The sequence below is a fragment of the Amycolatopsis sp. NPDC005003 genome (assembly GCF_053600695.1).
This window is the reverse complement of sequence record NZ_JBSGAI010000062.1, coordinates 1-48,498: the sequence shown is the minus strand read 5'-3', so window position 1 is coordinate 48,498 and position 48,498 is coordinate 1. Positions and strand designations below refer to the sequence as shown.

44 protein-coding genes and 1 pseudogene are annotated in these 48,498 nt (G+C 72.2%); 25 read left to right on the top strand and 20 right to left on the bottom strand.

Going from position 1 to position 48,498, the window contains the following annotated elements; all coding sequences use genetic code 11:
* Positions 1 to 62 precede the first annotated feature (62 nt).
* Positions 63 to 1,019 carry a GlxA family transcriptional regulator gene (locus tag ACWED2_RS43345; RefSeq protein ID WP_449696340.1) on the bottom strand — a complete coding sequence of 319 codons (957 nt, stop codon included), beginning with the start codon at positions 1,017 to 1,019 and terminating at the stop codon, positions 63 to 65.
* 129 nt (positions 1,020 to 1,148) lie between these two features.
* On the opposite strand from ACWED2_RS43345, the gene ACWED2_RS43340 reads away from it, so the two are divergent.
* From ACWED2_RS43340 to ACWED2_RS43320, 5 genes are read left to right on the top strand one after another with little or no spacing between them, the layout of a single operon-like run.
* Complete coding sequence (locus ACWED2_RS43340; protein ID WP_449696339.1) at positions 1,149 to 2,495, top strand: hypothetical protein; 1,347 nt, start codon at positions 1,149 to 1,151, stop codon at positions 2,493 to 2,495.
* Positions 2,492 to 3,886, top strand: a complete 1,395-nt coding sequence (locus tag ACWED2_RS43335; protein WP_449696338.1) for an acyl-CoA reductase — start codon at positions 2,492 to 2,494, stop codon at positions 3,884 to 3,886. The genes ACWED2_RS43340 and ACWED2_RS43335 overlap by 4 nt, the downstream gene beginning before the upstream one ends.
* Before the next feature lie 35 nt (positions 3,887 to 3,921).
* Positions 3,922 to 5,199, top strand: coding sequence for an acyl-CoA dehydrogenase family protein (locus ACWED2_RS43330; protein ID WP_449696337.1), 1,278 nt, complete (start codon positions 3,922 to 3,924; stop codon positions 5,197 to 5,199).
* Complete coding sequence (locus ACWED2_RS43325; protein ID WP_449696336.1) at positions 5,196 to 6,317, top strand: acyl-CoA dehydrogenase family protein; 1,122 nt, start codon at positions 5,196 to 5,198, stop codon at positions 6,315 to 6,317. Before ACWED2_RS43330 ends, ACWED2_RS43325 begins: the two co-directional genes overlap by 4 nt.
* A gap of 4 nt (positions 6,318 to 6,321) precedes the next feature.
* Complete coding sequence (locus ACWED2_RS43320; RefSeq protein WP_449696335.1) at positions 6,322 to 7,176, top strand: enoyl-CoA hydratase-related protein; 855 nt, start codon at positions 6,322 to 6,324, stop codon at positions 7,174 to 7,176.
* 3 nt (positions 7,177 to 7,179) lie between these two features.
* On the opposite strand, the gene ACWED2_RS43315 is transcribed toward ACWED2_RS43320, so the two are convergent.
* Entirely contained in the window at positions 7,180 to 7,935 is a 756-nt protein-coding gene (locus tag ACWED2_RS43315) for a FadR/GntR family transcriptional regulator (RefSeq protein WP_449696334.1), read from the bottom strand.
* Between the two features lie 165 nt (positions 7,936 to 8,100).
* Here ACWED2_RS43315 and ACWED2_RS43310 point away from each other — a divergent pair, with 165 nt between their 5' ends.
* Together ACWED2_RS43310 and folP are read left to right on the top strand one after the other, a co-directional pair.
* Positions 8,101 to 8,961 (top strand): oxidoreductase, encoded by an 861-nt coding sequence (locus ACWED2_RS43310; protein WP_449696333.1) that lies wholly within the window; start codon positions 8,101 to 8,103, stop codon positions 8,959 to 8,961.
* The gene (gene folP, locus ACWED2_RS43305) at positions 8,961 to 9,878 is read left to right on the top strand and encodes a dihydropteroate synthase (protein WP_449696332.1); all 918 of its coding nucleotides are present in this window, start codon (positions 8,961 to 8,963) and stop codon (positions 9,876 to 9,878) included. The genes ACWED2_RS43310 and folP overlap by 1 nt, the downstream gene beginning before the upstream one ends.
* Positions 9,879 to 9,940: 62 nt before the next feature.
* Here the strand turns inward: folP and ACWED2_RS43300 are convergent, their stop codons facing one another.
* From ACWED2_RS43300 to ACWED2_RS43290, 3 genes are read right to left on the bottom strand one after another with little or no spacing between them, the layout of a single operon-like run.
* The gene (locus ACWED2_RS43300) at positions 9,941 to 10,207 is read right to left on the bottom strand and encodes a DUF6510 family protein (RefSeq protein WP_449696331.1); all 267 of its coding nucleotides are present in this window, start codon (positions 10,205 to 10,207) and stop codon (positions 9,941 to 9,943) included.
* A 1-nt stretch (position 10,208) separates the two neighbouring features.
* The gene (locus ACWED2_RS43295; RefSeq protein ID WP_449696330.1) at positions 10,209 to 10,931 is read right to left on the bottom strand and encodes a ferredoxin reductase; all 723 of its coding nucleotides are present in this window, start codon (positions 10,929 to 10,931) and stop codon (positions 10,209 to 10,211) included.
* Complete coding sequence (locus tag ACWED2_RS43290; protein WP_449696329.1) at positions 10,901 to 11,497, bottom strand: sulfite oxidase-like oxidoreductase; 597 nt, start codon at positions 11,495 to 11,497, stop codon at positions 10,901 to 10,903. Before ACWED2_RS43290 ends, ACWED2_RS43295 begins: the two co-directional genes overlap by 31 nt.
* A 119-nt stretch (positions 11,498 to 11,616) precedes the next feature.
* Between ACWED2_RS43290 and ACWED2_RS43285 the strand changes: the two genes are divergently transcribed.
* Positions 11,617 to 11,802: a hypothetical protein gene (locus ACWED2_RS43285; RefSeq protein ID WP_449696328.1), complete on the top strand. Its 186-nt coding sequence runs from the start codon at positions 11,617 to 11,619 to the stop codon at positions 11,800 to 11,802.
* 128 nt (positions 11,803 to 11,930) lie between these two features.
* Here ACWED2_RS43285 and ACWED2_RS43280 read toward each other — a convergent pair whose 3' ends face one another.
* Complete coding sequence (locus ACWED2_RS43280) at positions 11,931 to 12,098, bottom strand: hypothetical protein (RefSeq protein ID WP_449696327.1); 168 nt, start codon at positions 12,096 to 12,098, stop codon at positions 11,931 to 11,933.
* Positions 12,095 to 13,276, bottom strand: coding sequence for a M20 metallopeptidase family protein (locus tag ACWED2_RS43275; protein WP_449696326.1), 1,182 nt, complete (start codon positions 13,274 to 13,276; stop codon positions 12,095 to 12,097). Before ACWED2_RS43275 ends, ACWED2_RS43280 begins: the two co-directional genes overlap by 4 nt.
* A gap of 102 nt (positions 13,277 to 13,378) precedes the next feature.
* Here ACWED2_RS43275 and ACWED2_RS43270 point away from each other — a divergent pair, with 102 nt between their 5' ends.
* The 5 genes from ACWED2_RS43270 (at position 13,379) to ACWED2_RS43250 (ending at position 19,638) form a co-directional block, all read left to right on the top strand.
* Positions 13,379 to 14,407: an Lrp/AsnC family transcriptional regulator gene (locus ACWED2_RS43270; RefSeq protein ID WP_449696325.1), complete on the top strand. Its 1,029-nt coding sequence runs from the start codon at positions 13,379 to 13,381 to the stop codon at positions 14,405 to 14,407.
* Positions 14,408 to 14,584: 177 nt separating this feature from the next.
* Positions 14,585 to 15,346, top strand: coding sequence for a hypothetical protein (locus ACWED2_RS43265; protein WP_449696324.1), 762 nt, complete (start codon positions 14,585 to 14,587; stop codon positions 15,344 to 15,346).
* Between the two features lie 357 nt (positions 15,347 to 15,703).
* Entirely contained in the window at positions 15,704 to 17,062 is a 1,359-nt protein-coding gene (locus tag ACWED2_RS43260; protein ID WP_449696323.1) for an extracellular catalytic domain type 1 short-chain-length polyhydroxyalkanoate depolymerase, read from the top strand.
* Positions 17,026 to 18,357 carry a poly(ethylene terephthalate) hydrolase family protein gene (locus ACWED2_RS43255; protein WP_449696322.1) on the top strand — a complete coding sequence of 444 codons (1,332 nt, stop codon included), beginning with the start codon at positions 17,026 to 17,028 and terminating at the stop codon, positions 18,355 to 18,357. Before ACWED2_RS43260 ends, ACWED2_RS43255 begins: the two co-directional genes overlap by 37 nt.
* Positions 18,358 to 18,498: 141 nt before the next feature.
* Positions 18,499 to 19,638: a mechanosensitive ion channel family protein gene (locus ACWED2_RS43250; protein ID WP_449696321.1), complete on the top strand. Its 1,140-nt coding sequence runs from the start codon at positions 18,499 to 18,501 to the stop codon at positions 19,636 to 19,638.
* 111 nt (positions 19,639 to 19,749) lie between these two features.
* On the opposite strand, the gene ACWED2_RS43245 is transcribed toward ACWED2_RS43250, so the two are convergent.
* Positions 19,750 to 20,427 carry a hypothetical protein gene (locus ACWED2_RS43245; RefSeq protein WP_449696320.1) on the bottom strand — a complete coding sequence of 226 codons (678 nt, stop codon included), beginning with the start codon at positions 20,425 to 20,427 and terminating at the stop codon, positions 19,750 to 19,752.
* Positions 20,428 to 20,886: 459 nt separating this feature from the next.
* Here ACWED2_RS43245 and ACWED2_RS43240 point away from each other — a divergent pair, with 459 nt between their 5' ends.
* Complete coding sequence (locus ACWED2_RS43240; protein WP_449696319.1) at positions 20,887 to 21,678, top strand: Calx-beta domain-containing protein; 792 nt, start codon at positions 20,887 to 20,889, stop codon at positions 21,676 to 21,678.
* Here the strand turns inward: ACWED2_RS43240 and ACWED2_RS43235 are convergent.
* On the bottom strand, positions 21,662 to 24,664 hold the full coding sequence (locus ACWED2_RS43235) for a BTAD domain-containing putative transcriptional regulator (protein WP_449696318.1): 3,003 nt from the start codon (positions 24,662 to 24,664) through the stop codon (positions 21,662 to 21,664). The genes ACWED2_RS43240 and ACWED2_RS43235 overlap by 17 nt on opposite strands.
* A 169-nt stretch (positions 24,665 to 24,833) precedes the next feature.
* Here ACWED2_RS43235 and ACWED2_RS43230 point away from each other — a divergent pair, with 169 nt between their 5' ends.
* Positions 24,834 to 26,465 (top strand): vWA domain-containing protein, encoded by a 1,632-nt coding sequence (locus tag ACWED2_RS43230; RefSeq protein ID WP_449696317.1) that lies wholly within the window; start codon positions 24,834 to 24,836, stop codon positions 26,463 to 26,465.
* A gap of 91 nt (positions 26,466 to 26,556) precedes the next feature.
* Here the strand turns inward: ACWED2_RS43230 and ACWED2_RS43225 are convergent, their stop codons facing one another.
* The 3 genes from ACWED2_RS43225 to ACWED2_RS43215 are packed head-to-tail and all read right to left on the bottom strand — an operon-like array spanning position 26,557 to position 30,250.
* Complete coding sequence (locus ACWED2_RS43225) at positions 26,557 to 28,776, bottom strand: xanthine dehydrogenase family protein molybdopterin-binding subunit (protein ID WP_449696316.1); 2,220 nt, start codon at positions 28,774 to 28,776, stop codon at positions 26,557 to 26,559.
* Positions 28,773 to 29,768 carry an FAD binding domain-containing protein gene (locus ACWED2_RS43220; RefSeq protein WP_449696315.1) on the bottom strand — a complete coding sequence of 332 codons (996 nt, stop codon included), beginning with the start codon at positions 29,766 to 29,768 and terminating at the stop codon, positions 28,773 to 28,775. The genes ACWED2_RS43225 and ACWED2_RS43220 overlap by 4 nt, the downstream gene beginning before the upstream one ends.
* Entirely contained in the window at positions 29,765 to 30,250 is a 486-nt protein-coding gene (locus ACWED2_RS43215) for a 2Fe-2S iron-sulfur cluster-binding protein (protein ID WP_449696314.1), read from the bottom strand. The genes ACWED2_RS43220 and ACWED2_RS43215 overlap by 4 nt, the downstream gene beginning before the upstream one ends.
* Before the next feature lie 103 nt (positions 30,251 to 30,353).
* On the opposite strand from ACWED2_RS43215, the gene ACWED2_RS43210 reads away from it, so the two are divergent.
* The 4 genes from ACWED2_RS43210 to ACWED2_RS43195 all read left to right on the top strand — a co-directional run bounded on the left by ACWED2_RS43210 (position 30,354) and on the right by ACWED2_RS43195 (position 33,605).
* The gene (locus tag ACWED2_RS43210) at positions 30,354 to 30,998 is read left to right on the top strand and encodes a TetR family transcriptional regulator (protein ID WP_449696313.1); all 645 of its coding nucleotides are present in this window, start codon (positions 30,354 to 30,356) and stop codon (positions 30,996 to 30,998) included.
* A gap of 104 nt (positions 30,999 to 31,102) precedes the next feature.
* Positions 31,103 to 32,101 carry an ABC transporter substrate-binding protein gene (locus tag ACWED2_RS43205; protein WP_449696312.1) on the top strand — a complete coding sequence of 333 codons (999 nt, stop codon included), beginning with the start codon at positions 31,103 to 31,105 and terminating at the stop codon, positions 32,099 to 32,101.
* Complete coding sequence (locus tag ACWED2_RS43200) at positions 32,098 to 32,856, top strand: ABC transporter ATP-binding protein (RefSeq protein WP_449696311.1); 759 nt, start codon at positions 32,098 to 32,100, stop codon at positions 32,854 to 32,856. Before ACWED2_RS43205 ends, ACWED2_RS43200 begins: the two co-directional genes overlap by 4 nt.
* The gene (locus ACWED2_RS43195; protein WP_449696310.1) at positions 32,853 to 33,605 is read left to right on the top strand and encodes an ABC transporter permease; all 753 of its coding nucleotides are present in this window, start codon (positions 32,853 to 32,855) and stop codon (positions 33,603 to 33,605) included. Before ACWED2_RS43200 ends, ACWED2_RS43195 begins: the two co-directional genes overlap by 4 nt.
* Positions 33,606 to 33,629: 24 nt before the next feature.
* Here the strand turns inward: ACWED2_RS43195 and ACWED2_RS43190 are convergent, their stop codons facing one another.
* Both ACWED2_RS43190 and ACWED2_RS43185 read right to left on the bottom strand, forming a co-directional pair.
* A complete protein-coding gene (locus tag ACWED2_RS43190) occupies positions 33,630 to 36,515 on the bottom strand; it encodes a hypothetical protein (protein WP_449696309.1) in 2,886 nt (961 codons plus the stop codon).
* 68 nt (positions 36,516 to 36,583) lie between these two features.
* On the bottom strand, positions 36,584 to 37,684 hold the full coding sequence (locus ACWED2_RS43185) for a hypothetical protein (protein WP_449696308.1): 1,101 nt from the start codon (positions 37,682 to 37,684) through the stop codon (positions 36,584 to 36,586).
* Positions 37,685 to 37,851: 167 nt separating this feature from the next.
* Between ACWED2_RS43185 and ACWED2_RS43180 the strand changes: the two genes are divergently transcribed.
* From ACWED2_RS43180 to ACWED2_RS43165, 4 genes are all read left to right on the top strand, one after another.
* Complete coding sequence (locus ACWED2_RS43180; protein ID WP_449696307.1) at positions 37,852 to 38,658, top strand: hypothetical protein; 807 nt, start codon at positions 37,852 to 37,854, stop codon at positions 38,656 to 38,658.
* 196 nt (positions 38,659 to 38,854) lie between these two features.
* The gene (locus ACWED2_RS43175) at positions 38,855 to 39,433 is read left to right on the top strand and encodes a TetR/AcrR family transcriptional regulator (RefSeq protein ID WP_449696306.1); all 579 of its coding nucleotides are present in this window, start codon (positions 38,855 to 38,857) and stop codon (positions 39,431 to 39,433) included.
* An 87-nt stretch (positions 39,434 to 39,520) separates the two neighbouring features.
* A complete protein-coding gene (locus tag ACWED2_RS43170) occupies positions 39,521 to 40,735 on the top strand; it encodes an acyl-CoA dehydrogenase family protein (protein ID WP_449696305.1) in 1,215 nt (404 codons plus the stop codon).
* Between the two features lie 2 nt (positions 40,736 to 40,737).
* Positions 40,738 to 41,202 carry a flavin reductase family protein gene (locus ACWED2_RS43165; RefSeq protein ID WP_449696304.1) on the top strand — a complete coding sequence of 155 codons (465 nt, stop codon included), beginning with the start codon at positions 40,738 to 40,740 and terminating at the stop codon, positions 41,200 to 41,202.
* Positions 41,203 to 41,230: 28 nt separating this feature from the next.
* Here the strand turns inward: ACWED2_RS43165 and ACWED2_RS43160 are convergent, their stop codons facing one another.
* From ACWED2_RS43160 to ACWED2_RS43135, 6 genes are all read right to left on the bottom strand, one after another.
* Positions 41,231 to 42,013, bottom strand: a complete 783-nt coding sequence (locus ACWED2_RS43160; protein WP_449696303.1) for a creatininase family protein — start codon at positions 42,011 to 42,013, stop codon at positions 41,231 to 41,233.
* An 11-nt stretch (positions 42,014 to 42,024) separates the two neighbouring features.
* Positions 42,025 to 43,359: an FAD-binding oxidoreductase gene (locus tag ACWED2_RS43155; RefSeq protein ID WP_449696302.1), complete on the bottom strand. Its 1,335-nt coding sequence runs from the start codon at positions 43,357 to 43,359 to the stop codon at positions 42,025 to 42,027.
* A gap of 11 nt (positions 43,360 to 43,370) precedes the next feature.
* Complete coding sequence (locus tag ACWED2_RS43150) at positions 43,371 to 44,561, bottom strand: ABC transporter substrate-binding protein (RefSeq protein WP_449696301.1); 1,191 nt, start codon at positions 44,559 to 44,561, stop codon at positions 43,371 to 43,373.
* A gap of 74 nt (positions 44,562 to 44,635) precedes the next feature.
* Positions 44,636 to 45,487, bottom strand: coding sequence for an ABC transporter permease (locus ACWED2_RS43145; RefSeq protein WP_449696300.1), 852 nt, complete (start codon positions 45,485 to 45,487; stop codon positions 44,636 to 44,638).
* Positions 45,487 to 46,254, bottom strand: a complete 768-nt coding sequence (locus tag ACWED2_RS43140) for an ABC transporter ATP-binding protein (protein ID WP_449696299.1) — start codon at positions 46,252 to 46,254, stop codon at positions 45,487 to 45,489. Before ACWED2_RS43140 ends, ACWED2_RS43145 begins: the two co-directional genes overlap by 1 nt.
* An 11-nt stretch (positions 46,255 to 46,265) precedes the next feature.
* Positions 46,266 to 47,519: an amidohydrolase family protein gene (locus ACWED2_RS43135; protein WP_449696298.1), complete on the bottom strand. Its 1,254-nt coding sequence runs from the start codon at positions 47,517 to 47,519 to the stop codon at positions 46,266 to 46,268.
* A 149-nt stretch (positions 47,520 to 47,668) separates the two neighbouring features.
* Here ACWED2_RS43135 and ACWED2_RS43130 point away from each other — a divergent pair, with 149 nt between their 5' ends.
* Complete coding sequence (locus ACWED2_RS43130) at positions 47,669 to 48,274, top strand: helix-turn-helix domain-containing protein (RefSeq protein WP_449696297.1); 606 nt, start codon at positions 47,669 to 47,671, stop codon at positions 48,272 to 48,274.
* A pseudogene (locus tag ACWED2_RS43125) lies at positions 48,271 to 48,498 on the top strand (hypothetical protein); the annotation flags it as partial. The gene ACWED2_RS43130 and the pseudogene ACWED2_RS43125, both read left to right, overlap by 4 nt.

Sequence of the window (48,498 nt, the reverse complement as noted above, 5' to 3'; positions counted from 1 at the left end):
CCTCGTTGTCGTCGGCCGGCTCGGGTTCCGGGATCATCTGGATCCGGGCGATGTGCCAGGTGTCACGACCCGCCGGGGGCAGGTGCGCGGCGGACGGCCGACGGCGAGTGGCCGAACCGCCTGCGGAACTGGCCCCGAAACGCACCCGCGTCGGTGTAGCCGACCAGCGCACCCACCCGTTCCACCGGGATCGACGACCGGCTGAGCATGATCCGCGCCGCGTCCAGCCGCAGCCGGCGCAGGACGTCGCTCGGGCTTTCGCCCAGCACCGCGCGGCACCGGCGGCGCAGGGTCCGTTCGGTCGTGCCGAGTTGCGCGGCGATCGCCGTGACGGAGTGGGGTTCGGCATAGCGTTCGCGGGCCAGCTGGAGGAACCGGCTCACGGTCGCGTCCGCCACCGGGTCCGGCCGGCCCAGTTCTTCGTCCACCCAGTCCAGCTGGTTCGGCGAGCCGATCCGGCGCACCAGCTCGCGCACCAGCTCTTGTTCGCCGTCCATCGTCGCGGCCGTGATGACGTTCCCGGTGGCCACCATCGGCAGCCCGGGCAGCAACACCACGTCCGGATGCCGCGCCGCGATCCGCCGGGCCACGCGCTCGTCGGCGACCGCTTCGACGCCGTCCAGCAGCCCCGCCTCGGCCAGCGCCAGCACGGACGCGCCCGCCGCCGCGATCAGCGCGCCGCCCGCGTGCTGCTGCCTGAGCCAGGGCAGGACGACCGCCCGGTCAGGCGGCTGCGCGTCGCGCTCGAAGGCTGGCAGCACAACGGCTTTCGCGATGGTGTCGCCGCCGATGCGGCCGTCGGCGCCCAGCCGGACACCGCCCGCCGCGCACACGCCGTCGCCGGTCGGGGTCAGCACCCGCACCTGCAGGCCGGTCACCTCGGTGCTCGACGGGTAGAACGCGTGCCCGCCGTAGACCCGGCCGCGGTAGCGGTCCGAAAGCGCCATGGCGTCCGAAACCATCCCGAGGCTGCCGAGGAGGACACCCTCGAAGGCGACGATGAAGACCTGCTGCCGCATCCGTGCCCGCCTCTCACCGTCCGAAGTGGCCGGAACGGCGCCGGTACCGTCCGTTCCGCCCATGGTTTCCGCCGCCGCGCCGGAGCACGCTTCCTGCCGAGACCCGTCCGGGATCCAAGGAGGCTTCCGATGGACCAGGCCAGCCGCGCACTGCTCGAACTGGGGCAGGCGCCGGAGCTTTACCGGTACCCCGCGGCGGAGCTGCTCCCGCTGCACCTGGCCGCGGCGGACGCCGTGGTCGCCGAGCGGCGGCAGCAGGTGCCGATCCTCGACCGCCGCGCTCGCGAGGCCGGTGTCGACCGGATTTCCCGCAAGAGCGACCTGGTGCCGCTGCTGTTCCCGCACTCGACCTACAAATCCTACCCGGCGAGCTTCGTGGAAAAGAAGCGCTGGAAGGATTTGGCGCGCTGGCTGACCACCCTGTCGACGGATGACGTCACCGGCGTCGACTTCGACGGCGTCACCGACGAGGACGAGTGGGTCGACCGGCTGCGGGACAACGGCCACTTCGTGATCGCCACCAGTGGCACCACGGGTAAGTGCTCGTTCCTGCGGCACAGCGCCGAAGACCGCGCGCGCAAGGTGGAGGCCTTCGCCCGTCAGCTCGGCTGGCCCTTCGCCCGCGCGGACGGCTCCCGCAGCTACTTCTGGCTGGGCCCGCACGTCGGCGTGAACAGCGCCACGGACGCGGCGAACCTCGGGGCGAGCCTGTGGTCCACCCCGGACAACAGTTTCTTCCTCACCGACGAACGCTTGCGCCTGACCGACATCAGCCGCCTCGCGGCCATGCGCCGCCGGATGGCGGACGGCCTGGCCACGCCCGGCGAGATCGCCGCCTTCGAACGGCAGCAGCAGGCCCGCAGCGCGGCGATGTACCCCGGCATCGACGCGTTCATCGATCGCCTGCTGGATCGGCGGAACGAGAAGCTGAGCATCTCCGGCACCTGGGCGCAGCACCTGCTGGTCCGCGACCGCGCCCGGGAGCGGGGTATCCCGGACGGCGCCTTCCACGCCGAGACGATCGTCAGCGCGGGCGGCGGGATCAAGAACGTCGCCCTGCCGGACGACTACCAGGAGCAGGTCGCGCAGTTCTACGGCGAGGTGATCCGCACCGGGACCTACGGGATGACCGAAATGTTCCAGCTGATGAACCGGTGCGAGAAGCTGCGCTACCACATCCCGCCGGGGCTGCTGCCGCTCGTGCTCGACCAGGCCGGCGAAACGCTGCTGAACACCGAAGACGTCAGCGGGCAGGTGGTCGAAGGCCGGTTCGCGTTCGTCGACTTCGCCATCACCGGCCGCTGGAGTGGCACGATCACCAGTGACCGGGTGCAGTTCGACACCGGCGAGCACTGCCTCTGCGGCCGGCCCGGTCCGACGATCCTCGACACCATCACGCGCTACCCGACCACCGACGACACGATCGGGTGCGCCGGCACCATCGACGGCTACATCCGGGGAGCGCTGGCCTCATGACCACCATCGGGACGGATGCGCCGAACCGGGTGTGGCACGTGCAGCGTGGCGTGCCGGTCAGCGGTGACGAGCGGTCTTTCGGCAGCGGGGCGAACCGCTTCGTCACGCCCGCGCTGGACCTCGACGCGCTGGTCTGGCCGCGCACCGAACCGGGACCGGCGTTCGGCACCCCGGTCGCCGAGATCATGGACCTCCTGGAAGAACTCGGTTCCTGGCTGGACCGCGACCCGGACGGCCTGGTGGCCGACGCGCTCGCCGCCGCCCGGCGGACGAACCCGCTGCCGGCCGGGGTGCTCACCGAGGCGTACGCGTCGCTGAGCCGGACGTTCAGCCGCCGCGCGATGGAGTTCATGATCGAGCAGGAGCTCGGGGGCGCCGACGTCCTCGACGGCTGGCGGACGATCCCCGGCCCGCCGTCCGGCCGCACCGTCCGGGTCCGCGCGTTCCCGGCGCGCGTGGTCCACGTGCTCGCGGGCAACGCCCCCGGTGTCGGCGCGGTTTCGCTGGTGCGGGCGGCGCTGACCAAGGGCGTCAACCTGTTCAAGCTGCCGTCCAACGACCTCTACTCGACCAGCCTGCTGCTGGCCGGCCTGCACGCGGTGGCGCCCGGCCACCCGACCACCCGCTCGTGCTCGGCCGCCTACTGGCGCGGCGGGGACGCCGAGGTGGAGTCGCTGCTGTTCCGGCCGCAGTTCTTCGACAAGCTCGCCGCATGGGGTGGCGAGGCGTCGTTGCGCAGCGCCCGCGCGTACGTGGGGCCCGGGTTCGAGCTGGTGTCGTTCGATCCGAAGACGTCGGTTTCCCTGATCGGGCGCGAGGCGTTCGCTTCCGCCGCGGCGCTGGCCGAAGCCGCGGAGGCCGCCGCGCGGGACATCATGCTGATGGACCAGCAGGCGTGCGCGGCTAGCCGGTTCCAGTACGTCGAAGGCAGTGCGGAGGACGCCGACCGGTTCGCCGCCGCGCTGCTGCCGCGGCTCGGCGTCGCCCGCAAGCTCGGGTCGGCGGTGGGGAACCCGGTGCCCGCCGAGATCCGCGCCGAGGTGGAGGCGCTGCGGGACCTGGCGCCCTACGCCCGCGTGTTCGGCGGCTACGAAGGTCACGGCCTGGTGGTGCGCACCGAGGACCCGGTCGACTTCCACCCGGAGGGCAAGGTGGCGAACGTCGTTCCGGTGGACAGCCTCGAGGACGCGCTGGGCCGGATCAACGTCGCCACGCAGAGCGTCGGCGTCCACCCGGCGTCCCGCAAGGAGGCGCTGCGGGACGCGCTCGCCGCGGCGGGCGCCCAGCGCATCGTGACGCTCGGGGACGTGCCGGTCGTCGAGGCCGGGCTGCCGCACGACGGCTTCTACCCGCTGCAGCGGCTCGTCCGCTGGGTCAGCGACGAGGGATAGTGTAATTATCTACCTATTAATGATAAGGTCTGCCGATGCAGCGAGAAGTGGACTTCGTCGACGAGGTCCGGCGGTTCCTCGACGCGCACGCCGGGCGACGGCCCGAGCCCGCGGCGTTCCGCTGGGGTGACGGCGACGACCGGGTGGCCTACTTCAGCGCCGACCCGCCGGACGTCGAACGGGCCGCGGTGGACCGCGCGCGGGCCTGGCAGCGGACCCGGTACGAAAACGGGTTCGGCTGGATCACCGGGCCGCCCGAGTACGGCGGCCGGGGCCTGACCGCGGTCCACGACATGCTCTACGACGCGGTCGAGGCGGAATACGACGTGCCGGACACCGGCACGATCGGTGTGGTCGGGCTCGGGATGGTCGGCCCGACCATCCTGGCCCACGCGCAGCAGCACGTGAAGGACCGCTGGCTGCCCGCGATGTACCGCGGTGACGCCATCGCCTGCCAGCTGTTCAGCGAGCCCGGGGCGGGGTCCGACCTCGCCGCCGTGCGCACCAGCGCGGTGCGTGACGGCGCCGACTGGGTCCTCAACGGACAGAAAGTGTGGACGTCGGTCGCGCACCTCAGCCAGATCTGCCTCGCCCTGGCCCGGACGAACCTCGACGCGCCCAAGCACCGCGGAATCACCGCGTTCCTGGTGCCGATGGACGCACCGGGTGTCGAGGTCCGGCCGCTGCGCCAGATGACCGGCGGCGCCGACTTCAACGAGGTCTTCCTGACCGACGTCCGGGTGCCCGACGACCACCGGCTCGGCGAGGTCGACGGAGGGTGGACGGTCGCGCTGACCACCCTGATGAACGAGCGGGCGACGGTCGGCAACGAAGGCGTCGGCGCGGTGAGCGCGGCCCTCACACCGGACCGGCTCGCCGCACTGATGCGGGCGGCCGGCCACGAAGGCGACGGCGCGCTGCGCGCCCGGCTGGCCGAACTGCTCGTCGACCTGACCGCCACCGCGCAGCTCAACGCGCGGGCGATCCGCCGGATGCGGGCCGGGGTCGCGCCCGGCCCGGAGATGTCGGTGTCCAAGCTGATGTACGCGCAGAACCTCACCAAGGCCGCGCACCTCGCCGCGGACGTGCTGGGCCAGCGGGTGGTCGCCGACACCGGCGAGTGGGGGACCTTCGCCTGGACCGAGCTGCTGCTGGCCACCCCCGCGTTGCGGATCCTCGGCGGCACCGAGGAAATCATGAAGAACATCCTCGCGGAACGGGTGCTCGGCCTGCCGAAGGAACCGGGGATCGACACCCGGTCGCCGTTTCGCGAGCTGCGCCATTCCGTGGCGGACCAGGGAGGCCGGTCGTGACGACAGCGACTTCGCAGGAAGACCTCGACGCGTTGCGCGCGACCGTGCGCGGCTTCCTCGAGGCGGTTTCGGGCGAGGAGGCCGCGCGGGAGCTGACGGAGTCCGGAGCGCCGTTCGACCCCAAGGTCTGGGCCCAGCTGTCCGGCGAACTGGGGCTGGCCGGTCTCGCCATTCCGGAGGCCTACGGCGGCGACGGCTTCGGGCTGGTGGAGCTCGGTGTCGTCCTGGAAGAGATGGGCCGCGCCCTGCTGTGTGCGCCGTTCTTCTCCTCCGTCGTCCTGGCCGCCACCACGCTCCTGGCGGCCGGTGACGACGTCGCCTGCGCGCGGTACCTGCCGGAGATCGCGGCGGGCACGACGACCGCGGCTTTGGCGGTGACCGAAGCCGACGGCTCGTGGGGCGCCCGCCGGGTCACCACGGTGGCGGAGGAGACTTCGCCCGGCCGGTGGTCGCTGACCGGGCGGAAGAGCTTCGTGATCGACGGGACCACGGCCGACCTGCTGCTGGTGGTGGCCCGGGCCGGCGTGGGCCTTTCGCTGTTCGCGGTCGATCGGCAGGCGCCGGGGGTGCGTGCCGAGGCCCTGCGTTCGCTGGACGCCACGCGCGCGCAGGCGCAGGTCACCTTCGAGGCCGCACCGGCGACGAGGGTGGGCGAGGACGGCGCCGGGGAGTGCGTCTTCGGACCGGTGCTCGACATCGCGTCCGTCTGCCTCGCGGCCGAACAGGCCGGGGGAGCGCGCCGGGTGCTGCAGACCGCCGCCGGGTACGCCCGGACCCGCCACCAGTTCGGCCGGCCGATCGGCTCGTTCCAGGCGGTCAAGCACAAGTGCGCGGACATGCTGGTGCACGTCGAGCTGGCCGAGGCGGCGGCCCGTGAAGCCGCCCGGCTGCACGACGAGGACCCCGCCGGGCTGCCGGCGGCCGCGGCGGCGGCGCACGCCTGCTGTTCCCGGGCCTACCTGTTCGCCGCCATGGAGAACATCCAGGTGCACGGCGGGATCGGCTTCACCTGGGAGCACCCGGCACACCTGCACTTCCGCCGCGCCAAGTCCGCCCAGCTGCTCTTCGGCGGACCCGCGGCGTACCACGAGCGGCTGCTCGCGGCGCTCGGCGTCTGAGCCCGTGCCCGGCTACGAGACCCTGCTGACCGCGCTCGACGCCGGTGTCCTCACGGTCACCCTCGACCGGCCCGCCCGGCTCAACGCGATCACGCCCGTCCTGGTGCGGGAACTGCTCGCCGTCCTGGACGCCGCCGATGCCGACGACGAGGTGCGGGCGATCATCGTCACCGGCGCCGGCCGGGCCTTCTGCGCGGGCGCCGACCTGGGTGCCGGCGGTGGCGCGTTCGACCACCGCGAGGCGGGCGCGGAGCACCGGGACCTCGGCGGCCTGGTCGCGTTGCGGCTCTACGCGAGCACCAAGCCGGTGATCGCGGCGGTCAACGGCCCGGCGGTCGGGGCGGGCGCCGGGCTGACCCTGCCGATGGACATCCGGCTCGCCGCCACCACCGCCCGGTTCGGGTTCGTCTACGCCCGCCGCGGCATCGTGCCGGAATCGGCGGCGGCCTGGTTCCTGCCCCGGGCCGTGGGCATGCAACGCGCGATGGAGTGGGTGGCCACCGGCCGGATCTTCGACGCCGCCGAGGCCCTCGCGGGCGGCCTCGTCCGGTCCGTGCACGAGCCGGACGAACTGCTGCCCGCCGCCGTCGGCATCGCGCGCGAGATCGCCGCGAACACCGCGCCGGTCTCGGTCGCGCTGTCCCGCCGGCTGATGTGGCGGATGCTCGGCGAAGGCCATCCGATGGCCGCGCACCGGCTCGACTCGCGGCTGATGGGGGAGCTCGGCGGCGGCCCGGACGCGGTGGAGGGGATCCAGTCGTTCCTGGCCAAGCGGCCGCCGGAGTTCCCCGGGCGGGTCAGCACGGACCTGCCGCCGGGCTGGCCGTGGTGGCCGGACGAGCCCTTCCGCCCGGCGTGAGGGTCAGGACAGGATGTCGATGAGCTCCGGCACCTCGCCGCGGGTCATGTAGTTGCTGACCTGCTTGAGGTGCTTGCGCCAGAACTCCGTGGCCCCCTCGGCGTCCTTCGCCTGGATCAGGTCCAGCAGCTTCACGTGCGCCCGCTGGACCACCTTGGCCGAGGCGAACGCGGGCACGTCGTCCTGGGTGGCCGCGTAGGCGCGGTGGTGGGCGTCGATGAGGTGGAAGAGCATCCCGGCGAGCACGTCGAGCGTGTCGTTGCCCGACAGCTTCACCAGCAGCTCGTGGAAGTCCGCGTCGTGTTCGGCGTAACCCACCGCGTTGCCGATGATCGTCTCGCCCTTTTCGACCAGCTCGGTCAGCGCCTGCAGGTCGGCGGCGGTGCGCTTGGCCGCGAGGGTGCGCACGGCGGCGGTTTCCAGGAGGCTGCGGGCTTCGTAGACGTCGGCGATGGACGCCTTGCGGTACTGCAGGAGCAGCCCGGCGTAGCGGGCGGCCACCCGGGAGTCGGGCACCAGCACGCGCGCCCCGCCGCGCGCGCCCCGCCGGATGTTGATCAGCTGCTCCGACTCGAGGATGCGGAACGCCTCCCGCAGCGTCGGCCGCGACACGCCGTACTGCTCCATCAAGGCCGTCTCCGACGGCAGGACGTCGTCCTTCGCGAGCTCGCCGAGGACGATCTGGCGCCGCAGGTCGGCGGCGATCATCTCGCCCGCTTTGGGGACGCGCACGATGCTCGTTCGTGGAGCGGCGGTCATCCGGTTCCCCCTTGAGTTGATTGAGTCAACTCATCGTACCGGATGGTCGGTCCGCGGGCGCGGCGCCGGGCGGGCCCGTCGCCGGATCCGTTGACAGCCCGAAGTGCCGTCTCTATCGTCTATTCAGCTAGATAATTATTCTGATGCTGGGAAGAGGTGGCGATGATGGCACCGGACGCGCGGCCGCGGAACTGGCTGGTCACGGGCGTGTCGGGCGGGCTGGGCCGCGCCCTCGCCGAGCAGGTCCTCGACCGCGGGGGCGTCGTCGTCGGAACGCTGCGCGACCCGCGCCAGTCGGCCGCCTTCGAAGCGCTCGCCCCGGGCCGGGCGTTCGCCGTGGAACTCGACACCACCGACGGGCCGGACGTGCTCGCGGACCGGGCCGCCGAGGCGGTGCGGCTGGCCGGGCACATCGACGTCCTGGTGAACAACGCCGGCTACGGGCTCGTCGGAGCCGTCGAGGAGATCGGCGAAGACGAACTGCGGCACCAGATGGACACCAACTTCTTCGGCCCGCTCCGCCTGATCCAGGCCCTGCTGCCCCACCTGCGGGCGCGCGGGGGTGGCCACCTGGTCAACATCAGTTCGATCGCGGGGTTCCGGGGCCAGGCCGGTCTCGGGCTGTACAACGCGTCGAAGTTCGCCCTGGAAGGTTTGTCGGAGGCTCTGATGGCCGAGCTGAAGCCGCTCGGCATCGCCGTCACGGTCGTCGAACCCGGCGGGTTCCGCACCAACTGGATGGGGAAGGGCCTGCGCCGGGCCGAGCGGCGCGTGGCCGAGTACGCCTCGGTCGACGAGCTCGCCGGCACGATGCGGCGCTTCGACGGCCTGCAGCCGGGAGACCCGGCGCGGGGTGCCGCCGCCATCATCACCGCCGTCGAGGCGGCCGACCCGCCGCTGCGGCTGCCGCTGGGGGCCGACGCGCACCGGGCGGTCCGCGGCAAGCTCGCCGAGATCGGCCGCGAACTCGACGCCTGGGAGCACGTGAGCGTCTCGACGTCGTTCGAAGCGTCCGGGGCCGGCTGATGATCCGCCGGTTCGCGGTCCCGGCGGCCGGCCGCACGCTCGAGCTGGGCGGCCGGCCGTGGCTGATGGGCGTCGTCAACGCCTCACCGGAGTCGTTCTCCGACGGCGCGCTGGTCGGCACCGCCGACGCCCAGCTCGCCCACGCGGCGAGGCTGCTCGACGAAGGCGCGGACCTCATCGACGTCGGCGGCGAGTCCGCGATCACCAACGTGCCCGCAGTCGCCGTGCGGGAGGAGATCGACCGGGTGGTGCCGGTGATCGAGCGGATCACCCGTGAGCTGGGCGCCCTGGTCTCCGTGGACACCTACAAGCCCGAGGTCGCCGAAGCGGCCATCGCGGCCGGCGCGGTCCTGGTCAACGACGTCAGCGGGCTGCGCGATCCGAGGCTGGCGGACGTGTGCGCGAGGACGGGCGCGGCCCTCGTCCTGATGCACACCCGTGCCGCCCCGAAACAACGCCTGCAGGATCCCGGGCTGTACCGGGACATCACCGACGACGTCGTCACGTTCCTCGCGGACCGGATGAAGCTCGCGATGGACCGCGGAGTGCCCGAGGAAGCCCTGATCCTCGACCCGGGCCCGGACTTTTCGAAGACCCCGAGCCAGACCGTCGAGGTCCTGCGGCACCTGAGCGACCTGCACGCACTGGGCCGGCCGCTCCTCATGGCGGTGTCCCGCAAGGACTTCATCGGCGCCCTGACCGACCGGCGGCCGAACCGCCGGCTGGCGGGCACCCTGGCCGCCATCGGCTACTGCACGGACGCCGGCGGCCACCTACTGCGGGTGCACGATGTCGGCGCGGTGCGCGAATACCTGACGGTGCGGGCCGCGCTGGCCGGCGAGCTCGTCGTGAACCCGGCGCTGGCCCTCGAGGAGTCTCTCCGCCACGAACGCCGGGAAGCCGACCAGGTGGGCTGACGTCGTTCGGACAGTCCGTCCTCGGCCCGAAACGTCGAGCGCGCTCGGGGGCGACGGCCGCGTCAGTCCGGCGTGGTCAGGCGCAGTGTGGCGATCCCGCGCATGTCGAGCGTGGTGCCGGCCGGGGCTTCGGCGTAGCGGAGCAGGACCTGGTCGCAGCCGGGGCACCGGGCGACGTAACCCATCGGTGCGCCGTACACGCGTGCCGAGGCGAGGGGGCCGGATCGGCCGCAGCCCGCGCACGCCGCGACCGCGGTGGTCACCTCGGTGGTGAACACGCTGCTCAGCGGCCCGGCCAGGACGTTGCCGTCGAGGTGTCCGTCGGTCATCTCAGCCTCCGAAGCGTTCGGCGCGGACGCGAGCCGGGTCGTGGCCGGCGTCGATCAGCAAACCCGTGACCGTTTCGACGAACGACGTCGGCCCGCACACGTAACAGGTCGGCTCGTCCGCGGCCGGCAGCCCGTGCGCCGCCAGGTCCGCCGCGTCGATCCGGTGCGGCTTGCGCTCGACGCCGTCCGGCGCCTCCCGCGTGTACAACACGGTCACCTCCGGCCCGCCCAGCTCGCCGGCGAAGTAGGTGTCCGCCGGGGTCCGGACCGAGTAGAGCAGCCGGAACGGCGGGCTCGCCGCCGGGCGGGCGCGCAGCATGGCCATCAGCGGGGCGATCCCCGAACCGCCGCCGACCAGCAGCACCGGGCCGGGTTGCTCCGGCCGCCACACGAACCAGCCGCCGAGCGGGCCGAGCAGCTCGACGACGTCCCCGACCTCGATGTCGCGCACGAGGTACGGCGAGACCTCGCCGTCGGGGACCAGCTGCACGGTCAGCTCGACGAACTCGCCGTCGGCGGGGGCGGACAGCGAGTAGCTGCGCTGCGCGGTGTAGCCGTCCTCGGCCGTCAGCCGGAGGTCGGCGTGCTGCCCGGCGAGGTGTCCCGGCCAACCCGGCACGGCGAACCTGAGGGTGCGCGCGGTGGCCGTCTCGTCGCGGATCCCGACGAGCCGGGCGGTCAGCCGGCGGTGGCCTAGTCGCCGTCGTAGCGCTGTTCCCGCCACGGGTCTCCGTAGTTGTGGTAGCCGAGCTCTTCCCAGAACCCGGGCTGGTCGTCGAGCAGCAGCCGCAGCCCGCTGATCCACTTGGCCGACTTCCAGAAGTACAGGTGCGGCACGAGCAGCCGGACGGGCCCGCCGTGCACCGGCTCCAAGGGCTCGCCCTCGAACTCGAAGGCGAGCCAGGCCTTGCCGTCGAGCACGTCCTCCAGCGGCAGGTTGGTGGTGTAGCCGCCGTGGCTGTGCGCCAGCACGTAATCCGCGGCGGTCTCGACGTTCTCGAGCAGCACGTCGAGCGACACCCCGCGCCACGTCGTGCCGAGCTTCGACCAGCGGGTGACGCAGTGGATGTCGACGGTCGGCTCCTCGGCGGGCAGCGCCATCAGCTCGGCCCAGGTCCAGGAATGCCGCTCGCCGCTCTCGGCGGTGATCGTGAACGACCAGTCGCCGGTCGGCACCGGCGGGGTCGGCCCGGCCGAGAGGACGGGGAAGTCCTCGGTGAGGTACTGACCCGGCGGCAGGGCGGCGTCTTGCTCGCGGCGCCCGTGGAACGCCCGGCTGAACACGGCCACACATCCCCCTCTCGTCGGGCGCTCAATGTAACCCACCCACCGGCGGATCGGGACCCACACGTTCGTGCGATCCCGGCGACCGCGTCACGTTCCGCGAACCCGTCGCGTGCCGAGCGCAGGTGCTCACGCTTCCCACGCTCGTCGCCCGCAAGGGCTTGCCTGCGCCGGGCGAGGACAACGGCCTCTTCGGCGGGTTCCGCCTGGCAACCGGCGGCGGCCAGGCCGGTGAGCGCCTCGACTTCGCCCGGCCGCTGCCTGGCCGGCCCGGCGCGGACCGCCGAGGCGATCACCGTCAACGCCGCTGACACGCGCCCAGCGCCGCCCCGAACAGGCGGCGCCGGGTCAGCGGGTCGTCCACGAAACCTTCCACACGACGGACGGCGCCGAACCTTTCCGTGACGGCGCCGTGAAAACGCTGAGACCGACGGCGTGGTTAGGCCTCTCCGCAGTCGTCGTCATCGCCGGGGCCGCCGGCGGCGAGACCCCACAGGAGGAAAGCCAGCACGACGCCACCGAAGATCGCCGTGCCGGGTCGGCCTTGGGCGATTCCGGCGATCACCAGGGCGGTGCCACCGGCCAGCACCAGTCCCAGCACGATCACGACAGCGTGCTCCGTCCTCGGCGCAGGGCCAGTTCCGCGAGCACGGCGGCGCCGTCCGGCAGGACCGAGTCGTCGAACTCGGCGCGCGGGGAATGGTTGTCCGTGGTGCCGTCGCCCGCGCCGAGCAGGACGAAGGCGCCGGGGATCCGTTGCAGGACGCGGGAAAAGTCCTCCCCGCCCGGCAGCGGATCGGCCCGGTGGTGGAACCGGTGCCCGCCGAGAACCTCGCCGATGGTGCCGGCGGCGAACGCCGTCTCGCGCGGGTCGTTGACGGTCAGGGGATATCCGTCGAGGTAGGTCACCTCGGCTCGCAGGCCGTGCGCCCTGGCGATGGACTCGGCCAAGGTGACGGCGGCGTCTGCGAACCGGGCTTTGGCGGCCGCGGAGAACGTGCGCACGGTCGCTTCGAACCTCGCCGTGTCCGGGATGACGTTGCGCCGCGTTCCGGCGTGCAGCGAGCCCACGGTCAGGACCACCGGGTCGAAGATGTCGGCTTGGCGGGTGACCAGGGTCTGCAGGGCCGTGACGATCTCGCAGATCACCGGGACCGGGTCGTGCGCGCGGTGCGGCCGGGCGCCGTGCCCGCCGGAGCCGACGACGGTGACTTCGAGCCCGTCGGAGGCCGCCATGGTGGTGCCGGGGCGGGCCGTGAACACGCCGTGCGGCACCGCGGCACTGAACACGTGCAGCGCGTACGCCGCGTCCGGTGGCTTTCCCGCGGCGTCCAGCACGCCTTCGGCGATCATCGCGGCCGAGCCGTCCCAGCCCTCTTCGCCGGGCTGGAACATGAAGACCACGTCTCCGGGCAGCTCGTCCCGCCTCGCCACGAGCAGCTGGGCGGCGCCGGCCAGCATGGCGGTGTGCAGGTCGTGCCCGCAGGCGTGCATGACCCCGTCGACGCGGGAGGCGTAGTCGAGGCCGGTGCGCTCCTGCACGGGCAGCGCGTCCATGTCCGCGCGCAGCAACACGACCGGGCCTGCCCGGTTCGCCCGCAGCACCGCGGTCACGGAGCTCAGCGCTTTGCCGAGCGACACCTCCAGCGGCAGCCCGTCGAGCGCGGTGAGCACCTTTTCCTGAGTACGTGGCAGGTGCAGGCCGATTTCGGGTTCGGCGTGCAGCCGGCGGCGTAGCCGGATCAGATCGTCGCGGATCGCGGTGGCGTCTTCGAGCACGGACATCGGGCGGCCTCCTCGGGCATCGCGGGGGTGCTTGCCGAGAATCGCGGCGGATGCCACGATGACGGGCCAAATCCCCGATTTCGCTCACCTGGACGGTCGTGTATGCAGGATGTGCTCATCCCGGACGAGCTGGACCTCAAGCTCGTGCACGCGCTGCAGGCCGCACCCCGCGCGACGTGGCACGAGATCGGCCAGGTGCTCGGCGTCGACCCCGGTACCGCGACGCGGCGCTGGCAGGCACTCGTCGACGCCGGATCCGCCCGGGTCACCGCCTATCCCGAAGTCCGGCTGTGGGCGAAGGACCACTGCAACGCGTTCGTCGAACTGGATCTCGAGCCGACCGCCCGGGCGCACGCCGTGGCGGTGCTGTCCCGGGTCCCGCAGATCGCCTCGATCTCGATCGTCAGCAGCGGCCGGGACCTGTTCCTCACCGTGCTGACTCCCGATCTGGTGACGCTGTCCCGGCTCGTTCTCGAAAAGCTCCAGCACCTTCCGGGAGTGCGCGGGACGCGCACCCACGCGATCACCACCGTCTACGGCGAGGGCAACCACTGGCGGCTCGATGCGCTGTCCCCGAAGCGGCCGGGGTACGCCCCACCGGCGACCGCCAACCGGCCCGTGTGGAAGGACCACCACCGGGCCGTGCTGCGCGCCATGGCGGACGGCCGAAGCCCGGCGGCCGACATCGCGGCCCGCACGGGGAAAAGCGGCTCCACCGTCCGCCGCCGCCTCACCGAGATGATCGACGGCGGACTGCTGTCCCTGCGCTGCGAGGTCGCCCAGCCCATCACCGGATGGCCGGTGGCCGCGACGTTCTGGGCCCGCGTACCACCGGACGAACTGGACCGGACCGCCACCGCGTTGACCGGCCTGCCGGAAGTCCGCCTGTGCGCGGCCACCACCGGAGCGGACAACCTCGTGCTGACCCTGTGGCTGCGCTCCCTCGGCGACGTCCAGCGCCTGGAAGCGGAACTCGCCGGGAAACTCCCCGCCCTCACGCTCACCGACCGTGCCGTGACACTTCGTGCCGCCAAGCGAATGGGCTGCCTGCTCGACGACCGCGGACGGATCACGGACGTGGTGCCCATCGATCCGTGGGCGTCGTTCTGGAACACCGCACCAGCTGCTTGACCGGTGGGCGTCCCGGTTGCGTCACGGGCGGCGTTCCGCGGCCGGAAACCGTTCTACGATGGCGCGATGGCGACTGGGGAGCACGCGTTCGGCAGACCGGCTCGGCGTCGTCTATCGGCTTCTTCACCACCGCTCTCGCCGTCGGCCGGGCCCGTTGTCGCCGAGCGCGACCGGGGGTTGCCCGCCGGCCCTCCGGATCCGGAGGCCGCCGCGCCGGGACTGCGGCGGCTGCGGGCCGGCGGGCGGCGCTGGACGTTCGCGCTGCTGGCCGCCGCGGCCCTGGTCGGGGGATTCTTCGCGGTGCAGAACGCGCAGGACCGGGCCGCCGACCTGTTGCTGCGCACGGGCGTGCACAGTGACGGCACCGTTCTCGCCGTCCGGCAGCCGAGGACCTGGACGTACATCGAAGTCGGTTACGTGATCGGTGGCGTCCGGAAGCGGGTTTGGATCAATAAGACTTCCGACCGCCGTTACGCGGTCGGCGACCACGTCCTGGTCGCGACCGACCCCGGCCGGCCGGCCCGGGTCCGCACCGCCGAGGAACCCAACGAGGACCGGGCCACGGCCAGTGTCGGCATCTGGATGCTCATCGCCGGGGTCGTGCTGGTCCCGGTCGCGGTGCTCCGCCGGATCAGCTGGGCCCGGCGCCTGGCCGCCGCCCGCCGCACGGGCTGGTACCCGGCGGAGGTCACGATCGCCCCGCACCGGCGCCTGACCGCCGCCGACCACCGCCCGCCGGACCTGCGGATCAGCTACCGTGACGGCCCCACCATCGAGGCCCGCGCCGCGCACGCGTACGGCGTTGCCCAGCTGGCCGACCGGCCGCGCCGGGAGGTACGGGTGGCGGGGACCGGTGAGCAGCTGGCCCTGCTGTTTCCGGCCGGGGTCAAGGGGAAGCGGCCTTACCTGGTCCCCGCCAAAGCCGTGACTGGTCGGTGACCCCACCCTTGCCCGGAAACCGGCCCGAGGTCGTCGGTCAGCCTCATTCCCCGGACCGCGCGGCGGACCACGCCGGACCCGGTACCACTGCGACCCGAATTCGGCTGGGCACGGAATCGGGCCGGGAAAGTAACTTTCACCGGCGGATCGAGTGATCATTGACCTCGCCGTCGGGCGCTCTTATCGTGAATCCCGTCTCTCTGGTTCGGCAATCGGACGAATTCACGGCGCACAGCAGCCGCATTCCTGAAGGGGATTACCCCAGCCCGTCCGAAATCGCGAGTCGGACCTGACCCGAGAAGGCCGCTTCCGGCGATCCGCCGAGCAGTGGCTCCGGCGACGACGGCGGAGGAAGCGATGAAACGGGTGATCCGCGGGCTGCTGGCGCTAATTCTGATGCTGCCTCTGGCCGTCACGTTCCTGACCACCGGTACGGCCGCGGCCGCCACCTTGACCAGAGTCACCGACTTCGGTGCCAACCCGACCAACCTCGGCATGTACGTGTACGTGCCCGACGCGGTGGCGGCGAAACCGGCGCTGCTCGTGCTGGTGCACTACTGCGGTGGTTCGGCCGGCGGGATCTTCAACGGCAACGGGCACGACTTCGCGACGGCGGCCGACCGGTACGGCTACGTCATCGTCGTGCCCGAGGCCACCCGCGACGGGCACTGCTTCGACGTGTCGACGAAGGCGGGCCTGACCCGCAACGGCGGCAGTGACTCCACCGGCATCATGTCGATGGTGGCCTGGGCGCGCCAGCGCTACAACGTGGACCCGGGCCGCATCGTGGTCAGCGGCTTCTCTTCGGGGGCCATGATGACGAACGTCCTGGCCGCCGAGTACCCCGACGTGTTCTCCGCCGGGTCCGCGTACTCCGGCGTGCCCGCCGAGTGCTTCGCGACCACGGATGGCTCGCTGTGGAACAGCCAGTGCGCCGGCGGGAACGTCGTCAAGACGGCGCAGCAGTGGGCCGACCAGGCCCACGCCATGTACCCCGGCTACACCGGCGCCTACCCGAGGATGCAGCTGTGGCACGGTGACCAGGACACCACCCTGGCGTACCGCAACTTCGGTGAAGAGCTGAAGCAGTGGACCGCCCTGCACTCGCTGACCACGACACCGTCCTTCACCGACCACCCGCAGGCGTCCTGGACGCGGACCCGCTACGGCGACATCGGCACCCGCGCCACCGTGGAAGGCGTCGTCATCGCGGGCACCGGGCACACCCTGCCGCAGGCCGGGATGCTCGCGTACGCGATTTCCTTCCTCGGCCTCGACAACGGCGGCGGCACCACAACCCGCAGCGGTCCGGTGCGCTCGGCCGCCGCCGGGCGGTGTCTCGACGTGCCGGCCCGGTCGACGACGCAGGGCACCCGGTTGCAGCTGTGGGACTGCAACGGCGGGGCGAACCAGACGTGGACCGCGACGGACGCCGCCGAACTGACCGTCTACTCCGGAGACACGCTGCGCTGCCTCGACGCCGAAGGGGGCGGCACCAGCGCGGGCACGGCGGTGATCATCTGGGCGTGCCACGGCGGGACCAACCAGAAGTGGCGGAGCAACGCCGACGGCACGGTCACCGGCACCCAGTCCGGGCTCTGCCTGGAGGTCGCGGCCGGCTCGACCGCCAACGGGACCGCCGTGCGGCTGGGCACCTGCAGCGGCGGCCAGAACCAGAAGTGGACCGGCCCGGGCTCGGCCACGGCCGCGCGGTGACCGGCTCGCGCGAGAGGGAGGGCACCGGCATGTGGCGACGCGGCGCTGTGCTCCTGGCCGTGCTCGGGGTCGTGCTCGGGCTGACGACCGCCGCGTCGGCGGCCGACAACCCTTACCAGCGGGGACCGGATCCCACTCCGGCCGGTGTCGCGGCGGACCGCGGCACGTTCGCCACGGCGCAGACGACCGTGCCCAAGGGCAACGGTCTCGGCGGCGGGGTCGTGTACTACCCGACGGACACGACCGCCGGCACCTTCGGCGCCATCGCGATCGCGCCGGGCTACGGCACGGAGTGGCGGTGGTACGCGTGGCTGGGCCCGCGGCTGGCCTCCTTCGGGTTCGTCGTGGTCGGCATCGAGACGAACAGCCTCGACGACTACGCCGACGCCCGCGCGGACCAGCTGCTCGCCGCGCTGGACTGGCTGGTGACGAGCAGCCCGGTGCGGGACCGGGTCGACCGGAACCGGTTGGCGGTGGGAGGCCACTCGATGGGCGGCGGTGGCGCACTGGTCGCCGGTACGCGCCGGCCATCGCTGCTGACCGCCGTCGGCATGGCCCCGTACGTGCCCAACGGAAACCTGTCCGGCATCAGGATCCCCACCGTGCTGTTCGGCGGCCAGACCGACACCACGGTCACCCCGTCGTACCTCGCGAGCGCCTACGCCACCATCCCGGCGACCACCCAGCGCGCCTACCCGGAGATCGCCGGTGAAGGCCACGGCTTCGCCGCCGGCGGCGGTGGCGGCAATTCCGGCGCCTTCGCCCGGGTGATGATGGTGTGGCTGAAGGTGTTCATGGACGCCGACACCCGGTACTCGTCGTTCCTGTGCCCCTCCCTGTCCGACCTGCGGGGGATCTCGAAGTACCAGGCGAGCTGCCCGCTCGGCCCGCCGGGCGGGACGCAGCCGCCCCCGGAGACGTCCCGGCTGGTCAACGCCAACGCCGGCCGGTGCCTGGACGTGCCGGGCCAGGCCCAGTCGAACGGCACGCAGGTGGCGCTGTGGGACTGCAACAGCGGCGACAACCAGCGGTGGAAGACCACCGCCGGCAAGCAGCTGCAGGTCTACGGCAGCAAGTGCCTCGGCGCCGACGGTACCTCGCCGGGCGCGAAGGCGGTCATCGGCGACTGTGCCGGCGGGACGGCCCAGCAGTGGACCGCCAACGCCGACGGCACGATCACGAACGTCCAAAGCGGACTGTGCCTGGACGCGTCCGGTGCCGGAACGGCCAACGGCACCAAGGTGATCGTCTGGACCTGCAACCACGGCGCCAACCAGCAGTGGAACCGGAACTGATCCGCACCGGGCTCGCGGCCGGGCGGCAAAGCCCTGCCCGGTCGGTGCTCAGGCGCCTCTCCGCGGCTGTGAGAACGGCCACTGTGTCAGCACGTGACGGCTGTGGGTATGAGGAACAGGAGGTGCGCAGGAGGGAGAAGTGTGTCCGACGGATGGGGACGGCTGGTGTCCGCGGTGGTCGTCGCGGCGTCGGCGTTCGGTCTCTTCCTCATCGCCGAGCACCTCTTCCGGCGGGTGATCCGGCGGCTGGGACGGCGTTCCGCGGTCCTGGCCGAGTTGACGGTGCACGCCCATCGGCCGTTCCTGTGGTTCGCCGGGGTGGTCGCGGTGCGCAGCGCGTGCACGTTCGGCCTCCCGGACGGGCCCTGGCGGGGGCCGGTGACCCACGGGCTGGGGTTGGCGCTGATCGGGGTCGGCGGGTGGCTCGTCGCCGGGGTCCTCACGTCGGCCGAGCGGGCCGCGCTGTCGAGGCTGCGGGTCGACGTCCCGGACAACCGGCACGCCCGCCGCTTGCAGACGCAGGTCACCCTGGTCCGCCGGATCACCGTGGCCGGGGTCGCGCTGCTCGCGTTCGGCGCGATGCTGATGACCTTCCCGGCGGCGCGCGCCGCGGGCACCAGCCTGCTCGCCTCGGCCGGCGTGGTGGGCGCGGTGGCGGCGCTCGCCGCGCAATCCCTGCTCGGCAACGTGTTCGCCGGGATCCAGATCGCGTTCAGCGACGCGATCCGGCTCGACGACGTGGTGATCGTGGAGAACGAGTGGGGCCGCATCGAGGACATCACGTTGACGTACCTGGTGATCCACCTGTGGGACGACCGCCGGCTCGTGATGCCCACCTCCTACTTCATGTCCCAGCCGTTCGAGAACTGGACCCGCCGGGAAGCGGCGCTCCTCGGCACGGTGGAGCTGGATCTGGACTGGTCGGTCCCGGTGGAGGAGATGCGCGAGGAGCTCCGCCGGATCCTCGGTGACACCGACCTCTGGGACGGCCGGGTCAGCGTGCTGCAGGTGACCGACGCGGTCAACACCCTGATCCGGGTGCGTGCGCTGGTGAGCGCGGCCGACGCGCCGACGCTGTTCGACCTGCGCTGCCTGGTCCGCGAACAGCTCGTGCAGTGGGTCCGCCGGGCCCATCCGTACGCTTTGCCGCGCCTGCGCACGGAACAACTGCAGGCGCCTCCGGCCCCGAAGGCCGCGGATCACGCGCCCGGTCAGGACGCCCGCCTCTTCGGCGACAGCGCCGACGGCCGGACCCGGGAGCGCACGTTCAACGGCCCGTGACGCTCTTCACTAGGCGCCGGCACGACGGAGGCGTTCGCGGGCCTCGTCCTCCGACAGCGAGGTGACGGGCTGCCCGGCCGCGTGCTGGAACTTGGCGTCGTAGGCCCTGGTCTACACGCCGGCCGCCCACGCGCGGTGCAGTTCGTCGGTGCCGAGGTCCCGGCCACGCGCATGGCCGTACGCGACGAGGAATCGCCGTGTGTCCTCGACGGTGGCGAGCTTGTCCGCGTCGACGGTCGAGTACAGCGCGGCGGCGAAACCGGCGAGGACGTCTTCGCCGTCCACGATCACACTGTCCCAGTCGTGCGCCACCAGCAGCGCGTCTTCGCTCCAGCGCAGGTTGCCTGCCAGCCAGTCGCAGTGGCCGATCACACCGCCGGTGCCGCCGATCCGCAACCGGTCGCGAGCACGACGTCCGGCGTCGTCGATCCACTCCGCGCCGCGCACCTCGTCGAGGTCGGCATCGGCGTCCTCCGACCGCGGCCACAGGCCGTCCCCGGCGTGGTTCCAGGCCGCCCACGACGGTGGCGGCGTGAGCGGGGGCATCTCGACGGGACTGGGGGCCAGCCGGATCAGCCGCGCGAACGCCCCGGCGAAGGCGGCGGCCGCGCGGTCGGCGCTCGGCAGCACGGCGCCGCCGGGGACCCAGACCTCCGCGGTGGCGACGTCGTCCCCGAAGGGAGCGACGCCGGTGAGCGGCTCGGGGCAGGGGTAACCGGCCCGGAACAGGCGACGCTGGACCTCGACACACCCCACCAGCCGCGGCGCGGCCGGACGAACCTTGACCACGACACCACGGCCATCGGCCAGCCGGAGCCCGAAAACCGCGGACAAGTGCCCGGACCGGAATATTTCTTCCACCGGCGAGCTGCCCAACTGCTCCCGGCACCAGCGGGCGAGATCACCGGGATCGACCACATGCGCACGAGGTGGCATCTCGGCATCCTGACAGACGAACTGCCCACGACGACACGGCGTCCATCGAGCCGGCTCCGGCACGGCGGATGCCCGGATCAGCCGATCGGGGTGGCGAGGGTTTCCGCGGCGATCCGGGGTCGGCGGCTTGGTGCCGGGCGAGTTCGAGGACAGCGAAGTCCCGGGCCGGGATCGCCAGGACGGTCGATCCGCCGGTATGGGCGTCCTCGCGCATACAACCCCGCGCCCGGTCACAACCCAGTTGCAACCGGGGCGCGGTAGGCATGCCGGGTGGCGCGCTCCACCGCGGGCCCGGACGCAAGGGGGACTCCGATGAGAACAGCGGTGCTCGCACTGGTCGTGCTCCTGCTCGGCCTGGGAACGGCGGTGCCCGCGGGCGCGGTGGCCCATGGCTGCGGGCCCGCTTCGGTGGCGGTCGCCGACCGGACGCTCTACGAGGGCACCCCGGCCTTCGGGGAGCGCAGCCCGGCCTACACCACCTTCGCGTTCACCGTGTCCGTCACGGCGGCCGCGGGGTGCGCGCCGACCGGGTCGGTCTCCTACCGGACCGAGGACGGCTCGCCCGGCGCGACCGGCCCGGCCGACTACGTCCCCGTCGAGGGACAGCTGAGCTGGGCCGGTGACTTCAGCTCGCGCACCGTCGCCGTCCAGGTCGTCAAGGACGCCGCCGGGGAGCCGGACGAGCCGTTCCTGCTGCGCCTGTTCGATCCGGTCGGGCTGGTGCCGGCCGACGATTCGGCCGTGGGCGGGATCCTCGACGACGACGGGGCCGTCGCGCTCCCGATCGTGGTCTCCACCGACGGCGGCAAGATCTGCTGGCACGTCTGCACGGTCGGGGTGGGGATCGGCGGCGGCCCGGCCAAGGCGCCGGTCACCGTGCACTACCGGACCTCGGCCCTCGGCACCGGCGAACCGGCGTACGTGCCGGTCAAGGACGCCTTGGTGACGATCCCGGCCGGCGCGTCCGGCGGCAGCGCGGTCGTCAAGCTGCTGGACGGCAATCCCGGCCAGGCCGAGTCCCGGTTCGTGCTGGAGCTGTTCGCCCCGTCGGCGGGCACGCTGGGGAACGCGCGGACGGAGGTGACGATCAAGCCCGGCGGTTAGCCAGCTCGCGGGCCTCGGCCGTCGCGTTGGCCTGGGAGTACAACGCGGCGGCCGCGGCCCACTGCCGGGCCGCTTCCGCGGGCCGGCCGAGCCGCGCCTCCAGGTCGCCGAGGTCGCGGTGCAGGTGCGCCTGCTCGTAGCCGTCGGGCACCGTGGCCCGCACGGCCAGCGCCCGTTCCAGGTGCTCGCGCGCGGCGGCCAGGTCGCCCGCCCCGAGCCGGGCCCGCCCGAGGTGCTCCAGCGCGGCCGCCTCGCCGTGCCGGTCGCCGACGTCGCGGCTGAGGTCGAGGGCCTGCCCGAAGTGGTCCGACGCGGTGGCGAAGTCGCCTCGGTCCAGGTGGACCCGGCCGGTGTCGAGCAGCGACTCCCACTCCAGCCAGCGGTCGCCGAGCACCCGGCTGACCGCGAGCGCCGCACGGAGGTGCGCCAGCGCCGCCCCGTGGTCCCCGCGCTGCAGGTGAGCTTCGCCGAGCGTGTCGAGCGTGGCGGCTTCCAGCCGGGCGTTGCCCAGGGCGCGGAACGTCGTCAGCGCCGCCGTCAGCGGGGCCAGGCTTTCCTCGGCGCGGCCCATCCGGACGTAGGTGTGGCCGAGGTTGCGCTGGGACAGCGCGTGCCCGAGGTCGTTGCCGGCCGCGGCGTTGCGGGCCACCGCGAGCCGGTGCGCGGCGATGGCTTCGTCGAAGCGGCGCAGTTCGGCGTAGGCGTTGGCGGTGTTGTTGTGGATGTGCCCCTCGCCCTGGACGTCCCCGGCGGCCTGAGCCGTCCGCAGCGCGGCCGCGTTGGTTTCCAGGGCCTCCGGCAGCCGCCGGGTCATGAAATACGCGACGCCCAGCGCTCGCAGCATTTCCGCCTCGGCCAGGGGGTCGCCGAGCCCGGTCGCGGCGGCGGCGCCCTCGCGGCACAGCTCGACGCGGGTGTGCCAGTGCCCGGCCGTGTCGTAGAAGCTGGTGAGCAGGTACGTCAGCTGCCACGCGGCCTCGGCGCGGCCGTGTTCGCGGGCGAACCGCACGACGGGCAGCAGGTTGTCGCGCTCGGCGGTGAGGAAGGTCAGCGCGGCGTGCCGGTCGGTGCCGACCGGCACGTCCGGCGCGGGGAACCGCGGTGACGGCGTGACCAGGTCGCGGTTCGGGTCGATGGCCCGGTTCGCCGCCGCCGCGGCCACCAGGTACCAGTCGACGAGCCGGTCGGCGATCTCCGCACGGGCGGCCGGCGGCTCGTCGGCCCGCGCGCACTGCCGCGCGAACTCGCGGATCAGGTCGTGGAACCGGAACCGGCCCGCGCCGGCCGCCGTGACGAGGTGCGCGGCGGCGAGCCCGGCCGCGGCGCGGTCGCCGTCGGCGCCCGGCACTTCGCAGAGCGCGGCACCGAGCGCGGCGCTGAACGTGGCCCCGGGCCCGAGGGCGGCCCGGCGGAAGAACCGGGCCTGCGCGGCGGCCAGCGGCCGGTAGGCCGTGGCGAACACCGCCCGGACCGTGCGGGAATCCCCTTCCACCGCCAGGGTTTCCAGCCGTCCGGCGCCGGCCAGCTCGGCGGCGAGCTCGGCGATCGGCCGCCTGGGCGCGCCCACCAGCCGAGCGGCCGCGATGCGCAACGCCAGCGGCATCCCGCCGCACAGCCGCGCCACCCGCGCGGCCGGGCCCCGCTCGCGCCGCACCCGCTCGGCGCCCAGCACCCGGTCCAGCAGCGCGACGGACTCGGCGTGCCCGAAGGCGTCCAGGGCGATCGGGCGCACGGCGTGGCGGGTGCCCAGCGCGGCGAGGTGCTGCCGGCTGGTGACGACCAGCAGGGCCGGGCCGGTGCCCGGGATCAGCGGCAGGACGTCCTCGAGGCCGGCGACGTTGTCCACCACGACCAGGCACCGGCGTCCGTGCAGCAGCGACCGGTACAGCGCGGCCCGTCCGGCCTGGTCGCCCGGGATGTTCTCTTCGGGCACGTCGAGACCGCGCAGCAGGTGCGTCAGCGCCAGGGGACCCGGCAGCGGCTCGTCCGGGTCCTCGCCGCGCAGGTCGAGGAACAGCCGGCCGTCCGGGAAGCGGGCCGCGACCCGGTGCGCCCAGTGCAGCGCCAGCGCGGTCTTGCCCATGCCCGCCGCGCCGGAGAGCACCACCACCGGCCGTTCCGGCTCGTCGAGCACGGCGTCGAGCGCCGCGAGTTCGGCTTCGCGTCCGGTGAAGTACCCGACGCCCGCGGGCAGCTGCGAGGGCCCGGTCACGGCCGGGCGGAGGTCCAGGGCGGGGTCCCGCCGCAGGATCGCCGTGTGCCGGGCCAGGAGTTCGGGGCCGGGGTCGACGCCGAGCTCGTCGGCGAGCCGCCGCCGCAGCCGCTGGAAGGCGTCGAGCGCGTCGGTGTGCCGCCCGCAACGGTAGAGCGCGAGCATGTGCAGCCCGGTCAGCCGTTCCCGGGTCGGGGCGGCGGCGAGCAGCCGGGGCAGCTCGTGGACGGCCTGTTCGTGGTGGCCCAGCCGCAGTTCGGCGTCCCAGAGGTCTTCCATCGCGCCCAGCCGCAGTTCGTGCAGCCGGTCGACCTCGCGCCGGCCCCAGCCGGACGGCGCCGCGTCGGCGAAGGCGTCCCCGCGCCAAAGGGTGACCGCCGCGCGCAGGGTGGTCGCCGCCCGCTCGACGGCGCCGGCCGCGAGGTCGGCCGCGCCCGCGCGGACCTGCTGCTCGAAGCGGTACGCGTCGACCGTCCCCGGCGGGACGGTCAGCAGGTAGCCCGGCTCGCGGGTGACCAGGACGCCCGGGAACCCGCAGCCTTCCAGCGCCTGGCGCAGCCGCGCGACGTGGCTGTGCAGCGTCTTGACCGCGGTGCGCGGCGGGTCTTCGCCCCACAGGACGTCGACCAGCCGCGGGATCGGCAGCACGGTGCCCGCGTGCAGCGCCAGCACCCCGAGCACGACCCGCTGCCGCGTCCCGTGCAGGGTCGCGGGTCCGGCCGGGCCGACCGCTTCGACCGGCCCCAGCACACGCAGCTCACCGGGTTGGGACACCCCAGCTCCTTCCCGCGCGGCACGACCGCTCAGCGAGCGTAACCAGCACGGAGGAGGGCGAAAACAGCCAACCAGCCGATCCGCGGCGGCCGCGACAACCGGTTCACAACCGGTCGCGGTGACGCTCGGTCCGCCAGTTCCTGTTCCGATTCGTGTGAGGGGAAACCGGATGAGCACCAGATCGCGGCCTCGGCGCCGCAGACCGTTGACCGCCGCGCTCGCGTTCGCCGCCGCGGCCGCGTTCCTGCCCGTGGTCCCCGCGGCGGCGGCCGTCGCGCCGGCGCCCAACTCGCGGTGCGGGCCGCTCGACGTCACGTTCGTCGTCGACGACACCGGCAGCATGGGCCCGGCGCTGACCAACATCAAGAGCGAGCTGGGCAACATCGCCACGGCCGTGCAAGCCAATTCCGGCAACGACTACCAGCTCGGCCTCGTGACGTTCAAGGACGACGTGACGGTGCGGACCGACCTCGCGCCGCTCAACCTGGCCGCGGTCAGCCCGCAGATCACCGCGCTGACCGCGGCGGGCGGCGCCGGAGAGCCCGAAGCGTCCGACGAAGCGGTCAACACCGCCGTCAACAACCTGCCCGCCACCGGGCGCCCGCAGACCGGCGACTTCTCCGGGACCTGGCGGTCCCACGCGACGAAGATGGTCATCCTGGTGACCGACGCCCACCCGGGTGGCTTCGACGACACCTTCACCGCGGCCGACCAGGCCAACGCCCACCAGCGGGCGGTGGAGGCGGCGACCAAGGGCATCAAGGTTTCGGCCGTCTACGTCCAGACGACCGCGCTGCCCGGCATCTCGCCGATCATGCAGGACTACGCCACCACCACCGGCGGCACGTACACGGCGACCCCGGCCAGCGGCGCGGGTGCGGGCGCGGCGATCCTCGACGCGCTCAAGAACTGCCGCAAGACCGACGTGTTCATCAAGGACGCGCCGGCCGACACCGGCGTCGCGCCGCACGGCCTGAACCCGATCTGGACGAGCCCGGACATCAAGGTGTGCGCGACACCGCCGCCGTGCGCGGCGACCACCCCGGTCGTCGGCGGGACGAGCTACGTGGTCGTGACGCTGAACAACCCGGGCCCGGGCGGATCCGGCGCGTCGACCGGCCACGTCGAGGTCTACTACACCGCGCAGGGCGGGGCGGCGCTGTGGCCGATGGACTGGACCCCGATCGGGTCCTCGCCGACGGTGACCGTGGCGCCGGGCACCACCCAGGTGGCGATCAAGTGGCCGTCGGTGCCCGGTCCGGGCCACTTCTGCCTGCTCGCCCGGTGGATCTCCGCGACCGACCCGATGACCTCCCCCGAGCCGACCGGCTCGAACACGCTGGACAACACGCGGAACAACAACAACATCGCGTGGCACAACGTGGACACGATCCAGCTGACGCCGGGCAAGCCGGTGACCCACCCGTTCACGCTCGGCAACCCGGCCGCGGACCGGGCCACCCGGACCGACCTGCTCTTCACCCAGCCCGGCAAGCCGTTCGCGGGCGGTCCCGGCAAGGTGGTCGTCGACCTCGGCAAGGAGCTGGCCGAGCGCTGGCGCCAGAGCGGCCAGAAGGGCACCGGCGTGCGTCCGGTGGGGGAGACGCAGGTTGAATTCACCGGCGGCCGGCAGGCGGCCTTGCAGGGCCTGCCGATCCAGCCGGGGGAGCGCTTGGAGACGGCGGTGACGTTCACGGCGGCGGAAGCGGCGGCGGGCACGGACTTCGTCGTCCGCGTCTCCCAGTCGGCCGGTGACGAGGACCTCGGCGGCGTCGAGTTCCAGCTGTCGGCCGAGGGGTAGCCGGGGAGCCGGGCGGTCACCCCGATCCGGTCGAGGTGACCGCCCGGCGTGCGTCAGTACCCGCGCCCCGGCCGGGAAAGCTTCGTTCCGCTCACAGCAGCTTGTCGAGGGTGATGGGAAGGTCGTAGACCCGCTTGCCGGTCGCGTGGTGGACCGCGTTCGCGATCGCTCCCGCGACGCCGGTGATGCCCACTTCGCCCACGCCGATCAGGCCGAGCGGCATCGTCGGGTCCGGGTCGTCGAGGTAGCTGACGTCGATCGGCGGGATGTCGGCGTGCACCGGGACGTGGTACTCGGCGAGGCTCGGGTTCATGATCCGGCCCGTGCGCGGGTCGACCAGGGTCTCCTCGGCCAGTGCCATGCCGATGCCCATCACGATCCCGCCGCGCAGCTGGCTCGACGCGGTCTTCGCGTTGATCACCCGGCCGACGTCGAACACCCCGACCCAGCGCGACACGCGCACCTCGCCGGTGTCCCGATCGACGCGCACCTCGCAGAACTGGGCTCCGCAGGCGGCCTTCATCCAGCGCCGCTGGTCGCGGACGAACTTCGCCATGAACTTCAGCTGCCCGGCCACCCGGCCGAACCGGGTGTCGGAGCCGATGGCGGCTTCGATCGACGGCACGCCGGCCTTGGCCAGGATCGCCGCCGGGCTCATCCCGATCGAACCCGAGCGTTTCGCCAGTGCGTCCAGTTCTTTCTTCAGCTTCTCGCACGCGGCCAGCAGGCTGTTGGCGATACTCGCCGTCTGCATGGACCCGCCGGCCCCGGGGCTCACCGGCAGCGTGGAGTCGCCGTACTCGACCCGGACCGCTTCGAACGGCACGCCGAGTGCGTCGGCGGCGATCTGCGCCTGTGCCGTCGCGCCGCCCATGCCCATTTCGTGGAAGCCGCACCGCACGAGGACGGTGCCGTCGACCGAAAGCCGGACCGTGACGCTGGCGGCGAACTGCCAGGCCGGGTGGTACGCCGACGCGACGCCCATCCCGACCAGCCACCGCCCGTCGCGCATCGAGCCCGGTTCCGGTGTCCGGTCGGCCCAGCCGAACCGCTCGGCGCCCTGCGCATAGGCCTCGCGCAGCATCCGGTGCGCGAACTTCTTGCCGTCGATGGGGTTGACCGCCGGTTCGTTGCGCATGCGCAGCTCGATCGGGTCGACGCCGACCCGGTAGGCGAGCTCGTCGATCGAGGCCTCCAGCGCGTAGGTCCCGATCGACTCGCCGGGCGCGCGCATCGAGGTGTTCGAGATCAGGTCCAGCTCCACCAGGTTCTGCTGCACCAGGATGTTTTCGGCGGCGTAGAGGTGCCTCGACTGCGACGTCACCTGCTCGGGCCCGCCGCCGACCCGCCCCGTGCGCGTCACACTGGTGTGGATGAGCGCGGTCAGCCTGCCGTCGGTACCGGCGCCGAGCGCGACCCGCTGCGTGGACGGCGTGCGGCCGCCGACCGTGCGGTAGACGCCTTCGCGGGTGAGCATCAGCCGGACCGGCCGGCCGGTGGCGCGGGCCGCCAGCGCGGCGAGGATCGTGCCGGGCCAGACCATGCCCTTGCCGCCGAAGCCGCCGCCGACGAAGGGGGCGATCACCCGCACGTTCGCCGCCGGGACACCGAACCGCAGGGCCAGGTGGGTGCGGACCCAGTCGATGTTCTGCGTGCCGTCGTGGACGGTCAGCCGGTCGCCGTCCCAGGCCGCGGTGGTCGCGTGCGGCTCGATCGCGTTGTGGTGGTGCGTCGGCGTGGTGAACCGCAGATCGAGCGACACCGGTGCCGCGGCGAGCGCGGCCTCGGCGTCACCCTTCTTCGCGCCGCCGGACATGATCATGGTGCTCTTCTGCGGCTGGGCGTTCTTCTCCTCGGCGGCGAAGTCCACAGTGGACGGAAAGGTCTCGTAGGTCACGGTGACCAGCCCGGCGGCTTCGCGAGCCGCCTCGAGGGTGTCGGCGACGACGACCGCCACCGGCTGGCCGTCCCAGTGCACCTCGTCGGTGTTGAGGTAGTCGACCGAAGTGCCGGAGACCAGGGTGGCGAGGTTGAGCGGGCTCACCTTCGGGGCCGGCTTCAGCGGGGGAGCGTTCAGGTGGGTGAGCACCGCGACGACGCCGGGGACGGCCGCCGCGGCCTCGGTTGCGATCGCGGTGATCCGGCCGCGGCTGACGGTGGAGTGCACCAGGGCCGCGTGCGCCAGGTCGGGGACGGGGTATTCGGCCGAGAAGCGGGCGGCACCGGTGGTCTTGGCCGTGCCGTCGACCCGGTCGATCGGCTTGCCGATGACGGGGCCGGCGGTCTCCGTCGCGGGCAGGGTCCTGGTCATGCCGCACTCCCGTCGGTGTGCAGACGGCGCAGCGTCGCGACGATCGTGCGCTGCGCCAGCTCGATCTTGAAGGTGTTGTCCGGCCGGCCCGCCGCGGGGGCGAGCTCGGCCGCGGCCGCCCGGCGGAAGGACTCTTCGGTCGCCGGTGCGCCGAGCAGGATCCGCTCGGCCTCGTGGGCCCGCCACGGTTTCGCGGAGACGCCGCCCAGCGCCAGGCGGACGTCGGTCACGACGCCGTCTTCGGTCTCCAGCGCGGCCGCGACGGAGACGAGCGCGAAGGCGTAGGACGCGCGGTCGCGCACCTTGCGGTAGCGGGAGTGCGCGGCCACCGGCAACGCGGGCAGCTCGACGGCGGTGATCAGCTCGTCCGCGGCCAGTGCGGTCTCGACCTGCGGAGTGCTGCCGGGCAGGAGGTGCAGCTCGGTCAGCGGGAGGCGGCGGACACCGCGCGTGCTCTCCACTTCGACCACTGCGTCGAGCGCGGCCAGCGCGACGGCCATGTCGGAGGGGTGGGTGGCGATGCAGTGGTCGCTGACCCCGAGGACGCCGGCGTTCCGGGCGAACCCGCCGATCGCGGCGCAGCCGCTGCCCGGGGCGCGCTTGTTGCACGCCGCCGCGCCGTCGTAGAAGTACAGGCACCGGGTCCGCTGCAGCAGGTTGCCGCCGACGGTGGCCATGTTCCGCAGCTGCGCCGAAGCCCCGTTGAGGATGGCCTGGGCGAGCACCGGGTAGCGGGTCCGGACCAGGGGATCGGCCGCCAGCCTGTTGTTGCGGACGAGCGCGCCGATGCGCAGGCCGCCGCCGGGCAGCTCCTCGATCCCGGTCAACGGCAACCGGGTGATGTCGACCACCACGTCGGGCTGCTCGATGTCCTCCCGCATCAGGTCGACGAGGTTCGTCCCGCCGCCGAGGAACTTCGCGTTCGGCTCGGTGGCGATCGCGCGGACCGCGGTCTCGACGTCGGGAGCGCTCAGGTAGGTGAACGACCTCATCTCGCGACCTCCTGGATGGCGTGGACGATCCCGTTGTAGGCGCCGCAGCGGCACAGGTTGCCGCTCATGCGCTCCCGGATCTCCGCGTCCGTCAGTTCGGCGGGGCCGGCGAGGTGTTCGGTGACCGCGCTCGGCGCGCCGTCCTTGTGCTCGGCCAGCATCCCGATGGCCGAGCAGATCTGGCCGGAGGTGCAGTAGCCGCACTGGAAGCCGTCGTTGCGGACGAAAGCCCGCTGCAGCGGGTCGTCGACGCCCTCGATGGTGGTGATTTCGCGGCCGGTGTACTGCACGGCCAGCGCGAGGCAGGAGTTGATCCGCACGCCGTCGGCGAGCACCGTGCACGCCCCGCAGGCCCCCTGGTCGCAGCCCTTCTTCGTGCCGGTCAGCCCCAGCCGCTCGCGCAGCGCGTCGAGCAGGCTGACCTGTGGTGGGAGATCGAGCAGCTCGTCGACCCCGTTGACCCGCAATCGCACCTCGACCACATGGACCCCTTCGCTCGTGGCAATGCCCCGCCAAGCTAACAGAACGCTGTACTCTTAACAAGAGAACGTTGTTCTTTTAAGTGGACCGTATGATGGCTGAGAAATGTCTCAGTCGATGTTCATGCGGGCCAGGCGGCCGGAGCAGAAGGAGCAGCGGCGCGCGGCCATCCTCGCGGCGGCCCGTGAGCTGGCCCTCGAATCCGGCGTGCGCAACGTGACCTTGGGCAGCGTGGCCACGGCCGTGGGGCTGGCCAAGTCCAACGTCGTCCGCTACTTCGGCACCCGCGAGGAGATCTACCTCGAGCTGGCGTCCGTGTGCTGGCGCGACTGGGTGGACGAGGCCACTCGCCGGCTGGCAGCCGGGGACGACGTCGTCGACGTACTGGCCGAGACGCTTGCCGAACGGACGCTGTTCTGCGACCTGGTCGGCCACACCGCGACGTCGCTGGAGCACAACGTCTCGGTCCCGGCCGCCCGCGACTTCAAGCGAGTGGTGCTGGGCGCCGTCACCGAACTCGGTGCGGCGGTGGCCCGGGCGCACCCGGACCTGACCGAGGGCGAAGGGTTCGAGCTGGTCGCGGCGGCCAGCGGCCTGGCCGGGATGCTCTACCCGGCCGCGAACCCGCCGCCGACGCTGCGCGAGGTCTACGCCCAGAACCCGGACCTCGCCGCGGCCTGCGTGCCGCTCGCCCCGACGCTGAAGCGTGCGCTCGCCGCGTTGGCCGCCGGGTTGCCGTCCCTGCGCTGAGGACCGGGCGACGGCGGCCGGTGCCCCGAGTAGCGGTTGTCCGTGGTCGCCGAGGCGGTCGAAGCTACTGGAACGAGACCATCACGTTCGTCGGGGAGGGCGTCATGAGGCGTGGTCTGGTTGCCTTGCTCGCGGTCACCCTGCTCGCCACGGCGTGCGGCGGCGCCGGCGACACCCCTGCCACCGGCCGGGACAAAGTCGGCTACCTGACCTCGTTCGGCACCTTCGGCCGTGACGCCTACGCCTACGTGGCTCAGGAGAAAGGCTACTTCGCCGAAGCCGGGCTCGATGTCACGATCACCCCGGGCAGTGGCACGGTGGACGTGCTCAAGCTGGTCGCCGGGGGCCGGGCGGACGTCGGCACGGCGGACTTCACCGCCACCGCGATCACGGTGGCGAAGGAGAAGCTGCCGGTGACCGCCGTCGCGGCGGTGCACCAGCGGTCCCTCGCCGCGATCATCTCGCTCGAGGGCACCGGCATCGCCAAGCCGGCGGACCTGGCCGGGAAGAAGATCGCCGATCAGGCCGGCTCGACCAACCAGGTGATGTTCCCCGTCTACGCCAAGGCCGCCGGCCTCGACCCGGCCTCGGTGCGGTTCGTGCCGGCCGCTCCACCCGCCCTCCCGCAACTGCTGGCGTCCGGGCAGGTGGACGGGATCGGGCAGTTCGTCGTCGGCCGGCCGCTCATCGAAGCGGCGGCGCCCGGCAGGAAAGCGGTGGTGCTGCCCTACGGCGACCTGGTGCCCGATCTGTACGGCAACGTGGTCGTCACGTCGAAGGAGCTCGCCGCCAGGAATCCCGAGCTGGTGCGGCGGTTCACCGCGGCGCTGCTCAAGGGTCTCGGCTACGCGATCGAGCACGCGGACGAACTCGGCGCGATCCTCAAGAAGTACCAGCCGGCCCAGGACGCGGGGGTCGCGGCCGCCGAGATCGGGCTGATGGCACCCTTTGCCCGCCCGGCCGGCTTCACCGGCCCGCTCGGCCAGGTCGCCGAGGCCCGCGTGCGGAAGATCCTCGGCACCCTCACCGACGCCGGTGCCATCCCGGCCGGCGCGCTCACCCCCGCCGACCTCGTCTCCTTCGGGCTGGTGCCCCGGCCGTGATCGTCCTGGACGGAGTGGCGCAGGTCTTCGACGGCCGGGCCGGGCCGGTCCGGGCGCTCGCCGGAATCGACTTCGAGGTGGGCGAGAACGAATTCGTCGCCGTCATCGGCCGGTCCGGGTGCGGCAAGTCGACGTTGCTGCGGCTCATCGCCGGGCTGCTGCCACCGACCGCAGGGCGGATTCTCGTCGGCGGCGAGCCGGTGCGCGGCCCGCGTCGCGACGTCTCGTTCATGTTCCAGCGCCCCGCGCTGCTGCCGTGGCGGTCGGTGCTGTCGAACGTCATGCTGCCGATCGAGATCTTCGGCTTGGAGCGGAAGCCCCACCGGGACCGGGCGCACGAGCTGCTGGAGCTGGTCGGCTTGCGCGGTTTCGAGAACCGGCTGCCCCATGAGCTTTCCGGGGGGATGCAGCAGCGGGTTTCGCTGTGCCGATCGCTGATCCAAACCCCGTCGGTCATGCTCATGGACGAACCGTTCTCCGCGCTGGACACCTTGACCCGTGCGGAACTCGGCGCGGAACTGCAGCGCATCCAGCTGGTGCAGCCCAGGACGGTCGTGTTCGTGACGCATTCGATCGAGGAGGCCGTCGTGCTCGCCGACCGGGTGGCGGTGCTCACCCCGCGGCCGGGCCGGCTCCGCACGACCGTGGACCTCGCCGTCCCCCGGCCGCGCGTGCCCGGGCGGCCCGACGTCGACCAGGCGGGTCGCCGGCTGCGCGACCTGCTCACCGAACCGGTCGACGGGGGAGCTGCATGAGGGGGCGCGCGCTGCCCGTCGTCGGTGTGCTGCTGCTCGTCGGCCTCTGGTGGCTGGCGACGATCGTCTTCTCGATCGAGCGGTTCCTCGTCCCCAGCCCGGCCGACGTGGTCGCGTCGTTCCTCGAGCTGCCGGGATACCTGCTGGAACAAAGCCTGGTCACCCTGGCCGAGACCGTCGAGGGCTTCTTGCTGTCCATTGTGGTCGGTGTGCCGCTCGCGGTGCTGATCGTCCGGTTCCCGCTCCTGGAGCGGACGTTCTACCCGATCCTGCTCGCGGTGAACGCGGTGCCCAAGATCGCGATCGCCCCGATCCTGGTGGTGTGGTTCGGCTTCGGCCAGGGCCCGAAGGTGGTCCTGGTCGTGCTGGTGTGCGTCTTCCCCGTGGTCATCTCGACCGTGTCCGGGATGAAGTCCACGCCGCACGAGCTGGTCGAGCTGTTCCGCTCGTGGGATTCCTCCCGGCGTCAGGAGTTCTTCAAGCTGCGGTTCCGCCACGCCCTCCCGCAGATCTTCGTCGGGCTCAAGGTGGCGATCTCCCTGTCGGTCATCGGCGCGGTGATCGCGGAGTTCGTCGGCGCCGGCGCCGGGCTCGGTTTCGTCATCGTGCAGTCCGGCGCCAGTGCCGACACGTCGCTGGCCTTCGCCGCGATGACCCTGCTGGCGATCATGAGCATCGCGTTGTTCTACGGACTGGCTTACCTCGAGCGGAAGCTGTTGCCGTGGGCCGAGGAGCACCGGAGAACCTGAGTTCAGCCGAATGTTCGTGTGCGCTCAGGGGTGGTGTTCCCAGGGGTCCGAGGTGGAGCCGTCCGGTTCCAGCCCGAACTCGGTGAGCCGGCGCCACGAAGGGAGATGCCGGAGGTGTTGCGCGAACTCGAGCAATGCGTCCGGCGAGCCTCCGTCGGCGCACTCCCGGGCGATGCGCTCTGCTGTCCTGCGGTCGCCCTGGTTCCATCGCTTGCGGGCCAGCCGGCCGAGGGGGCGGAACGAGCCGAGATCGGCCGCTCGCGCCGCGAGGTGCTCGTCGTCTTCGCCCGGCGATGAGAGCAGGGCTACCAGCCCGTCCGGGTGACCTGCCGCTGCTGCGGCGAGTGCCAGCCGCCGGGCCTCGCGGCGTTCGCCCTGCTCGACCAGCAAGGTGATCAGCGCGGCCAAGGCCCGCGTGCTGCCGGTGACCGGCACCAGGTCTTTCAGGTGGCCGGTGTCAACCGGTATTCCTTTGCCTTTCCGGAGCATGGCTATGCCGGAGAGCACCGTCAGATCTCCGGTGTCGGCCGCGAGGCGGGCCAGCCGTTCGGCTTCCCGGTGTCGGCCTGCTGTCTCGTGCCGGAGGGCCAGCGTCCGGAGCGCTTGGCGCCGGGCGTTGCCTTCGACCAACGACAAAACACGCTCGGCGCTGTCGTGATCTCCCTTGCCGTAGCGCAGGTCTATCAGCGTGGTTGCGGCGAGAGTTCCGCCGGCGGGGGCCGCGAGCCGGAGAGTTCGTTCGGCTTCGGTGGAATGTCCTCCGGATTCACACCGGGTGACCCATTCGCGTTGCGCCAGTTCGTCGCCGGCGTGGGCAGCCGAACGGAGAAGGTTTTCCGCGTCGAGTGTCTTGCCCGCTCGCTCTCGTGTTCGGGCGAGCTCGCTCAAGATCGACGGGTGCCCGGCCTCGACAGCCTGCCAAGCGAGCCGGGTCGCGCTGTCGTGCTCACCTCTGCGCTCTCGCTGCTGTACCAATCCGTTCAAGACGCGCGTACGGCCTGCGTCGGCGGCGCGATGCGCGAACCGCTCGGCCCCCTCCGTATCGCCGGACTCTTCGTGCCGGAGCGCCAGTTCTTCGAGAGCCTCGGAGTCGCCGGCGGCCACGGCACGCTCGAGCAGTGCGATGGCTTGATCGTGATCGCCCTTGCGGTGACGCAGCCGGGCCAGTGCCAGCAGGACTTGCGGGTGGTCATGGCCCGCGACGTCCCGAAGTGTTGCTTCCGCCTCGTCGTGGCGGTTGGCGCGTTCGTGCGCCTGGGCGAGTTCGACGAGCGCAGGGATGTTGCCGGCATCGGCGGCGTGCCGCACGAACCGGTCGGCGTCGGCGATGTGCCCCCGAGAACGACGCACCCGTGCCACTTCGATCACCGCGTCGTCATGGCCCATCTCGACAGCGAGCCGACAGAGCCGTTCCGCGGCTTCGTGGTCGCCCGCCGCTTCTCGGAGCTGGGCGAGCCGGCTGACCACAGTCGCGTCGTTCGTGGCAGCCGCACGCTCGGCCAAGACGTGTCCTGCCATGGGGTGATGCGCTCGTGTTCGCATTCTCTCCAGCGAGACAAGCGCCGGCCCGTAGCCTGCGGCGCTCGATCGGTCGAGCAGGATCGCGGCCAGCCGGAAGCGAAGCCGGTCGTCGGCGCTGTCCGCGAGGGCTGCCAGGTCGGCGGGACTGCGCGAATACCGCACGGCGGCGTCCCAGAACTCCGCTGGAGGCATGATCCTGTTCCGGGTGCGGCGACCGTATTGGTCGATGTAATCCGCCAGGCGATACGTGCGTGCAGTGGAATCGGGGGCGGGGGCGAGAAGCCTGCTCCTCGCGACGTGGGTCGCGGTCAGTTCGGTGAGTGCGTCGGCGAACCAGCCGGGATTCAGCGTGTGTTCGCGTCGCTCGCGTTCGTCGAGGTTGGCCAGCGCGGCATGCTCGAGCAACAGCGCAGGCAACCATTCGGAGTGGCCGAGGCGGCGGGCGTCCATGGCGGCGTGGATGACGGCACGCGCGGGCGTGGTCAGCCAGTCGTAGCGATCGACGAGGTCACGCGCACCCGCCAGTTCCTGGACGACCGCGCCGTCCTCGGCGCGCTCGGCGGCCTCCCGCAGCCGGTGGTCCGAGCTCGAGCGCGCGGCGGCCAGTTCGTCGGCGCCGAACCGGTCCGGCACGCGGAGCGTGTGACCTCGGATCAGGGCTCGTGCGGAGTCGTGGTGATCGACCGACCGTTGCGGCTTGCGCATGATTTCGTGGCGATAGGCGGGCCACAGCGTGCCGAGGACCAAGACGGGTGCGCGGCCGCGGTCGGCCAGCAGCCGCCTGAGCCTGTCGGCGATCGCCCGGGCGAGGCTGGGAGGCGGGTCGAGGAGGTAACGCTGGGCTTCGTTCAGCCAGACGACTGTCCTGGCACCGACCAGGGGCAGTTCCGCGAGGAACCGCTCTGGGGTGAGCGGGTTGAGCGAGGGCCACAGAAGCCACCCCGCGGTGGCGAGACTCGCCGTTTCGGGACCGTTGAGAGGTCGATGAAGGGCCTCGAAACACGCGCGAGTCTTACCCGATGTCGAGCCACTCACCAAGACGACGATTCGGGACTGGGCATCCGGCCCTCCCGCGCTGCGGGCAGCCGCATGGAGTTCGACGTCGTGCGCGCGCTCGATGTAGGCGGTCAGCGACTGTTGTTCCCCGCGAGGTTCGACGGCCGGATGGACTCCGAGCTCATCAGCCGTCAGCTCGGCGATGGGAGTGCCTACGGCAGAGGCTGTTTCGGCCGACGGTGTGAGGTGGTAGTGGATCCCGCCGCGGATGGTTCCGGCCTGCACCAATAGACCGGACACCTGTTCGGCGGACACCGCATTGCGCACTGCTGTGGGCGGAAGCGGCGTGCCGTGCTCCCCGTCGGGGTCGGGTACTGCATCGAGCTCCGTCATCACCTCTCCCGATGCATCGTGCCGACACGAGCCGAGCGGCGGGCTGCAACCACTCAGGCGAGCTTCGTTCAGGCGTATCGGGTCGGCCTGGGAAACGGGGCGGCCATCGCTGCGGCGAGGACCGCTTCGAAGTCGGGCGGTGGTGTCCATTGTGGAGGACCTGTGGCCGGAACGGGCTCGCCGCGCACGGCTTGGCACAGCGAGTATTGCGCGAAGGTGACGTAAAGGTCAGTATCCGGCCTTGGATCGCGCAGATGCTGCAGCGCGGCGCGGTACCGCTCGGCGAGTTCGGTGTCCCTGACGAGGTGGAGCAGCGGGTCGTCGCCGTCGGGGAGCCTCGCCTCACGTGTGAAGCTCGTCAGCCGGCGCAGCATGAAGGCCGCCACGGTTTCGGCGGTGCGCTGGTCGGTGATCTCCTGGACGTCGTCCGGGTCGTAGACGTCGATCGCGTGGACGTTGCCGTTCATGGCGGCGGCCCGGGGCACGAAGACGTCGCAGCGGACACCGAGTTCGTCCGCGATCACGGGCACGGCGTCGGCGGGTACTTCCCACACCGCCGCGACCTGCGCGCGCCGCCACCAGCGGTCGCGGGTCGGGTTCACCCGGTCGACGACCTTCCGGCGCTCGACCTCGACGCCGGGCAGGCGGCGCAGCCACTCCGCGATGGCCTGGGCGTCCACGTCGATCCGCTCGGCGCCCTGGACGGTCTCGTCGGTCGTGTGCAGTTCCAGTTCGACACCGGCGGGTTCGGCCAGCTTCACGTGTTCGATGACGGCGATCGACCGCAACGCACCGGTCCGCGTCGCCCCGGACAGCAGTTTGACCCGTACCCCTGTGCAGCTCCCTTCCGGGTTCAGCTCGGCCCACTGCGCCCCGGAACGCAGGCTCCACGGCATGACGATCGACAACACCAGACCGAGGGCGGCGAGGGCGCCGCCGAGCACCAGGGCGGTGTTCCACATCGTGGCCCAGCCGAAGAAGACGACGACCAAGGGCAGCACCACGACCACGAGCAGCGGGCCCGCCACCGCGAACGGGATGGCCAGGCTGCCGGCCCACGTCTTGGCCAGCAGGCGCGGGACGCTCGGCACGAACACCAGCCGCACCGTTCCGGCCGACCTCGTCACCACCGGGCGCAACTCCTCGGGAACCGCTGAGGAAACGTCCACCGGCATCTCCCTCGCTCGAGGCCACGAGGCGCCAGGCTACCTCGATCGTTCCGCCCCGTGGCCGGATTCCGGATGCCGTAGGCAAACGGCCAGAGGGGCTGTCCGGTTAACTGAATCGTGACAGGACGGCGAGGGCGGGGGTAAAGCGAGCCACCGATGCTGGCCGCATGACCGAAGCCGAGGTACCTCCGAAGGCCGCCCAGCGAGCGAAAAGCTCGATGAGCCGTGAGCTGGTCGAGCTGGCGGCGTTGTTCATCGCCACCGGGGTGGCCGATCTGTTCGTCAGCGCGTTGTCCCACAACCGCGTCGGGCCGGTCTTGCTGTTCGCACTGGGCGGGCTCCTGGTCGTCACCGCCGCGGGGCGGCGGTGGTGGACCCGCCGTCCGCGGTCGAACCCGGCACGCGGCACCACCGGCGTGGACCCGCTGCGGGCCGGGGTGGCGTGGCGGGTGCGTGCCACGATGCGTGACGTGCCGGGGAGCCTGGCCGGGGTGACGGCCGCACTGGCGGCACACCGCTACGACATCGTTTCGCTGCAGGTGCTCGCGGTCCCGGGCGGTGTGGTGGACGAGTTCTTCGTCCGCACGCCGGCCGCTGTCACGGCCGCGGACATCGCCACGGTCACCGAACTGGGCGGCGGCCGGGACGTGCGGGTCGTACCGGCGGACGTGCACGAGTTCGTCGACCTGCCGACCCGCGTGCTGACCATCGCGGCCGCGCAGGAACCCGATCCGGGGCAGCTCCTGCCGGCGCTGCTGGGCGAGTGCGAGGTCGAACGGAAACCCGTCGGGCGTCGCGGGAAAGGGGCCGGTGAAGGCATCGACGGAACGGTGATGCGGCTGGTGGACATCGACGGTGACCTCCTGGTGACCAGGCCGCTGCTGCCGTTCACCCCGGCGGAGTTCGCCAGGGCCAAGGCTGTCCTGGCCCTCCTGCGCCGCCTCACCTCGCCACCCACCGCCACGCCCCCGTGAATCGCCGGCCTCGGCCGGACGCCGGGGCTTCGACGGTGCGAGGTCGCCCGCAGATCGTCCACCCGCGCCGGGCCTCCGTGACCAACGGCGCCAACCTGGCCGGGAACGACCCGGACCCTCCTGCTCGCGCGGCTTCGGGCCACACCGTGATTCACTGGTAACCGGAACGCCCCGTCCGGAACTGGAGACGAGTCACGTGCGCAACGATGCGAACCGGAACCGTGCCCGCATTCTGGACGCCGCGAGACAGCTGTACGCGGCCAAGGGACTCGACGTCACCATGCGCGCCGTCGCCCGGCGCGCCGGGCTCGGTGTGGCCACTCTCTACCGGCACTTCCCGGACCGGGAGGCGCTCGTCGCCGCGGCCTTCGAGCACGAGCTGGCCGACTGCGGCCGGCTGAGCGAGGAGGCACTCGCCGACCCCGATCCGTGGCGGGCCCTGCGCGGCGTGGTGGACCGTGTCGTCCGCGCCCCGATCGGCACCTGGGCGTTGCGTGCGGAGCCGCTGGACGAGGCCAAGGTGGGCGAAGCGCGGGCGCGGGCGATGGGCAACATCACCGAGCTGGTGCGCCGGGCGCAGGAGAGCGGGGACCTGCGGGCCGACTTCTCGCCCAGCGACCTGGCCCTGCTCGTGCAGGCCAGCGACAGCCTCACGGCGACGTCGCCCGCCGCGGCGCGCCGCCTGGTCGCCTACCTCCTGCAGTCGTTCTCCGCGCGCACCGCGCCGCTGCCGGCTCCCGGGCCGGTTTCGGTGCTGGGTGCCGACTTCCGCTGAACGTCATCCGAGACGCTTCCGCGGGGACGTTTCTCGCTTCTCCCGGATCAGCCGGACTCCTGCCGGTCCGCGGTTAGCGTTCTGTTCATGACGATCACTGCGCTTGAGCAAGAAGAACTGGTCAAGGCGCGCGCGGACGTTCTTGCCCGGGTACGTGGGCTGCGTGCCGAAATGAGCGGCAACGGCGTGCGCATCGACGCCGGGGGAACCGACGTGGCGGAGAACATGCGGTTGCTCGGCGAGGCGGGCGTGAACCGGCTCAGCGTGCCCGCCGAGTACGGCGGTTTGTGGACCGGCGGCCGGTGGAGCGGCTGGCGTGCCGTGACCGAGGTGCTGGTGGAGATTTCCGCCGCCGACGGTTCGACCGGCATGTGCTGGACCAACAACGGGCTGCACCCCCGCCGCCTGTTCACCGCCGAGCTGCCGCGCGAGACCAAGGAGCAGCTGGCCGACGAGCTGATCAACGACGGCAGGCGGCTGGTCTCCTCCAACTCCGAGGCCGGCGCCAAGGGGCCGGTGACCGGCCGGCGAGTGCCGGGCGGAGTCGTGGTCAGCGGCACGAAGACGTTCAACACCAACAGCGGCGGCGGGGGCCGGGATCTCCTCGTCGTCGGCTTCTCCCTGCTGGGGCCCGATGCGGACCTCGAGACGGCAACGAGGCACGAAGCGCTGGTCCGGCTGGACGCGCCGGGCGTGCGGCAGGCGCACGACTGGGACAACATGGGCCAGCGCGGCACCCACAGCCAGACGATCACCTACGAGGACGTGTTCGTCCCCGACGGGTGGCACTTCGCTTCGACACTGGCGGACCCGAACGCGTTCGGTGCGGGCATGCTGTTCCACGCGGCACTGATGCAGGGGATCGGAGAGGGTGCTTTCGAAGCCGCGATCGGCTACCTCCGGAGTCTGAACCGGGGGAGCATGCCGAGGTTCCCCACCGCGCTGGAGGACCCGCTGATGCACCGGCAACTCGGCGAGATGTCCAGCGAACTGGCCGCCGCCCGGGCGTACCTGCTGAGCGTGGCCGGATGGCTGGAGGAACCGGACGCCGATCCGCGGACGATCACGATCCACGGGTTCCGCTCGAAGGTCGCGAGCAACCGGGTGAGCCTGGACGTGTCCGGGCGGATCCACGACCTGACCGGCGCTCGCAGCACCGCCAACCGGTACCGGTTCGACCGGTTCTGGCGCAACGCCAGGACCTTCGCCACGCACGACTCGATCGACGCGAAGAACGCGCTCATCGGAGCGTACGAACTCTCGGGCGAGTTCCCGGACGTCCTCGACTACTTCAGGATCTGAAGGTGGATGCCACCGTGCTGCGTGCGGCTTTCGCGTGCTTCCCCACCGGCGTCACCGCCCTTGCCGGGCTGGCGTCCGGCAAGCCGGCGGGGATGGCGGTCAGCTCGTTCGCCTCGATTTCCCTGGAGCCGCCGTTGCTCGCCGCCTCGATCCAGCGCACCTCCACCACGTGGCCGATCCTCCGCGACGCCGCCGCGCTCGGCGTGAGCGTGCTGGCGGAGCACCACGGGGAAGTGGGGAGGCGGCTGTCGGCTCCCGGCGACCGGTTCGCGGGAGTGGACTGGACGACATCGGAATCGGGGGCGGTTTTCGTCCAGGGGGCGACCGCCTGGTTCGACTGCGCTGTGGACCGGGAGGTGCCGGCGGGTGATCACCTGATCGCCCTGCTGAGGGTGACGGCGGTCGAGTTCCGGCCGTCCGCCCGTCCGCTGGTGTTCCACGGCAGCGGCTTCCGGCAACTCCCTTGAACCGGTGCCGCTCTCCCGGCGTCCGGCATCACGACGGGGCCGCGTGCTCGAAGCGGGCGATCTCGGCCAGGGACTCGGCTGCCTGGTGCACGGACGCTTCCCAGAGCGCCTTGCCGTAGGCCGGGGTCGCCTGCGTGGGGTCGCCGACGACGCCGGGTGTGCCGAAGTCGTCCGACAGCCAGCCGAAGCTGACGGGGCGCCCGTTGAAGCCGATGTGTCGGAAATCCGCCAGGTGCTCGGGCACCCAGCGGTCGGCCCGCGAGAGGTCCACGAGGTCCGGGCGCAGGTGCAGGACGAGGGAGGTCTCCGCGGCGCCGCCGTGGATGCCGAGTTCCCGTTCGTCGAGCCCTTCGCCCGCGGGCGGGTCCGTGCGGGCCAGCGCGGGCATGAGGAAGGTCTTGAGCCGGAAGCGTTTGCGGATTTCCCGGAGCGCCACCTGCAGGAGCGCCACGTTTCCCCCGTGCCCGTTGACGAACACGAGGGTCCCGGCCCCCATGAGCTCCACCGCCCGCCCGATTTCGACGACCGTGCGGAGCAGGGTCTCGGCGTCGAGCCAGACCGTGCCGGGTGCCCAGCTGTGCTCGTCCGATTTCGTGTAGGCGAGCGTGGGGAGCTGCCAGACGTCGAGGCCCGCGGCGGCGCCGTGTTCGACGGCGGCGCCCGCCACCGCTTCGGCGACGAGGGCGTCGGTGCTGAGCGGAAGGTGCGGCCCGTGGTGCTCGATCGCGCCGGTCGGGAGGACGACGATCGAATCCCGGCCGATCCGGTCCGCGAGCGACGGGCCCGCGAGTTCGGCGATGGTGCGGTTCATCCGGCCTCCGTTCAGATCTTGGCCTGCGCGGGCAGGGCCACGGCGAGCTCGGGCACGCCGAGGTGGCCGGGGTTGAGCAGCCCGTCCGGGTCGGTGCGTTGCTTGAGCGCGAGGAGCTCTTCGACTCCGTGGTCGACGTAGAACTGGTGCGGGCTGTGGACGCGCACCCCGAGTTCGACGAGCTTCGCGTACCCCGCGTAGACGTCTTCGGCGCCCGTGTACTCCGCGACGAGCATCCCGATCGGGAAGCGATGTGCGGCCTCGATGTGCAGGATGCCGCCGGGGTACACGGCCTCGACCTCGTGGATGCGGTCGATCAGCGCCTCGCCGCCGACCTCGACGTGGAAGTAGTCCTTGCCGGGGCTGTTCTTCTTGAGCCACCAGATGGGGTGGTTGTAGGAGAGCATCGAAACCTTGATCGTCTGCTGAACCCCTTCGCGGACGTCTTCGACCGAGCCCCCAGCGCTTGCGATGAGCGACGACGCCGCGTCGAGCGCCGTCACGTCGACGATCGCGCGGAGGTTCGCGCGCCCGGCGGGGATCGCCGGGTCCGCGGGGAGCCGTTCCGCGATGGCGGCCCGGTCCGCGCTCACCAGCCGGGGCAGCGGCTCGATCGAGCGCAGTGTCCGGACCGCCCCGAGTGCCTCCTCGAAGGTGGGGAAGCTCGCGTAGACGGCCCGCCAGTCCTGGGCCGGCTCGAGCCGCACGGTCGCGCGGGCGATCACCCCCGCGGTGCCGTAGGTGTGCACGAAGGTCCGTGCGTCGTCGCCCTCGACGTGGACGAGGGCCGGCTCGGCGCCCGGGAGGGCGACGTCGAGCGCGACGACGAAGCCTTCCCAGTTCGTGCCGTGCGCGATCGACCCCGTGCCGCCCGAGCCGCCGGAGAGGAAGCCGCCCAGGGTGGACTGCGCGGTCGACGGGTACATCCAGAGCTGCTGGCCGCTCGCGTCCGCTGCGCGTTCCAGGAGTGCCAGGGAGGCGCCGGCTTCGGCCGTGATGACGCCGTCGCCCACTTCGACCACGGCGCGGGCGCGCGTCGTGTCGAGGACCAGGCCGCCGTGCAGCGGGATGCCCTGCCCGTAGTTGCCCGTGCCCTTGCCGCGAGCGGTGACCGGAACGCGGTGGCGGCTCGCGGCGGCCACGACCACCGCGATCTCCTCCGCGTTCGCCGGGTAGGCCACCAGGTCGGCGAGGCCGAGCGGGAGCTGCTCGGAGAGGATCGGGCTCATCGTGGCCTCGTCGACCGAGGCGCGCTCGCGGGTCTTGAGGTCGGTGCTCACGCCGCGCTCGCCGAGCAGTTCGACGAGCTCGGCACGCAGCGCCTCGATGGTCTCGGTGCTGGTCATGGCGCTCCTGTTCACCAGCCGAGGCTGATCTTCGGGTCGAGGAACTGGTTCGTGACGAGGTCGCCCGCGACGAGGCCGTCCTTGACGTGCCCGCCCGACTTCCCGAAGATCGGCGCCGCCAGCTTGATGAGGTCCGTGACACGCTTTTCGTCCATCGCGCCGACGTGGCCGGTGCCGGCGTCGGTCGCGATCTTGAGGTCCTTCATCTGCGCGACGGCGGCCTTGCCCACCTCGGCGTCATAGGTCCAGCCGTTGTTGTACGCCTGCACCAGCTTGACGATGAGGTCGTTCGTCGCCTCCGGGTTCTTCAGGAAGTCGACGTCCGCCTGCTGCATGACGGGCACGAGCTTCTTGAGGCACGGCGAAAGCGAAGCGAGGTCGCCGGTGCGGACGGACATCGTCTCGGGGTACGGGGACCAGCCGATGTCCGCGATGAGCTGGAACTTGAGCGGCTTGCCCCACGCGGCGACTTCGTTCTGGTAGACGTACGGTTCGGCGGTCGCGAAGCCCTGCTGCGCGTCCTTCCCCTTGGCGGTCACGAACTTCGCCGGGGCGCCGTCGTAGCTCCCGTCGATGACGCCGGCGGGCAGGAAGCCCGCTCCGGTGAGGTAGGACATGTAGGCGGCGCCGTTGAAGTACCGGACGACGCCACCGTTCGCCTGGAGCTTGGTGCCGAGGTCCTTGATCGTGGTGACGTCCGGATAGGTCTTCGGGTCCCACATGATCATCATCGGCGACTTGTCGTTCTCGGCGAACACGGACGTGGTCGGCAGGTCCCCGGAGAACTGGATGGCCTCGTCGGTGGAGACGTAGCCGAGGGTGATCGACTTGTCCTGTTTCAGCTGCGCCGAGACGGTCGAGTAGCCGATCGCCGGCCCGCCGGCGCGGACTTCGAGCTTGACGCCGGTCGGCTTTCCGTTGGCGTACAGGTCGCCCGTCACGGACTTCTTGCTCGCGTCGATCGAGGGGTTCGGGCCGAGCAGCTGGTACAGGTGCCCGTGGTCGGCCTCGGGGTTCCAGTCGGTCTGGACGACGACCGTCGACGGGCAGGCGCCGGCGAGGTCGACGGCGGGTCCGGTCGCGGCGGGCGCCGGGGCCGGTCCGCCGGCGTCGGCCGAGCCGCTCCCGCCACAGGCCGTGAGGGCGGTGGCGAGGGTGACGACGGACAGGGTGATGGCGGCGGTACGGGGTCGGGTGCGCATGGGGCTTTCCAATTCGGGGAGGGCAGGGGAGGGGAGGGCAGGGGAGGGGAGGCAGGGGGACGGGACGGAGCGGGTCAGGAGAAGTCGAACCAGCGGCCGACGGCGAGCCGGCCGATGAGCCCGAAGGCGAGGAAGACGGCGATGCCGTAGAGGGAGGCGATGATGATCGTCGCGTAGAGCTCGGGCCCCATCAGGCGGGACGCGGTGACCTGGATGAGGACGCCGAGGCCGGGGTCGCCGCGCTGGAAGAACTGGTCGCCGACGATCGCGCCGATCACGGACAGGCCCGCCGAGGTGCGGAGGCCGACGAAGATCGAGGGGAGCGCGGCCGGGATCTGCAGCTTGACGAGCCGGGTCAGCCGGCCGGCCCCTTGGAGGGCGAAGAGCTCGCGTTGCGCCCGGTCCGTGGAGTGCAGGCCGAAGAGCGTGTTCGACACCATCGGGAACAGCGCGATCATGACGGTGACGATCACGCGGGAAAGGAAGGCGTAGCCGAACAGTGCCCCGATGAGCGGCACGAGCGCGAGGATCGGCACGCACTGGAGCACGACCGCGTACGGGTACAGGGCCTTTTCGAGGCCCTTGGCCTGGGCCATGACGGTGGCCCACAGGATCCCGAGGACGATGGCGGCGGCGAGCCCGACGAGCGAGACGACCGTCGTGCGGCCGAGCGCGGCCCACAGCTCCGCGTTGAATCCGGTCGGAGCGCCGCTGGGCCGCGTGTCGTGGACGATCGCCTTCAGCACGAGGTGCGGGTAGGGCACGAGGTAGGGCAGCTCGACCGTCCGGTCGTAGTACGCCGCCACCGCGTACCACAGTCCGACGAAGACACCGAAGGCCACGACGGGCTGCCGCCACGACGGCCGGCGCCGGGCCGTGCGTGCCGCGGTCGCGCGGCGGACCGCCGTTTCCTGGAGGGTGGCCATCAGCTGTGCCCCTTCCTGAGTGCGTGCGAGACGTCGCCGACGAGCTCGGCGAACTCGGCGGTGAAGCGGATGTCGGGATCGCGGGGCATCGGGAACGGCACGTCGAACCGCGCGACGATGGAGCCCGGCCGGCCGGACATGACGACGACCTTGGTGGAGAGGTAGACGGCCTCGGACACCGAGTGCGTGACGAACAGCCCCGCGAAGCGCTGCTCGGTGAACAGCCGCAGGAGCTCGTCGTTGAGGCGTTCGCGGGTGATCTCGTCGAGCGCGCCGAACGGCTCGTCGAACAGGAACAGCTCGGGGTCGAGGGTGAGCGAGCGCGCGAGGGAGACGCGCATCTTCATGCCGCCCGAAAGCTGTTTCGGGAGGTGCTTCTCGAAGCCCGTGAGGCCGACGAGGCCGATCGCGGCGGCCGCCTTCGCTTCCCGGTCCGCCTTGGTCATCCGGTGGAGTTCGGCGAGGAGCTCGACGTTGCCCTGGACCGAGCGCCAGGGAAGGAGCGTCGCGTCCTGGAAGACGTAGCCGATGCGGCTCGCGCTCACGTCGGCCGCTCCGCCCGAAGCCGATTCGAGGCCCGACGCGATGCGCAGGAGCGTGGACTTGCCGCATCCGCTGGGGCCGACGATCGAGACGAATTCGCCGCGGTCCACGGTCAGCTCGACCCCGCCGAGCGCCGCGGTGCCGTCGGGGAAGACGAGGTCGACGTCGCGGAAGTCCAGCAGGGTCGAGCGCAGGGCGGGCTCGGCCGCGGTCGTGGTGGACATGGGAATTCCCTTCAGCAGGCGGGGGCGGACAGGGCCGGGAGTTCGCGCCGGGTCTCGGTGATCGCGACGACGCGGCCCCGGTGGATGACGACGCGGTCGGCGGGCGCGGTGGCGATCGCGTCGACGAGGTTCACCGCCCCGATGGCGAGGAAGTCGGCCTGGGCGCCGACCGACGGTCCCGCGGGCGGCAGCCCCAAGACGGAGCGGGCTCCCGTGCTCACGAGCTCGTAGGCCTCCTCGGGGGAAAGGTGGCCCGCGGTCACGAGGAGCGACGCGGTTTCGAGGGCGTCGCCGCGGCCCACCGGGTTGAAGGGATCGCGCACGTTGTCCGCCCCGGCACCGAGCCGGACGCCCGCGTCGAGGAGCTCGCGCACCGGCGCGAGACCGCGCGGCGTCGCGACGGGGTGCTCCCAGCCCTGGAGGTAGAGGTTCGTGCTCGGCAGGGTGACGATGCCGAGGTCCGCGGCCTTGACGTCGGCGATGATCGCGTCCCGGCGCGCGGCTTCCAGGGTGCCGAGCCGCACGCAGTGGCCTGCCGTGCGCGGGCGGTCGCCCGGCCAGCCGCGCACCGCACGGGCGTAGGCGTCGAGGGTGACGGGGCCGAACAGGTTCTCGTCGGCGTGGAGGTCGGCGCCGATCCCGCGCCGCTGCGCGATCGCGAGCAGCCGCGCGAGGTCCGCCGCGGGATCGGGCGCCAGGTGCGGAGCGCCGCCGACGAGGTCGACGCCGGCGTCCAGGACCGCTTCCACGTGGTGGTCGGGGCAGTGCGGCCCGGCGAGCGCCACGAGCTGGATGTCCACCAGGCCGGCGAGTTCCGCCCGGACCTGCACGAGGGCACGGGCTCCGCGGGTCACGGCTTCGACGTCCGCGAGCCCGTCTCCGAGAACGTCCACATGGGACCGGATCGCGGTGGTGCCCGCGGCGAGCATCACGAGGGCCTGTGCCCGGGCGCGCTCGGCGATCGACTCGACGCTCATGCCCGTCGCGTGGAACCGCCAGGCGTCGATCGCGGCGCCGAGGTCGCCGAGCTTCGGGTTGATGGCGTCGAAACTCCCGGCCTTGTCCAGATGTGCGTGCGGCTCGGCCGGTGCCGGGAGCAGCAGCCTGCCGTCCAGGTCGAGCGCCGGGCCGGGACCGGGCCCGGTTCCGCCCGCAGGGGCGATGCCGGTGACCACGCCCGAAGCGAACGAGAGGTCCACGACGCGCCCGTCGGGCAGCTTCGCGTTGCGCACCGCGGCAAGCGGGCGGGGCAGCGAGTTCGCCATGTGCTTCTCCGGTCTCGGGTGTTGCGGAACCGCGGGGATGCTGTAAATGTTGACCCCATCAACATCGCTGACCGTACGGAGTCGAGATTTCCGATGTGTAAATCCCGGTGTTCTTTGTGTTGCCCCGGCAACCGGGCGGGGTGGTCGCCGTGAAGGAAGCCGACGCCGCGCACTCTCGCGTCGTCGACGAGCAGGCCGAACAGGTCGGCGCGCGCATCCGCGAGCTGCGCCGGTCCCGTGGCCTCACGCTGGTCCAGCTGGCGGGCCGAACCGGGCTTTCGCACCCGTTCCTCAGCCAGCTGGAGCGCGGGCACACGCGGCCGAGCATGGTTTCGCTCGACCGCATCGCCAAGGCCCTCGGCACGACCCAGGTCGAGCTGATCGCCGCCGGCGGCCCCGGTCTGGCGGACGCCGAGCACGGGCGACCCGACGTGCTGCGGGCCGGCGAGGGCGCCCGCAACCAGTTCCCGAGCGGCGAGGTCAGGCTGCTCACCCGGGGCAGGCGGGCGTTCGATCCGATCGAGTGGACCGGCACCAGCGCCGAGTTCGGGGACTACTTCCGCCACCCCGAGGACGAGTTCGTCTACGTCGTGAGCGGAGCGCTCCTGCTGGACCTCGAGCAGGACGGGACGGTCCGGCTCGAAGCGGGCGACTCCGTCTACTACCCGGGCGGGACGGCACATCGCTGGTGCTCGCCCGACGGATCGCGGTTCCACCTCGTCGTGGTGAAACAGAAGCCCCAGGAGAACGCATGATCGACCTCGTCGTGCTCGCGAAGACCCCCGCCGCGGACGGCGTCGTGGTCGTGGACCTCGCGGCCGCCGGCGGTGGCCGGCTGCCCGCGTGGCGGCCCGGAGCGCACATCGGCCTGGTGCTCCCGACGGGGGGGGGTGTCCCTATGTGGTTGTCAAGCCGCTGCGGGGGCTGGGGTGGGTTCGGGGTGTCGGTAGTGGGTGCCGTTGCGGAGCATCGCGTAGAG

What these genes read in the sequence shown, in the direction of transcription:
- ACWED2_RS43145 (WP_449696300.1), bottom strand. Translation starts at nt 45,487, where the DNA reads ATGGCCACCCTCCAGGAAACGGCGGTCCGCCGCGCGACCGCGGCACGC.
- ACWED2_RS43300 (WP_449696331.1), bottom strand. Translation starts at nt 10,207, where the DNA reads ATGACCGACGGACACCTCGACGGCAACGTCCTGGCCGGGCCGCTGAGC.
- ACWED2_RS43190 (WP_449696309.1), bottom strand. Translation starts at nt 36,515, where the DNA reads ATGACGGAGCTCGATGCAGTACCCGACCCCGACGGGGAGCACGGCACG.
- ACWED2_RS43205 (WP_449696312.1), top strand. Translation starts at nt 31,103, where the DNA reads ATGAGGCGTGGTCTGGTTGCCTTGCTCGCGGTCACCCTGCTCGCCACG.
- ACWED2_RS43155 (WP_449696302.1), bottom strand. Translation starts at nt 43,359, where the DNA reads ATGACCAGCACCGAGACCATCGAGGCGCTGCGTGCCGAGCTCGTCGAA.
- ACWED2_RS43210 (WP_449696313.1), top strand. Translation starts at nt 30,354, where the DNA reads ATGTCTCAGTCGATGTTCATGCGGGCCAGGCGGCCGGAGCAGAAGGAG.
- ACWED2_RS43275 (WP_449696326.1), bottom strand. Translation starts at nt 13,276, where the DNA reads ATGTCCGTGCTCGAAGACGCCACCGCGATCCGCGACGATCTGATCCGG.
- ACWED2_RS43310 (WP_449696333.1), top strand. Translation starts at nt 8,101, where the DNA reads ATGGCACCGGACGCGCGGCCGCGGAACTGGCTGGTCACGGGCGTGTCG.
- ACWED2_RS43140 (WP_449696299.1), bottom strand. Translation starts at nt 46,254, where the DNA reads ATGTCCACCACGACCGCGGCCGAGCCCGCCCTGCGCTCGACCCTGCTG.
- ACWED2_RS43240 (WP_449696319.1), top strand. Translation starts at nt 20,887, where the DNA reads ATGAGAACAGCGGTGCTCGCACTGGTCGTGCTCCTGCTCGGCCTGGGA.
- ACWED2_RS43345 (WP_449696340.1), bottom strand. Translation starts at nt 1,019, where the DNA reads ATGCGGCAGCAGGTCTTCATCGTCGCCTTCGAGGGTGTCCTCCTCGGC.
- ACWED2_RS43270 (WP_449696325.1), top strand. Translation starts at nt 13,379, where the DNA reads ATGCAGGATGTGCTCATCCCGGACGAGCTGGACCTCAAGCTCGTGCAC.
- ACWED2_RS43220 (WP_449696315.1), bottom strand. Translation starts at nt 29,768, where the DNA reads ATGAGGTCGTTCACCTACCTGAGCGCTCCCGACGTCGAGACCGCGGTC.
- ACWED2_RS43195 (WP_449696310.1), top strand. Translation starts at nt 32,853, where the DNA reads ATGAGGGGGCGCGCGCTGCCCGTCGTCGGTGTGCTGCTGCTCGTCGGC.
- ACWED2_RS43225 (WP_449696316.1), bottom strand. Translation starts at nt 28,776, where the DNA reads ATGACCAGGACCCTGCCCGCGACGGAGACCGCCGGCCCCGTCATCGGC.
- ACWED2_RS43260 (WP_449696323.1), top strand. Translation starts at nt 15,704, where the DNA reads ATGAAACGGGTGATCCGCGGGCTGCTGGCGCTAATTCTGATGCTGCCT.
- ACWED2_RS43340 (WP_449696339.1), top strand. Translation starts at nt 1,149, where the DNA reads ATGGACCAGGCCAGCCGCGCACTGCTCGAACTGGGGCAGGCGCCGGAG.
- folP (WP_449696332.1), top strand. Translation starts at nt 8,961, where the DNA reads ATGATCCGCCGGTTCGCGGTCCCGGCGGCCGGCCGCACGCTCGAGCTG.
- ACWED2_RS43135 (WP_449696298.1), bottom strand. Translation starts at nt 47,519, where the DNA reads ATGGCGAACTCGCTGCCCCGCCCGCTTGCCGCGGTGCGCAACGCGAAG.
- ACWED2_RS43315 (WP_449696334.1), bottom strand. Translation starts at nt 7,935, where the DNA reads ATGACCGCCGCTCCACGAACGAGCATCGTGCGCGTCCCCAAAGCGGGC.
- ACWED2_RS43335 (WP_449696338.1), top strand. Translation starts at nt 2,492, where the DNA reads ATGACCACCATCGGGACGGATGCGCCGAACCGGGTGTGGCACGTGCAG.
- ACWED2_RS43160 (WP_449696303.1), bottom strand. Translation starts at nt 42,013, where the DNA reads ATGAACCGCACCATCGCCGAACTCGCGGGCCCGTCGCTCGCGGACCGG.
- ACWED2_RS43330 (WP_449696337.1), top strand. Translation starts at nt 3,922, where the DNA reads ATGCAGCGAGAAGTGGACTTCGTCGACGAGGTCCGGCGGTTCCTCGAC.
- ACWED2_RS43180 (WP_449696307.1), top strand. Translation starts at nt 37,852, where the DNA reads ATGACCGAAGCCGAGGTACCTCCGAAGGCCGCCCAGCGAGCGAAAAGC.
- ACWED2_RS43170 (WP_449696305.1), top strand. Translation starts at nt 39,521, where the DNA reads ATGACGATCACTGCGCTTGAGCAAGAAGAACTGGTCAAGGCGCGCGCG.
- ACWED2_RS43230 (WP_449696317.1), top strand. Translation starts at nt 24,834, where the DNA reads ATGAGCACCAGATCGCGGCCTCGGCGCCGCAGACCGTTGACCGCCGCG.
- ACWED2_RS43150 (WP_449696301.1), bottom strand. Translation starts at nt 44,561, where the DNA reads ATGCGCACCCGACCCCGTACCGCCGCCATCACCCTGTCCGTCGTCACC.